28 protein-coding genes (2 of these 28 cut by a window edge) are annotated in these 57,671 nt (G+C 67.3%); 16 read left to right on the forward strand and 12 right to left on the reverse strand.

Features of this window, described 5'->3' with window-relative positions:
• Both DB354_RS22555 and DB354_RS16865 read left to right on the forward strand, forming a co-directional pair.
• On the forward strand, positions 1-1,577 hold the 3' portion of the coding sequence (locus DB354_RS22555; protein ID WP_107836807.1) for a serine/threonine-protein kinase. The gene continues 1,042 nt to the left of window position 1, outside the view; the window shows 1,577 of its 2,619 coding nt (coding positions 1,043-2,619); its start codon lies beyond the left edge, outside the window; it ends in the stop codon at positions 1,575-1,577.
• A gap of 149 nt (positions 1,578-1,726) precedes the next feature.
• Positions 1,727-3,838, forward strand: coding sequence for an ATP-binding protein (locus DB354_RS16865; RefSeq protein WP_107836808.1), 2,112 nt, complete (start codon positions 1,727-1,729; stop codon positions 3,836-3,838).
• A 30-nt stretch (positions 3,839-3,868) separates the two neighbouring features.
• On the opposite strand, the gene DB354_RS16870 is transcribed toward DB354_RS16865, so the two are convergent.
• Positions 3,869-4,552: a response regulator transcription factor gene (locus tag DB354_RS16870; protein ID WP_107836809.1), complete on the reverse strand. Its 684-nt coding sequence runs from the start codon at positions 4,550-4,552 to the stop codon at positions 3,869-3,871.
• Between the two features lie 127 nt (positions 4,553-4,679).
• On the opposite strand from DB354_RS16870, the gene DB354_RS16875 reads away from it, so the two are divergent.
• A complete protein-coding gene (locus DB354_RS16875; protein ID WP_107836810.1) occupies positions 4,680-11,960 on the forward strand; it encodes an Ig-like domain-containing protein in 7,281 nt (2,426 codons plus the stop codon).
• A gap of 262 nt (positions 11,961-12,222) precedes the next feature.
• Positions 12,223-13,410 carry an SGNH/GDSL hydrolase family protein gene (locus DB354_RS16880; RefSeq protein WP_107837087.1) on the forward strand — a complete coding sequence of 396 codons (1,188 nt, stop codon included), beginning with the start codon at positions 12,223-12,225 and terminating at the stop codon, positions 13,408-13,410.
• A 196-nt stretch (positions 13,411-13,606) separates the two neighbouring features.
• On the opposite strand, the gene DB354_RS16885 is transcribed toward DB354_RS16880, so the two are convergent.
• The 6 genes from DB354_RS16885 to DB354_RS16910 all read right to left on the reverse strand — a co-directional run bounded on the left by DB354_RS16885 (position 13,607) and on the right by DB354_RS16910 (position 21,857).
• Positions 13,607-15,157, reverse strand: a complete 1,551-nt coding sequence (locus tag DB354_RS16885) for an oligopeptide:H+ symporter (protein ID WP_107836811.1) — start codon at positions 15,155-15,157, stop codon at positions 13,607-13,609.
• Positions 15,158-15,675: 518 nt separating this feature from the next.
• Positions 15,676-17,154, reverse strand: a complete 1,479-nt coding sequence (locus DB354_RS16890) for a glycerol-3-phosphate dehydrogenase/oxidase (RefSeq protein WP_107836812.1) — start codon at positions 17,152-17,154, stop codon at positions 15,676-15,678.
• On the reverse strand, positions 17,151-18,023 hold the full coding sequence (locus tag DB354_RS16895) for an HAD-IIA family hydrolase (protein WP_107836813.1): 873 nt from the start codon (positions 18,021-18,023) through the stop codon (positions 17,151-17,153). The genes DB354_RS16890 and DB354_RS16895 overlap by 4 nt, the downstream gene beginning before the upstream one ends.
• 7 nt (positions 18,024-18,030) lie before the next feature.
• A complete protein-coding gene (locus DB354_RS16900) occupies positions 18,031-19,341 on the reverse strand; it encodes an MFS transporter (protein ID WP_107836814.1) in 1,311 nt (436 codons plus the stop codon).
• A gap of 133 nt (positions 19,342-19,474) precedes the next feature.
• Positions 19,475-20,860: a sn-glycerol-1-phosphate dehydrogenase gene (locus tag DB354_RS16905; RefSeq protein WP_107837088.1), complete on the reverse strand. Its 1,386-nt coding sequence runs from the start codon at positions 20,858-20,860 to the stop codon at positions 19,475-19,477.
• Positions 20,861-20,882: 22 nt separating this feature from the next.
• Positions 20,883-21,857 (reverse strand): sugar-binding domain-containing protein, encoded by a 975-nt coding sequence (locus DB354_RS16910; RefSeq protein ID WP_107836815.1) that lies wholly within the window; start codon positions 21,855-21,857, stop codon positions 20,883-20,885.
• Positions 21,858-22,059: 202 nt separating this feature from the next.
• On the opposite strand from DB354_RS16910, the gene DB354_RS16915 reads away from it, so the two are divergent.
• The gene (locus tag DB354_RS16915) at positions 22,060-25,146 is read left to right on the forward strand and encodes a TonB-dependent receptor (RefSeq protein ID WP_107836816.1); all 3,087 of its coding nucleotides are present in this window, start codon (positions 22,060-22,062) and stop codon (positions 25,144-25,146) included.
• A gap of 125 nt (positions 25,147-25,271) precedes the next feature.
• Here the strand turns inward: DB354_RS16915 and DB354_RS16920 are convergent, their stop codons facing one another.
• Positions 25,272-26,396, reverse strand: coding sequence for a LacI family DNA-binding transcriptional regulator (locus DB354_RS16920; protein ID WP_107836817.1), 1,125 nt, complete (start codon positions 26,394-26,396; stop codon positions 25,272-25,274).
• A 161-nt stretch (positions 26,397-26,557) separates the two neighbouring features.
• Here DB354_RS16920 and DB354_RS16925 point away from each other — a divergent pair, with 161 nt between their 5' ends.
• From DB354_RS16925 to DB354_RS16945, 5 genes are all read left to right on the forward strand, one after another.
• Complete coding sequence (locus DB354_RS16925; protein WP_107836818.1) at positions 26,558-28,063, forward strand: MFS transporter; 1,506 nt, start codon at positions 26,558-26,560, stop codon at positions 28,061-28,063.
• A 115-nt stretch (positions 28,064-28,178) separates the two neighbouring features.
• Positions 28,179-29,519: a glycosyl hydrolase family 8 gene (locus tag DB354_RS16930; protein ID WP_107836819.1), complete on the forward strand. Its 1,341-nt coding sequence runs from the start codon at positions 28,179-28,181 to the stop codon at positions 29,517-29,519.
• Between the two features lie 45 nt (positions 29,520-29,564).
• Positions 29,565-31,841 carry an alpha-glucuronidase family glycosyl hydrolase gene (locus DB354_RS16935; RefSeq protein ID WP_107836820.1) on the forward strand — a complete coding sequence of 759 codons (2,277 nt, stop codon included), beginning with the start codon at positions 29,565-29,567 and terminating at the stop codon, positions 31,839-31,841.
• A gap of 78 nt (positions 31,842-31,919) precedes the next feature.
• Positions 31,920-33,605, forward strand: a complete 1,686-nt coding sequence (locus DB354_RS16940) for a glycoside hydrolase family 43 protein (protein WP_233256670.1) — start codon at positions 31,920-31,922, stop codon at positions 33,603-33,605.
• A 183-nt stretch (positions 33,606-33,788) separates the two neighbouring features.
• Positions 33,789-35,795 carry a hypothetical protein gene (locus DB354_RS16945; protein WP_107836822.1) on the forward strand — a complete coding sequence of 669 codons (2,007 nt, stop codon included), beginning with the start codon at positions 33,789-33,791 and terminating at the stop codon, positions 35,793-35,795.
• Between the two features lie 368 nt (positions 35,796-36,163).
• Here the strand turns inward: DB354_RS16945 and DB354_RS16950 are convergent, their stop codons facing one another.
• Entirely contained in the window at positions 36,164-36,847 is a 684-nt protein-coding gene (locus DB354_RS16950; RefSeq protein WP_107836823.1) for an LrgB family protein, read from the reverse strand.
• Complete coding sequence (locus DB354_RS16955) at positions 36,837-37,247, reverse strand: CidA/LrgA family protein (protein WP_233256671.1); 411 nt, start codon at positions 37,245-37,247, stop codon at positions 36,837-36,839. Before DB354_RS16955 ends, DB354_RS16950 begins: the two co-directional genes overlap by 11 nt.
• Before the next feature lie 78 nt (positions 37,248-37,325).
• Here DB354_RS16955 and DB354_RS16960 point away from each other — a divergent pair, with 78 nt between their 5' ends.
• The 6 genes from DB354_RS16960 (at position 37,326) to DB354_RS16985 (ending at position 55,268) form a co-directional block, all read left to right on the forward strand.
• Positions 37,326-38,234, forward strand: a complete 909-nt coding sequence (locus DB354_RS16960; protein WP_107836824.1) for a LysR family transcriptional regulator — start codon at positions 37,326-37,328, stop codon at positions 38,232-38,234.
• 354 nt (positions 38,235-38,588) lie between these two features.
• Positions 38,589-41,462 (forward strand): glycosyl hydrolase, encoded by a 2,874-nt coding sequence (locus tag DB354_RS16965; protein ID WP_107836825.1) that lies wholly within the window; start codon positions 38,589-38,591, stop codon positions 41,460-41,462.
• Between the two features lie 241 nt (positions 41,463-41,703).
• Complete coding sequence (locus DB354_RS16970) at positions 41,704-46,833, forward strand: immunoglobulin domain-containing protein (RefSeq protein WP_107836826.1); 5,130 nt, start codon at positions 41,704-41,706, stop codon at positions 46,831-46,833.
• A 490-nt stretch (positions 46,834-47,323) separates the two neighbouring features.
• The gene (locus tag DB354_RS16975) at positions 47,324-52,435 is read left to right on the forward strand and encodes an immunoglobulin domain-containing protein (protein WP_107836827.1); all 5,112 of its coding nucleotides are present in this window, start codon (positions 47,324-47,326) and stop codon (positions 52,433-52,435) included.
• A gap of 637 nt (positions 52,436-53,072) precedes the next feature.
• Entirely contained in the window at positions 53,073-53,978 is a 906-nt protein-coding gene (locus tag DB354_RS16980; RefSeq protein ID WP_107836828.1) for a homocysteine S-methyltransferase family protein, read from the forward strand.
• 243 nt (positions 53,979-54,221) lie between these two features.
• The gene (locus tag DB354_RS16985; RefSeq protein WP_107836829.1) at positions 54,222-55,268 is read left to right on the forward strand and encodes a uroporphyrinogen decarboxylase family protein; all 1,047 of its coding nucleotides are present in this window, start codon (positions 54,222-54,224) and stop codon (positions 55,266-55,268) included.
• Positions 55,269-55,722: 454 nt separating this feature from the next.
• Here the strand turns inward: DB354_RS16985 and DB354_RS22080 are convergent, their stop codons facing one another.
• Positions 55,723-55,950 (reverse strand): hypothetical protein, encoded by a 228-nt coding sequence (locus DB354_RS22080; RefSeq protein ID WP_146180300.1) that lies wholly within the window; start codon positions 55,948-55,950, stop codon positions 55,723-55,725.
• A gap of 349 nt (positions 55,951-56,299) precedes the next feature.
• On the reverse strand, positions 56,300-57,671 hold the 3' portion of the coding sequence (locus DB354_RS16990) for an ASKHA domain-containing protein (protein WP_233256672.1). The gene runs 287 nt beyond the window's last position; 1,372 of the gene's 1,659 nt are visible here — the last part of the coding sequence; the start codon falls outside the window, past its right edge; its stop codon occupies positions 56,300-56,302.

The following is a 57,671-nucleotide window of genomic DNA, read 5'->3' on the forward strand; positions in this document are numbered from 1 at the left end:
AGGCGAGCAATGCCCGCGCCGAGGACGGGGTCCTGGTGGTGCCGGCGATCGGGCCGCGGCTGCCCCGACGCTGCGTGGTGACGAACGTGCCCGTGACGGAAAACGAACTGCGCCGCGAGCGGCTCGAGTGGCTGCATCCGGTGTTGTGGCTGTCGCTGCTCGCGACGCCGCTGGCCTTTGCGATCGTGTATTACCTGTTCCGGCGGTCGTTGACGATCGAGGTGCCTGTGAGCGCGCAAAGCCGGCGCCGCGATCATCGGCGCTTCTGGATCGCGCTCGGACTGCTGCTGGCCGGTCTCGTCGCACTGGGACTCGGGCTGACGTCGCTCGATGCCCCTCCCGGAGCGTTGGGGTGGCCGGAGTTGATCTTCATCGGCGCGCTGGTGTGTGCATTCGCGCTACCGATCGCGCTGGTGGCGGATCGGCGTCGGCGGCAGGTGCTGAGGATCACGCGCTGGGAGGACGGCGAAGTCTGGTTGGCGGGCGCGGACGCATCGTTCCTGGCCTCGCTGCCGGGGGCGGCGCCGGATGCGGCGGCACGAGCCGCGGCCCGGCGCCGGCGCGCCCGGCGCGCGTTGGAGATCGGACTGGTCCTGCTGGCCGCCGTCATCGTTGGGTGGAGTCTGTGGCGGAACCGCTCCAGCCGGGTGGTGGGCGAGCCGGCGCCGACGCTCGTTCGAACCACGCGCGCGCAAGCGGTTCGACCGCCGGAGCCGGCCAATGCGGCGCGGGGATTTGGGCCGGTGTTCGAACGCGTGGTGGGCGCGGTTGGCAAGGGGGAGACGCCGGAGCTGATTCGGTTCAGCACGGGCGAAGTGCGGTGGCAGCGCGACGTGCTCGGAGATCCGATTACGGTCCGGAGCACGCAGGAGACGATCGCGGTGTTTCGAGAACAGGAGATTGATGCCACGGGCACGCTCGATCCCGCGACGCGAGGCCTGGCCGGCTGGGAAATGTGCGCCCTGCCGACGACGGCGACGATGTGGGAGACGGCGGGGTCGGCGACGGTGGAAGCGGCGCTGGCCGGGTGTCAGCCGGGCAGCCCCGTGACCATGCAAGGGACCGGAGCGCTGCCGGCCACGTACGCCTTTATGACGCGCCACGGACAGGTGGGGCTGCTGCAGATTGTGGGGTTCTCTACCCGACCGGGGGGCGTCAGGATTCGCTACAAACTGGTGCAATCCACGGTGGCCGCCGGGAATGCCGCGAGGCCCGTGAGGGTGCCGGCGCCGCCGCCGCTGCCCGGCGAGGAGACGAACCCGGAGGTCATCGCGGCGGAGCTTCGCCAGGCTGAGCGTGCGGAGCGGGACCTGAAGGCGCGTCACGCCACTGGTGTCGTCGGCACCATGGAAATGCAGGATGCCACTTCCGCGGTGGAGCGTTGGCGGGCGCTGCAGGCGGGCGACCGGCTGCGATACCGCAAGCAGTTGTTGGCGGACGCCGAGCGGCGGCTGGCCTGGATCAAGAGCCGCCTGGACAGCGGTCTCGGCACGCGCGCGGAGTTCGATGCCGCCGAGACGGCGGTCGCGGTCGCCCAAGCGCGGGTCCGGGAACTGACGCCACCACTGCAGCCCTGAGGTCGCGCCGGGACGGCGATTCGTCGCTTTACCTCGTGCTTACGATCCCGCCGCGCGGCAGAAGGGCGGCTTGATTCTCTTTAGCTGCCACATGTTGGCATTGCGGGCGCGGCGGAGGTGGTCACGTTCGCGTACCCCACTCCCACCTCATGCCTTTTGCGCGTCGGTTTGCCGTGCTCCTCGTCATCGGTGCCGCCTGTTCGACGGCCGGCGGGGCCGTCGACGATATCGAGACGCTCGAGCACCAGATCGAACGGACCGAACCTTCGGAGCGCCCGGCGCAGCTGATTGCGCTGGCGGAGCGCCTGGAAGCCGTCGATGCCGCGCGCGGGGCTGCGGCGGCCGAGCGGGCGCTGGCGCTGGCCCGGTCGCCGGCGGAACGGCTGGCGGCACAGGCGGCGCTGGCGAGCTTGATCCGGCAGCAAGCCGACTACCCCGGAGCGTTGAAGCTCGCGCAAGAGGGGCTTGAGGCCGCCACCACCCTTGGCGACGACCGGCTCCGGGCCTCGTTCCTGTACGTCCTCGCGCGCACCTACTGGGCAGTGGGTGATTATCCGACGGCCCTGCGCCACTTTCACGATACCATCCGGCTTGGCGAGGCCGTCCACGATTCCGGCCTGCTCACGGACGCCCACCTTGGCGTCGTCACGCTGTACCGGGAGTTCCTGGACCTGACGCAGGCGAAAGGCCACCTCGAGGAGGCGCGGAAGTTCGCCGAGCTGTCGCGCGATCCGCGCCGGCTCGGAGACTATTACCGCGTGCTGGGCAACTATCTCGATGCCGTGGGCGATCTCCCCGGCTCGCGCGCGGCGCACGAGCGCTCGCGGCAGATCAACGCGGAGGCCGGCAATGAACGGGGGGTGGCGGATGCCCTGCAGAACCTCGGATACGTCTCTGAAAGCGAGCGAAAGTTCGACGAGGCCCGGGAGCAGTTCGTGGCCGCCGTTGCGATCTACGAGCGGCTCGGCTTGAAGCGTCATCTCTGCAACGCCTACCGGCAGCTTGGGCGCGTGCTCGTGAAACAACAGCGGTTGGAGGAGGGAGTTCGGTACCTCGATGCCAGCCTGGAGCTGGCCCGCGGTTTTGGTGGACGCATGGGCGTCGCCAAGGCGTACAAGCAGCTCTCCATTGCGCACGAGGTCGCGGGGAATCTTCCGCTTGCGTTGGATTACCAGCGCCGGCTGACCGAGGAGAACGAGGCCATTCTCGGTGAGCAGTCGCGGCAGCAGATGTCGTTGCTCGAGGCGCGGTACGGCGCCGAGCGGCGGCGGCAGCAGATCGAGCTGCTTGAGCGCAATCAGGAGCTGAGCGCGGCCGAGCTGCAGCGTGCCCGGCAGCTGCAACTTGGCCTTGGGGCCTTGCTCCTCCTTGGCGCCGTGGCGGTGGCGGCCGTGGTGAGCCGACAGCGGCTCAAGCTGGCGGCCGAACGTCGCGTGCTGGCGGAGGCGCGTCGGGCGCAACAGGCCGCCGATGATGCCAACCTGCTCAAGACGCGGCTGCTGGGTATTGTTTCCCATGACCTGAAGGCGCCGCTGCGCGGTCTGGTGAGCGGCGCGGACGAGATCTCACGCCACCCTGAAAAGATGGGGCGCAATCAGGCGCTGGCGACCCGCATGCATGCGGAAGGGGAGCGGATGTTCTCGCTGATCCGCGATCTGCTCGATCTCTCCGCGCTGGAGACTGGCGGGGTGGAACTGCGTCGCGCGCCCTGCGATCTCGGAGCGCTCGCGGAGGCCCGCGTCGCGCTGCTCCGCCCGGCCGCGGAGGCCAAGGAGCAGGTGCTGACGATCAGGTTGCCCGGCGCCCCAGCCATCGTTTTGGCGGATGCATCCCGGCTCGCCCAGGTGATAGACAATCTGATCAGCAACGCGCTGAAGTTCACCCCTGTGGGCAAGGGCATTCACGTCAGCGTCGAGTGCGCCGGTGGCCGGGCCTCGCTCCGCGTCCGTGACGAAGGTCCCGGCCTGGCACCGGAGGATTTCGGGCGCCTGTTCCAGCCATTCCAGACCTTGTCGGCGCAACCGACCGCGGGCGAATCGTCGAGCGGACTCGGCCTCTATATCGCCCACGAAATGATCGCGCTCCATGGCGGCCAGCTCGGGGTTGAGTCCTCTCCCGGCGAAGGCGCCGAGTTTGTCTTCGAGGTTCCGCTGCTGGCGGATCGCTCAACCGCAGACCGCGCGGCGGTGGATGGCGTGCCGGTCACAATCGAACCCGCACCGGCTGCGCCGGCGACGCGCACGCTCGCGCCATCCGGTTGACGACGGCGCGGCCCGCCGGTGCCGCGCGGCTCAGGCCCGCCCCTGCTCGAGCCACCAGCGCGCCAAGGAGACTGCATCGCGCACGCCCACTTTCTGCATCACGTTCGCGCGGTAGTTGTCCACGGTGCGGACACTGAGTGCGAGCTGCTGCGCGATTTCCTTGGAGGTAAGGCCGCTGGCAACGAGGCGGGCGACGTCGCGTTCGCGCGCCGAGAGGACGGCCGCACTGACCCGCCCGGGCGCCGAGGGGTGGAGCGCGAAACGCGAGCCTTGGGGCATGACCCCGGCAAAGAAGTACATGCCACCGGCGAGCACCCGCTCGACAGCGCGCATCGCGTGTTCGAGCGGCGAGCCCTTGTCGACGAACCCGGCCACGCCGAGGGCGATCAGTTCGGCGGGCAGCGCGGCATCCGCCTGGGCGGTCAGTACGATCACGCGGACCCGCGCATCCCGGGCGCGGACCTGACGGATGACCTCGCGACCATCGAGGCCGGGTAGCCCGAGGTCGACCAGCAGCAGCTGCACGGGGTGGGAGAGACAGTGGCGGAGCGCCGCGCGGCCCTCGGCGAACGCATGCAGTGCCGCCGGAGCGAAGGTCTGGCTGAGCGAATTGGCCAGGAGATCGCGGAGGAGCGACTCGTCTTCGACGACGACAAAATGGCAGGTGGTGGGATCGAGACTCGCTGGCTTGCTGGTGGGTGTGGGCCCGGTCACGCGGGAAAACCTTGGGTGGTCCGGTAGGCGTCGCAAGGTCGTAGAGTAAAATTACTCTGGCGACTGGGTGATAGACCGCTTCGCAAGCCGCTTCCAAGGGCGCTCGCCTGAGGGCGTTCCTACCACCATGTCCACTTCGATTTGGACGGCGTCTGCCGTCATGCTGCGGTTTTTGTGCTCCGGCTCGCGTGTGCGCGGGCTTCTTCCCGCCCTGGCTCTGGTGTTGGCCACTGTGGCCAGCGCGGCGCCGGGCTACACCTTGAGCCCTTCGACGGTGCCGAATGGCACGCTGGGTGAGTCGTACTCGGCCTCGCTCGCCGTCTCCGGGGTCGCGAGTCCGCCCGGGTTCAACTTCGCGGTGTCTGTGGGCACGCTACCGCCTGGTCTGTCGCTCGTGGGCAGCGGTACTGCGGGGGCGACGATCGCCGGTACGCCGACGGTGGCAGGGAGCTACTCGTTTACGATCAAGGCGACCGAAGCCGGCGGTCCCGGGACGGCGAGCCAAGCATATTCCCTCGCCATCAGTCCACCCCCGGCGCCGGTCGTGGTGCAGGCCACGGGACCCAATGCGGGCACGTATGGTGCGGGCGATGTGCTGGACTTCACCCTCGCGTTTGATCGCGTCGTGACCGTGGTGGGTGGCACGCCGACACTCACGCTGACGATCGGCAACGCGCGGCGGCTGGCGTATTATGCGGCGGGCAGCGGTACGACCGCGCTGACGTTCCGCCACACGGTGCAGCCGGGGGACAACGATGCGGATGGCATCACCTGCGCCGACTCGGTCGCGCTCAATGGCGCGACGATGCGCAGTGGCGGTGCGGTCGACGCCGAACGGTCGTTTACGCCACCGGACACAACCCTGGTCCGCATCGACACGGCGCCGATCGTGACCGGCATCCGCCGGTGGGCGCCGCGAACAGTCGGCACGCCCGCGACGAGTGTCGTCTATCGCGTGACCTTCAGCGAACCCGTCACCGGCGTGGACGCGGCGGACTTCGTTCTGAACAAGACGATGAGCGCCTTCGGGGTGGTTGGGAACGTCGAGGCGGTCGACGCGATGACCTATGCGGTGACGATCACGGGGCTCTCCGGCGTCGGGACGGTGCGGCTGGACCTGAAGGGGGCCGGCACCGGAATCGTGGACAGGAGTGCGCAGCCGGTGAGCGGCGGGTTCTCGATGGGGCAGATTTACGTGCCGATGATGGCGTCGTTCCCGGTCGGTTGGGGACGAAACGTGTACGGGAGGCTGGGCGACAACACCACAACGGAGCGGCATATGCCCTCGGCCCTGCACACGACGGGAAAGCTCGCGGGGAAGTATCTCGTGGACCTGGCGGCGGGCGGCTACTTCAGCATAGGCCTCACGGCCGACGGGCAGGTCTTCGCGTGGGGACGCAATGCCGATGGCCAGCTCGGGGTCGGCACGAACGGAGACTGGTTTGCCCCGCAACCGGTCAGCACGACGGGCGCGCTGCAGGGCAAGACGATCACGGCGATCGCCGCGGGCGGCTATCATGCCCTGGCGGTGGACGCCGAGGGCAGGGTCTACGCCTGGGGTCGAAATGCCCAGGGTCAGCTTGGCAACCGCAGCACGACCGACAGCAATGTGCCGGTTGCGGTGTACATGGACGGTGCACTGGCGGGAAAGCGCGTGGTGGCGGTGGCGGCCGGCGACGAGTTCAGTGTCGCGCTGACGGACGACGGCCTTGTCTACACCTGGGGAGACGGGGGTGACGGCCAGTTGGGGCACAACGCTTTTGTCGATTTCAGCAACGAGCCGGTGGCGGTCGGAACGAGCGGGGCGCTGAACGGCAAGTTTGTCACGGCGATCGCGGCGGGCTCGGAGCACGTCCTCGCGCTGACGAGCGAGGGCAAGGTTTACGCTTGGGGCAGCAATGGTTACGGCCAGCTCGGGACGAACATGTTCGGCACCAACCGCAGCCTGCCGAACCCGGTGTACCATGGCGGCGCCTACGGCCAGAAGACCGTCGTGGATATCGCCTGCGGCTGGGACCACAGCATCGCGCTCACGGCGGACGGTCGTGTGTACGTGTGGGGCGAGAATGACCACGGCCAGGTCGGCAACAACTCCAAGTCCAATCGCAACGACCCCGGGATCGTTTCGGCCGCCGGCGTGCTCAATGGCAAGACCGTGGCCGCCGTCACCGGCGGCGACTCGCACACGACGGCGCTGACCACGGAGGGGCGGGTGTACGACTGGGGCTTCAACGACTACGGCCAGCTCGGCAATGACACCGAGGGGACGGATACCCCGCTGCCTGTCGCCGTTGACACGAGCGGTGCGCTGGCTGGCAAAACCGTGGTCGCCCTCGGGAGCAACTGGGGCGGTGTTTTCAACCTCGCGCTCGCCGTGGCGACGACCGGACCGCGCATCATGGCCGTTCTGGCTCCGCCGGACGGCGTGTACCAGACGGGCGACACCCTGGCCCTCACGGTTCAATTCAACGCGCCGGTTGCCGTCACGACCGCCGGAGGCGTGCCTTATATCGACATGATCATCGGCAGTAGCACGCGCGCGCTGGCGTATGCCTCGGGGTCCGGCACGGACACCCTGACGTTCAGCTACACCGTCCAGGCAGATGATCGGGACATTGACGGCCTGACGCCGGGCAGCGCCATCGTGCCAGGCGGGGGGACGATCAAGGATGCGGCCGGGCTTACGGCTACGCTCGATTTCACCCGGCCCACCACGAGTGGGGTTTTCGTGAATGCTCGGCCGATACCAATGGCCTTCACGCCGGCGGTGGCTGCGGTTGAGGTGAGCCCCGGCGCGACTCTTTCCATTGGCTTTTCCGAGTCGGTTACGGCCGTGGCCGGCAAGAAGATCGTCATCCGGCGGACGGGCGACAGTGCGGTGGCGGCGGCCCTTGACGCCGGCGACGCCCAGCGAGTCACGATCAGCGGCGGAACGGTAACCATTGTGCCTGGCATCACGTTGCTTTCGGGCACCGCGTACGCGGTGGAGATCGAAGGTGGGGCCTTCTTGAACGCTGCCAACTTTGGCTCGGCCGCGATGACGGGTTCAGCCTGGAACTTCGTCACGAGAGTCGAGACCGATGTGTCGGCTGCTGACTCCGATGCGCTGGCCAGCTATTTGGGGAACCCGGCGGTCGAGCGCATCTACCTGCAGGAAGGGGCGACGTATCACTATGCTGGCGGCCGCATCACGCGCCCGGTTGGCATCCAGGGAAATGGGGCGACGATCCAGGCCGGAGCGGGTGTGCGCGTGGATGTTGTGCGGGCGGACGACGTCACCGTGAGCAGCGCCGCACTGCCGACGTACACCGACCAACGGGTGTTCTTCGCGATCGACGCGGGAGGGGCGCTCACGTTGCGCAACGTCACGCTCCAGAACAATGGCGCCGACGCGCTGGCGAATGGCTTCTTTTGCGTGATCGACGTGAAGTCGGGCGGGACCTTCGACGGTGAGGGGGTTACGCTCGAAGACTTCCACAATAACCCGACGCCGGGCAACAACCTCGCTTTCGGCATTCACGCCGAACCCAGCGCGCACGAGGTCCGGTTCGTTTCGTCAACGGTGTCGGCGTCGAACGCCTTCCGTAACGCGGTCGCGATCCGCGGGGGCGTGTTCACCATCGAGGCGAACACGTTCGGCGGCACGGATCACCCGGACCGCCTGCGCAACTCCGACGGCTATGAGTACGCGGTTTACCTCTACGGCGGTTCCGGTTCGGTGCGGCAGAATCAGATCCGCGGTTACGACGCGACGACCCAACTCGGCTACAGCAGCGCAGCGATCGCGTTGATCGGCTATTACCCGCTGACGGCGAATGTCTCCGGGAACACGCTGGCGGATAACTCCGTGGGTATCGACGTGACGCGTGCCTACTCGTCGCTCCTCATCAACCCGGCGTCCCGGCCGACCGTGACCGTGAACAGCATTACGGTGACGGACAGCGCGTCGGCCTTTGCCCTCGGCGAGAATCTCCGGAGCGCCAACGTCACCAACACTTCGGCGGTGTCACTGGACCAGACGGATGAGGTGCTGGTGGTCGACTCCACCTCCAGCACCAACGCCACCTACTACACGGTGCTGGGAGGCTATCGCTGGCCGTACCTTGAGAAGGCCAATCGGACCGCCGGCACCGTTGACCTCAAGCTGCCCGCGACCAGTGACAGCATTGATATCCTCAATGCGGCCACGACGATCGCGATCGAGCAGCAGCTGGACGAGGAGACGACGTGGTCGGCGGCGGATGTCACTTGGGCTGGGACACCACACTCAGTGGCCACCGCCAGCGTCGCGCCCAATCACGTGTACCGCTTCCGGGTCAAGCTCACGCACCAGAGTGCGACCGACCAAGGCGATCCGGAAGCGCGGACCCTCGTTACGTATTCGGGGCCGGTGGAAGTGGTGGATGACCAGGCGCCGGATTCTCCGTCCGCGCCCGATTTGGCCCCTGAGAGCGACACCGGCGCTTCGGACCACGATGATGTCACGGCCGCAACGACGCCGACGTTTACCGGTACCGCGGAAAGCGGCGTTTCCGTCACCCTTTATGACGGCGAGGCCAGTGTGGGCTCGGCCGACGCGGTTGATGGCCGCTGGTCCATCACCACCCCAACTTTGGCGGAAGGGGATCACACCTTCACGGCGCGGGCGAAGGACGCCGCCGGCAACAGCAGCGCGCTGTCGCCGGCAACGACGATCACGGTCGATACCACGGCGCCAACGATCACCAGCGGCCCGACGAGTTCCGGGCGGTACATGGCGGTCTTTGGCGGCTGTACGGTTACGGCTGCGGGCGGCGCCGTGGCGTTCGATGCCGCCGGGCTGCCGGCTGGCCTCTCGATCGCGGGTGGCACCGGCGTCATCAGTGGCACGCCGACGACATCGGGTACCTTTGCCGTCGCGCTTTCCGCGAAGGATGCCGCCGGCAATACCGCGCAGGCGACGCTCAGCCTTGAGGTTGGCCAGGTGGCGCTGACCGTCACCGGCATCACCGTGCCAAACCGCGCCTACGACGGGACGACGACCGCCACGCTCAATCTGGGCGCGGCGCAGTTGATCGGGCGGATCTCCGACGACCAGGTCACCCTCGTTGCGAGTGGTGCCGTGGCGGTGTTTGCCGATCCAAATGCGGGTGCTGGCAAGGCGGTCACCGTGACCGGCTTGGGGCTGACCGGGAGCCGGTCCCGGCATTACACCCTGACGCCGCCCGTGCTCACGGGTACGATCACGCGCGCCGTGGCGACGGTGACGCTGGGTGGACTGGCGGCCGTGTATGACGGTGCGCCGAAGGCGGCGACGGCCACGACGGTGCCGGTCGGACTGCCGGTGACGCTGACTTACGATGGGGCGGCGACCGCGCCAACGGCAGCCGGGGTGTACGCCGTCGCCGCGAGCGTGGATGCGGCCAACTACACGGCCGCGACATCGGGTGTGCTCGAGATTGCGCAGGCGGCGCAAATCGTGTCGTTCCCGACGCCGTCAGGGGTGAAGGCGGGCCAGGCGGTGACGCTGACGGCGACCGCGACCAGCGGGTTGCCGGTGACGTTTACGGTCGTGAGCGGGAACGCGACGCTGACGGGATCGTCGCTCGTGGTGCACGGCGGTGCCGTGACGCTGCGTGCGACGCAGGCGGGCGATGGCAATTTCCTGCCGGCGAGTGCGACCGTGAGCCTGGCGGCCGTGGAAAAGATCGACCAGACGATCACATTCTCTCCCGTCGGGGAGAAGCTCACCAGTGACCAACCCTTCGCCCTGAATGCGACGGCGAGTTCCGGATTGCCGGTATCGCTCGTGGTGGTGCGCGGGCCGGCATTGTTGAGTGGAAGCACCCTCACCCTGGTGGGCACTCCGGGAGAGGTGGAGGTGCGGGCCTCGCAGCCGGGCAATGAGACCTACAACGCGGCGCCGGAGGTCACGCAGACGTTCTCGGTGACCGCGGTTGGTCCGCTCGTGTACTTCGGAACAATCGGTGGGAGCCGTATCGCGATCAGCATCACGCCCGATGGCGGAAAGGGCACCATGATCGGCACCCTCCCGAACGGGGAGGGTTTCGTGGTCGAGTTCACACCGGGCCCGGACGGTGCCTGGGAAGCGGCCGTTCCGACGTACCTCGCTGGTTCCTCCACGAGCGGCAACGCCTTGGCGCACGCGCAAAAGATCGATGCGGTGACCTCGTCGGCATTGACGACGCAGACGCGGGTCTTCCGCGGTTTCGTGAACGGCACGGTCGTCACGGGAGCGGTGCCGGCGCTAGGGGTGTCTTTCGATGCGCAACTGGTGCCGCCGACGGGGCCGACGACCGGGATCGCGGGCTACTACGAGTCGGCGTCGCTGCAGACGGCCACGGGCGCGATCTACACGATCGTGGGCACGCAGAACCAGGTCTATGTGCTGGCCATCACTCCGACGCTCGTCGAAGGCGCCAGCGGCACGGCGGCAAATGACGGCACGTTTGCGGTGACGGCATCCGGCGACGTCACGATCTCAGGCTCGGTGGACGCGCCGACAACGGTGGTGACCGGCACGCTGATCCGGCCCAACCAGCCGCCGGAAACGTTCGCCGGCATCGGGGGTGCGACCACGCGGACGGATCGACTCGTGAATCTGTCCTCACGTGGTCGGATGAGTGGCAGCGAGCGGGTCTTGATTACGGGATTTGTCGTCGGGGGGAATGAGTCGAAGCGCTTGTTGCTCCGCGGCGTCGGCCCGGGGCTGACTGCGTTTGGGCTCAATGGCGTGCTCCCGGATCCGAAGCTACGTCTCTACCGCGGCAGCGTGTTGATTGCGGAGAACGACAACTGGGGCGAAGCCGGGAATGCCGGAGAGATCATGGAGACGTTCCGACGAATCGGCGCTTTTGACCTGGCGCCCGGCAGCGCCGACGCGGCCATTCTGGTGACGTTGCCCCCCGGCGTCTACACCGCGCACGTCTACGACGGCGGCAAGACCGGTGTCGCGATGGCCGAGATCTATGATGCCAGCGTGAATCCGCAGGGTGAGTACCAGCGCTTGGTCAATATCTCGACCCGCGGGTATGTCGGCACTGGCGAGGATGTCCTGATTGGCGGTTTCGTGGTGACGGGTAACGCGCCCAAGAAACTGTTGGTCCGAGGTGTCGGTCCGGGACTCCAGCAGCTCGGGGTGGGAGGGGTGCTGGCCGATCCTCGCCTGCGGCTGTTCCACCAGACCGAGCTCGTGGCTGAGAACGACAACTGGGGCGAGGGGGCGGGTAGCGTGGCGGCCGAGGTGGCGGCGGCTGCCTCCGGGACCGGCGCCTTTGGGCTGGCGTCTAGCTCTCGAGACGCCGCCCTGATCCTGACGTTGGCGCCCGGAACCTACACCGCGCAGGTCTCCGGCGTGAATGGCGGCACGGGCGTGGCGCTGATCGAGATCTACGAGATCGCCGAGTAAGAAATTGCTCCGCGATTTCTTCTGGGTGCAGAAAGCCGGCCGCTTCATCTAGGTTAGCGCAGATGAAGCGGCCGGTTACGTAACTCAGCTAACAAGGATAGGATGTCCTGAACTCACCCGCACTGGCCTCTGGCTTCCGACTCCCGGCTTCTGGCTTCCGACGTTTGGAGTCTGACCACTGTTCCCTGACGCGGCCATTCGGACGAGGGTGAGGGCGTTGACCGATGAAGCCGTCGAGGCCAGCGTGACGTCTTTCTCCCCGATGAAACGCTTCGCTTTTCCCCGACTTCCTTTCTCCCTGCTTTTTGCCGCCGCGCTCGTGCCGGCGCTGCCCGCGGCCGACGCCCCAAAACCTGCGGCGAGCTCGGCGCCCGATGCCACGGTGCGCGCCGACCCTTCGCTGGCGGCGAGCAAGGAAGTGGTCGCCGAACTCGATTGGCATGACGTGACCACGTGGGGCGTCGAAGGCCGCGCTTGGGTGGACCAAACCCGCCGGAGCTGGTTCGACCGGCTGCCGGCGTCGGCCGAGCAGACGGTGACCAAGCACGTCTGGAACCTCAGCCGCGACTCGGCCGGCATGATGGTCCGGTTCAAGACCGACGCGACGAGCATCCACGTCCATTACCTTTTGACCAAGGACCGGCTGGCGATGCCGCACATGCCGGCGACGGGGGTGAGTGGCGTGGATCTGTACGCGCGGGACGAGCAGGGACACTGGCGTTGGGTGCAGGTGGCGAGGCCCGGCAAACAGGAGGTGAAGGCCGAGTTGGTCAAGGATCTGGCGCCCGGCTACCGCGAGTACGCGGCGTACCTGCCGTTGTACAACGGCGTGCAATCGCTGGCCATTGGCGTGCCCAAAGGGGCCAAGTTCGAGGGCCTCGCTCCCCGCACGGACAAGCCGATCGTGTTTTACGGCACCTCGATCACGCACGGGGCCTGCGCCTCGCGTCCGGGCATGGTGCACACGGCGATCCTGGGCCGGCGGTTTGACCGGTCGGTGCTGAACCTTGGGTTTTCTGGCAACGGCAAGATGGATGCCGCCGTGGGCGCGTTCCTCACGCAGGTGGATGCCGCGGTGTACGTCATCGATTGCCTGCCCAACATGAATCCCGCGCTGGTGGCGGAGCGGACGGTGCCGTTGGTGCAGCAGCTACGCGCGGCCCATCCCGACACGCCGATCATCCTGGTCGAGGACCGGCGGCATACGAACTCGTGGATCCTGCCGGCGACGGACAAGTTCCACACCGAGAATCACGCCGCGCTGAAGGCCCAGTACGAACGCCTGCAGCAGGACGGCGTGAAGCACCTGTATTACATCCCCGGTGACGCGCTCTACGGCACCGATGCGGAAGGCTCGACCGACGGTTCGCACGCCAGCGACCTCGGTTTCTGGCGCCAGGCCGACGTCATGGAGCCGGTGATACGTGCAGCGCTTTCGGCCGCGCGCTGACCGAAATGGCTGAAGGACTGAAAGGCTGAAGCCGGAAGCCGGAGGAGGGAAGCCAGAAGCCGGAAGCCGGAGGCCAGAGGCCGGAAAGCGGTGTCGGATCGATCAGATCAGCGGATCGGATCTGGCCTCAGGCTTCCGGCTTCAGTCGGATCGCTTCAGGCCTCCGGCTTTCGCTCCTTCAGCCTTGGGCCGCCGGTCAGGCGCGGCGGTAGTGATCGGCGAGCTTGTAGCGCATGGCGTACAGGCCGAAGCACAGCGCGGCGACGAACGCGAAGACTGCGAAGAAGAACATCTGGAAGGCGGTCACGCCGAAGCCGGTGGATTTGATGGCGTTGGTGACGGCGGTGTTCTTGACGCCCGCGTTGACCACCAGGACCCAGAGGTTGCCGATCGTCACGGAGAGGTTCCAGAAGCTCATCAGTGCGCCCTTCATCGAGAGCGGGGCCTGACTGTAGGCGAATTCGAGGCCGGTGGCGGAGACGAGGACCTCACCGAGGGTGAGGAAGGCGTAAGGAAGGATCTGCCAGGTGATGGAGAGCGCGTTGCCGCGGTCCATGAGCACCTGCAGGGTGCCGACGATGATCCAGGCGACGCCGGAGAGCGCGATGCCGGCAGTCATGCGGCGGAGCGCGGTCGGCTCGTAGCCGAAGCGGCGCAGGGCGGGGTAGACCACCAGGTTGTTGAGGGGGATCAGGATCATCACCAGAGCCGGGTTGAGCGCCTGCATCTGGGAGGACTGGAACCAGGACGGCTTCGTCATGGCGTCACCCTGGAGCACCCAGGTGGAGGCCTTCTGGTCGAAGAGGGACCAGAATGGGGTGACGAGCGTGAAGAGCACCAGCACGCGGAGGACGGAGCGCACGCCCTCGATGGCCTCGTCGGGATGACGCCCGCGGGCGCCCTCGAGCTGCATCCAGACGCCGGCGCCGCCGAAGGCGATCACGGCCACAAGGGCCACGCAGGCGCCGATGACGAAACCGATCTTGGGGGCGGCGATCAGGGCGCCGAGACCGACGACGAGGCCGAGGATGGCGAGCGCCATGCCGGGCGTGCCGGACTTCAGCGCGGTCATGGAGACGTGCAGGAAGGAGTTGGGGTCGCGCGGCGCGGGCGGGACCATGACGTAGCGCTTGCGTCCGATCCACAGCAGGAGCGTGGCGATGAACATCAGCGCGCCGGGCACGCCGAAGGCAATCTTGGCGCCGAAGCTGCGCAGGAAGATGGGCATCAGCAGCGAGGCGAAGAAGGACCCGAAGTTGATGATCCAGTAGAAGGCGTCGAACACGACGCGGGCCAGGTGCTTGTTGGTCTGGTCGAACTGGTCGCCGACGAAGGCGGCGACGCACGGCTTGATGCCGCCGGAACCGAGCGCGATCAGAAGGAGGCCGGTGTAGAAGCCGGGCTTGGAGGTGTCGAAGATCGAAAGGAAGACGAAGCCGAGGCAGTACACCAGGCTGAGCCAGAAGATGGTGCGGTACTTGCCGAGGAGACGGTCGGCGATCCAGCCGCCGAGGAGGGGGAAGAAATACACGCCGATGACGAACGTGTGGAAGATCTCCTTCGCCTCCGGGCCGCGTTCGGACTCCGGCAGGTACAGCAGGAGCGAAGAAACGAGGAAGGCGGTGAGGATGTTCCGCATCCCGTAGAAACCGAAGCGCTCGCAGCCCTCGTTGCCGATGATCAGCGGAATCTGGCGCGGGACGCGGGCGGGTTCGGGCGGCGGAGTGGTGGCGGCGGGAGTCGACATGGAGAGAAGGGAGAGGGAAAGCAGGCGGCGCGCCGACGCGTCACACGAGGGGAGAGGCGGGACGGCGGCGTTCGCGAGCCACGGTGAACAGGTAATCCGGTGAGCGGAAGGCGGAAAAGGCCCCAGGGGGGGAGCGCCCCCTAAGCTCTCTCTCTTCCTCTTACTCGTCCTCTTTCTCCCGCCCGTCCCTGCCCCGTCACCTCGCCCGTCGTTCTCGTTCTCGTTCTCGTTCTCGTTCTCGTTCTCGTTCTCGTTCTCGTTCTCCGCGGCGCGGCTACTGCAGCTCCGTCCCCGGCGCAACTTCACCCATCGCGCGACGCGGGCCGCCGGCGCCGGCGGCCACCGGCAACTTGATCTCGCACCGCCCAGATGACGGCCGCGGCACGCGGCCGTCATGAGAGAACGAGAAAGAGTACGAGAAAGAGAAAGATGTGACCGCCCTGAAGGGGCGGAGAGAAACAAACGGGGGCGCCTTGCGGCGCCCCCGGGTGCTTTATCTATGGCCTAATGGAAAACGTTCAGCGCTTGGTGGGCGGCGGGACGGGAACGCCGACCGCAGCGCGGTAGGCGGCGATCTCCTGGGCGCGCCGTTCGGGCGTCCAGCCAGCGATCTCGGCCATCCAGGTGGCCACGCGTTCGGCGAGGTCGCCGGACTCGTAGTAGTGCCAGCTGCTGCGGCGCACGAGGACGTCGTCAAGGTGCACGGCCCACTCGTTCTTCACGTAGTGTTCCACGGCCTCGCGTGTGACGGGCGGCGGGACAATGCCGCTGAAGTTGTTGGGCACGTCCGTCGGCAGGAGCGGTTCCTGCGCGGTGCGGGAGCGGCCGGCGCTGTGGCCGAGGAAGCGGGCGATCTTGTCGACGGCCTGTTCGGCCATGAGCCGGTAGGTCGTGAGCTTGCCGCCGGCGATGTCCCACCAGCCCGGCTGCGGGTTCTTGATCTGGTGGGCGCGGGAGACGTCGGAGGGCGTGCCGTCCGGATTGGCGATGAGGGGACGGATACCGGCCCAGGAGCTGATGATGTCCTTTTCCTTGATCGCGTTGGACGGGAAGTAGTCGTTGACCGCGCGCAGGACGTACGTGACGTCCTCGTTGGCCACGCGAACGTCCTCGGGGGCGCCCTGGTAGTCGGTGTCGGTGGTGCCGATGATGACGCGCTTGCCCCAGGGAAGGACGAAGATGATGCGCTTGCCCTCGGTGATGACGACGGCGGCCGGCACGGGGAGGCGGCTGCGGTCGATGACGACGTGAATGCCCTTGCTGAGCCGGAGCTTCACGGAGCTGTGGCGGATCTGTTCGGCCCAGGGTCCGGTGGCATTGACGATGGTCTTGGCCTGGACGACGTACTTCTGGCCGGTGATCTTGTCCTCGAGCTGGATCTTCCAGAGGTCACCCTCGCGGGTGGAGTCGACGAAGCGGAGGTAGTTGGCGACCGTGGCGCCGTAGCGGGCCGCGGACGTCAGGGTGTCGTACACGAGCCGGGCGTCGCTGGTGAGGGCGTCGAAGTAGCGGACGCAGCCGCCGAGCTTCTCGCTGCGGAGGGTGGGCAGCATCTCGAGGGTCTCGCGGGCGTTGAAGCCGCGGGACGGCTGGAAATTGCGGCCGCCGCAAAGCAGGTCGTAAATCTTGACGCCGATGCGGAGCTGCCAGACCGGCCAGCCCTTGCCCTTGTAGGACGGGAAGAGGAAGCCCAGCGGATCGCCGAGGTGCGGCGCAATGTCGCGGATCGTCTTCTTTTCGACGCTGGCCTCATGCACGAGTCCGACCCGCCCCTGTTCGAGGTAGCGGATGCCGCCATGGAGGAGCCGGCTGGAGCGGCTGCTGGTGCCGAAGGCGAAGTCGTGCTGCTCGACGAGCGCCGTGCGCAGGCCGCGCATGGCTGCGTCGCGGGCGACGCCGCTGCCGACAACGCCGCCGCCGATGACGAAGACGTCGAGGGGGGCGGCGGTGAGCTTTGCCTGGATTTCCGGTCGGGAGAGAACCGTGTTTGCCGTCATAGGGAGGTTGGGTTGGAGCGGGCGGTGGCGATGGCTTCGCCGAGTTCGGCCAGCGTGGGGACCACGAGGTCGGGAGGCGGGTTGGCGGCGGCGGCGTCTGCGGCGGTGGCCTCGCCCGAGAGGACGAGGACGCCGAGGGCCTTGGCGCGGTGCGCCATCATCATGTCCGTGTAAATGCGGTCACCGACCATCGCGATCTGCTCGGAGCGCAGACCATGGCGGTCGCGGATGCCGTCGAGCATGGACGGGTCGGGTTTGCCGAAGGTCTGGTCGGGGGTGCGGCCGGCGGCCTGGGCGAGTGCGGCGCAGATCGAACCGCAGTCGACGAGGACGTTGGGCAGATCGGTCGGGCAGACGAGGTCGGGATTGGTCGCGAAGTAGGGCTTGCCCCGGTGAATCCACCATGCGCTGCGGCAGAGGCGGGCGTAGGTGAGCGTCAGGTCGAAGCCGACGACGACGGCATCGGGTTCGTCCTTGGGGTCGTCCGCGGTGAGCGTGAAGCCGGCGGCGGCGAACTCGGCCTGCATGCTGGGCGTGCCGAGGACAAAGAGGCGGCGGAGCTCCGGGCGGCGGCTGCGGAGGAAGTCGATCGTCGCCAGGGCCGAGGTGTAGAGCTGGTCGGGCGCGGCCGGGACCCCGATCTTGCGCAGATGGGCGAGGTAGTCGGCGGCGCTCTTGGACGGGTTGTTCGTCAGGAAGGAGCAGCCGATGCCGAGCGACTTCATCCGCTCGAGAAAGGGCAGCGTGCACGCGAAGAGCGTGCCGCCCTTGTAGATGGTGCCATCCATGTCGAGGGCGACGTGGCGGAGGCCGCGCAGCGAGCGCGCGAGCGCGGGAGAGAAGGAAGAAGCGGGAGAGGACGCAGGCATCGGAGGCTTACTCGTCGTAGCCATGGGCCTTGGCGGGCCAGGCGAGGATAAACATGAAGGTGCCGATCGCGCCGACGCCGAGGAGGGCGCCGAAGGCGATGTCCCAGCCGGAGGTCTGGACGAGTTTGCCGAGGCCCCAGCCGGAGATGAGCGTGCTGGCGTAGCCGAACAGGCCGGTGAAACCGGCGGCGGTGGCGGCGGCGCGCTTGGTGGCGAGATTGGCGGCAATGATGCCGATGAGGGCCTGCGGGCCGTAGATGAAGAATCCGGCGGCGCCGAGGAAGACCATGGACATGACGGGCGAGTCGCCGGGGATCTTCCAGAAGGCGAAGAGCGAGGTGGCGGCCCCGATCATGCAGAGGACGCACATGCGGGCGCCGCGGCCGCCGAAGAACTTGTCGGTGGCCCAGCCGGCGAGGAGCATGCCGATGAGGCCGGAGACCTCAAAGCCGGCGACCATCCAGCCCGCGTGATGGAGGGAGAAGCCCTTCATCTCCTTCAGCAGCGTCGGACCCCAGTCGAGGACGGCGAAGCGGAGGATGTAGACGAAGAAGTTGGCGAGGGAGATCCACCAGATGTACGGGTTGCCGAACACGTGGCGGCGGACGAAGGTCTTGTACTCCTCCGTGCTCTTGTCCTCGTTGTGCGCGTGCTGGGTGCCGGTGACCTGGATTTCCGGGAGGCCGACGGAGGTCGGGGTGTCGCGCAGCAGGAGGAAGAGAATGATGCCGGCGAGCGTGCAGAGGATGGCGGGGGCGAAGAAGCACCAGCGCCAGCCGAAGGCGACGATGTAGCCGCAGAAGACGGCGGCAACCCAGGCGCCGATGGAGTGCGACGTGTTCCAGATGGACATCTTGGTCGCGAGGCGCTCGGGCGGGAACCAGTGGGTCATGAGCCGGCAGCACGGGGGGAACCCCATGCCCTGCACCCAGCCATTGACCATCCAGGCGACGCCGAGGAAGAGGACGCTGGAGCTGAAGCCGAAGAAGACGTTGGCCACGACCGAGAGCATCAGGCCGGCGACCATGAAGTAGCGGGCGTTGGCGCGGTCGGCCCACATGCCGTTGACGAAGCGGGACACGCCGTAGAGCAGGCCGTGCAGCGTCAGGAACAGGCCGAGGTCGGCCTTCGTGATGTGCAGGTCCTCCTGCATTGCCGGCATCGCGAAGCTGAGGTTCTTGCGGACGAAGTAGAACGCGGCGTAGCCGAACATCAGCGACACCAGCGTGCGCGTCTGCCAGTAGCGGAAGCGGCGCGCGACCTCGGGGTTCGATTCCGGGGTGGCGGGCGCGGGGGCGGAGGCGGAGGACGCGTTCATGGCGGGAGGATCAGCAACGTGGAGAAGCGGGCGGCGAAGGGCCAGCTCAACTCGCATCGAATATCTATGCGCATAGGGAGTTTGCGCGGCTCAGCCGCGGGAAAGGGCCGGCGCGGCGCCGGCCCGGGCAGTTTCAGGGGTGGGCGGGGGCCCAGGGGCCGCGCGGGCCGAAGATCTCGTCGAGGCAGGCCTCGGTCACGCCGGCGCGCAGCGCGAGGTCGAGCACGGTGAAGCGGCGGCGGATGAACTGCGCGCGGATGAAGGTGCGGCGCAGGCGCTCCAGCGGGATGCCGATTTCGCGCGGGTCGGTGGGCGCGCCCACCGCTCGCAGCCGGGCGCGGGCGTCCGCGAACGGAATCAGCTGCGTCTGCAGCCGGCGGCGCAGCTCGGGCCAGCCGGCGCGGAGGCGCGTGAGCTGCGTGCGCAGCTCGGCGGGCGTGACGTGCTTCGCCTGGGTCTCGCGCACCGCCGTGGCGAGGAACTCGTCGCCGGTAAAGAGGGTTTCCGTCGTGCGCCGGATGGCCGCGGCGTCGGGCCACCGGGCGACCGCCGCCTCGACGTCCAGTTGTTCGAGGGGCTGGCGCAGCAGCGCCTCGTAGAAGGCGGTGACCGCGAGCGTGGCGATGCCCACCTTGAAGCCGTGGGAGGGGGCCGCCCCCTGGTGGGTGTGGTGCTCCATGTCCCAGAGGTGGCTGAACTGGTGTTCGGCGCCGGAGGCGGGCCGGCTCGTCTTCGTCCATTGCATGGCGAACCCGCCGAGCATCAGCCCCTCGACGAGCGGCATGAGGGCGGAGGCCTTGCCGGCGCGGGCGCCGGCGGGATCCGCCAGGGCGTCGCGCAGGCCGCCCTGCACGATGGCCCAGGCGCGCGGGTCGATGGGTTCCGCGCCGATCGCGTCGGCGAGGATCCAGTCGGCGCCCGCGGGCACCTTGGCAAAGAGGTCGGCGTAGCCCGAGGCGGTCATCGCCGTGGGCGCCTGGCAAAGGATGTCGGTGTCCGCCACGACCGCGCGGGGCGCGGGGCAGTTGAAGGTCTGCTTTGCGCCCTCGAAGGTGATGGACGCCCCGAAGGCGGTGTAGCCGTCCATCGAGGCGGCCGTGCCGACGCACAGGTAGGACGGCCGGCCGGTGCGGTGGGTGACCAGCTTGGTGAGGTCGTTGATGGTGCCGGAGCCGACGGCGATCGCGATCGCGTCGTGCAACCGCAGCGCCGCCTCGAGCTGCTCGACGTACTTGAACTCGGCATACAGGGCCGGGTCGGTGAAGATAAACGGCGGCAGGGTCTCGATGTGAGCGGCGGCCAGAGCGGCCGCCACGGTCTGGCCGGCGAGCGCGAACGTCCGCGGGTCCGCGACGATGATGGCGCGCGCGCCCGGGAAGTGCGTGCGGAAGACCTCGGGCACGAGCCGGAGGACGCCGGGACCGACGTGCAGCGCGCGGGTGTCGTTCGCGCAGGCGAGCGCCTCGGCAAGCGTGAGGCGGGAGCCGTTGGAGGGGAGTTGGGTGGTGCTGGTGGCCATCGGATTGGAGCTGGACGCGGCGTCAGGGCCGGGTTTTGCGGCGCGGGGCCGCAGGCGTGGCGGCGAGCAGGGCGGCCGCGCCGAGTTCATCAATGAGCAAAGACTTGAGAATGCCGCCCTGGAGGGCCGCGAGGATCGCAGCCGTGCGATCGGCGCCGGAAACGACGCCGATGACCTCCGGGATCCGCCGGAGCTGCTCCAGGGAGATGCTGATCACCCGGTGGCGCCAGCTCGTGGCGCACTCGGCGCCGGCGGCGTTGAGGAAACGGCCGCAGATTTCGCCGACGGCGCCGGCCCGCTCGAGTTCGCCGGCCATGGTGGCGTCGAGGGTGCCGCGCTCGGCGAACACCGAGTTGCCCAGAACGCCGACGCCGACGAGGGCGACGGATGCGCGGTCGAGGTGTTCCTGAACGCGACGGACCTGGGGCAGCTCCAGCAGGGCATCACGGGTGCGGCGTTCGGGGATGAAGGCGGGGGTGTTGAGGGCGAGAAAGCTGCCGCCCTGGCGCTGGGCGACGACCCGCCCCACCTCGTGGGCGTCGTAAATGCTGGTCGTGGAATCAACGCTGCCCATGGCCTGCACGATGGTCAGGGCCTTGCTGCGGGCGACGGGCAGCTGCAGCACGAGCTCGTGAATCGTGCGCCCGCCGGCGACCGCGACGATGGCGCGCGGGGGAATGAGGGCGTCGACCACCGCGGCGCCGAAATGCCCGACCGAGCGGCGGACGTCGGTGCCCAGCCGGTCGCCACACTTGATCACCACCACCTGGCGCAGCCCGAACCGGGCGCGCAGCCGCTCCTCGAGCTCGGGGCGGCGGGGATCGTAATCCGCCACCGTGATGCGGACGATGCCGCGTTCGCGGGCCACGGCGAGCAGGCGGGAGACCTTGGCCTGGGAGACGCGGGCGAAGCGGGCCACGTCGCTCTGCCCGAGGCCGTCTATATAATAGAGGCGCGCCACCAACCGGAGCTGATCGTCAGAATAATCATGCGACATTGGTATGTAGCGACGGTCGGAAGCGGCCGGTGCGCGGGGTGTGGCGAACCCCGCGCGGCTAGTCGGGGCCGGGCTGGCCGATTCGGGATGGGGTGCGTGAGGCTGTAACGTAAATGGCACCGGCGAAGGATTGACACGGGGAATCAGCGGGCTCAAAAGAATGAATGTCAATGCGGAATATTTATTCTACACCCTAACCGCCATGCTCATCCCCCTCGTGCCCCTCATCGCCCGCCTCGTGCGGCGCACCGGAGCTTCAGCGCTGCTGCTGCTGCCGTTTCTTTCCTCCCTGGCGCTCGCCCAGCCGGCCACCGGCGTCGTGATCGGCCGCGTCTATCACACCGGAACCAAGGAATACGTCCGCAACGCTGAGGTGCGCGTCGAGGGCACCAACGTGAGCGCGTTCACCGAGGACGCGGGCTTCTATCGTCTGGCTGGCGTGCCGGCGGGCGAGGTGCGGGTGACCGTGACCTACACCGGTGCCCAAAGCGTCACCGACAAGGTCGTGGTCACCGCCGGCGCCACCGCGACGCGGGACTTTGAACTGCAGGCGATGGCCGCCTCCGAGAATGTGATCACGCTCGAGACCGTGAGCGTGGTGGCGGAGCGCGAGGGCCAGTCGAAGGCGATCATGGAGCGCCGGGCCGCGCCGAATGCCAAGAATGTCGTGGCCTCCGACAACTACGGCGACCTGACGATGGGCGACGTGGGCGAGTTCATGAAGTCGATGCCCGGTCTCTCCCTCGACTACGTCGAGGTCGACACTAGCGCCGTCCGCGTGGGTGGCCTGGATCCAAAGTACTCGAACTTCACCACCGACGGCGCCCGCATGCCGACGGGTACCTCGAACAACAACGCGGGCCGGCAGAACTCCTTCGAGCAGATGTCGATCACCGGCATCGAGTCGATCGAGTTTAACAACACGCTGACCGCGAACATGGACGCCGACTCACCCGGCGGCTCCATCAACCTGCGCAGCAAGTACGCCTTTCAGCGCCGGCACCGCGAGCTCTCCTTCCAGTTCGGTGGCGTCGGCACGTCCGACTCGCACTTGCGGCGGGAATATTTCCCGGATGACAAGAAGCACAGCCGCATCTTCCCGACGGGCCAGATCAGTTTCGGCGACGTGTACTTCCACGGGCGGCTGGGCGTCGAATTCAGCCTCAGTTATTCCGCCAACTTCGTTGAGCAGGATCGTCACCAGCTCGACTGGATCTACCCGAGCAAGTATCCGGATGGCATCCCCTACCGGGCGATGTGGCGCGCGGGCCCGAAGGAGACGACGCGCGAGGCGGCGAATCTCAGCATCGACTACAAGCTCACCGACCGGCTCACGCTGTCGCTGCGCAGCACCTACTCGGACTATGCCGTGGAGTATGTGAACCAGTACACGTTCCTGTATTTCGGCAGCACCAGCACCTCCAACGTCGCCGCCGGTTCCACGCCAACCCACATCATCGGGTCCGGCACCACGAACACCCGCGTCGCGACCGAGTATTCCCACCGCTTTGCCGACACGCCGGTTATCCTCTTCGCCCCGAAGATCGAGTATAAGGGCGACACCTACAAGGCCACGTTGCGCGGCAGCTATTCCAACGCCCGCTACAATTTCCGCGCCGGCATGAAGGGCTTCTTCCAGCGGGACGACAGTGCCATCACGAATCTCGGCGGCTTCGTCATGGACCGGCCGGACAGCGAGTCGATCGCTTGGACCATCACGCAGACCAACGTCACGCCCACGAACGACTGGAGCAACCCGGAGAACTGGAAGGCCTATGGCACGAACAGTGTCCGCGATGCGAACTCGGATACGACGAACGAGATGTTCAGTGGTTATCTCGATTTCGAAAAGGACCTGTGGATTCGCGACCAGCCCATCAAGGTGCTGACCGGCGGCGGGACGCGGACCAACTCCTGGAACTCCAATGAAGGTGGCTATGTGGCCTACACGTTCGTCGGGCCCACCGGGGTTCAGAATCAGGCCACCGTGCCCTACACGAAGAACTACCAGGCCAAGATCATCGGATTCGACGCGGGCAACTTCAACGACCTGAACTGGCGCGCGGACAGCAATTACGCGACGTACGACCTGTTCCGGGAGCATCCGGAGTACTTCCTGCAGAATGACACGGGCAACCTGCAGCGCCGGTTGGCCAACACCAAGGGCCTGATTGAACAGATCTCGGCCGCGTACGTCGAAGCGCAGACCCGCTACAAGAAAATGCGCTTCGACTTTGGCGTGCGGTACGAGCGCACGGGCGACACGTCCAAGATTTGGGATGTGCGGCCGGCGAAGGATGTCTACACCGCCGGCTACAAGGTGATCGGGTCGGCCGCCCAGGTGGCGGCGGATCCCGCGCATTACGTGCTTACGAGCACGGGCGCGCCGGCCGCCGGTTTCGCCAGCACCCCGGAAGGCATCATCTACCAGTACAACAACGGCGTGCAGGGCCGGCGGCACAGCAGCTATGGCAACTGGTTCAAGAGTGGTGGCATCAAGTTCGACTTCACCCGGAAGCTCGTCGGCCAGATTGCGTTCAGCGACGCGATCCTCCGCCCCGACTATGGCAATCTCGCGGGGGCGACTTCGGTCAGCGACACCAACAACACGGTCACGGTCCCCAATCCCAAGCTGAAGCCGGAAAAGTCCACCAAGTACTACGCCGGTCTCCAGTACTTCCTGGAGCCCTCTGGCGTGGTTGGCGTTTCGTTCTATCGGCTCCGGTTGCAGGACATGCAGGTCACCGGCCAGGAAATCGCCGATCCCACGACCATCGGCTACAGCGACACCGATTATCCGGGGTACCGGTATCTCAGCGCCCAGAACGATCCGAGCGTTCGCTATACGAACGGCCTGACGTTCGAGTACAACCAGCAGCTCACCTTCCTGCCGCGCATCTTCAAGGGCTTCGGGCTGTACGGCTCGGTCACCCGCGTGATGGCCGATGGCATCCGGGTGAATACGCCGAACAAGTCGGCCAACTGGGGCCTCAAATATTCCTATCGCCGCTTCCGGGTGCAGGTAAATGGGAGCTGGCAGGGCACGGCGCGCACCAGCGCGCTCAGCGCCACGCCGACCACCGTCAACGGTGGCGTCCTCTATCGCGCGTCGCGCGAGCTGTGGGGCATCAGCGCGGGCTACAAGCTGACGTCGAAGCTCGAGCTGATGGTTTCCGGCCGCAATATCTTCAACGCGCCCGATATCGTCTACTCCAACGTCCCGGGGCACCTGCAGCAGTACAGCATCTACGGTTCCTTGTGGACCGCGGGCATCAAGGGGCGCTTCTAGGTCCTGCGATTCTCTCCGCCGCGCCGATCTCCCGATTGGCGCGGCTTTTTTGTGCCCCCTGGACTGCGTGGGCGCGCCGCCCCTGAAACAAGCCGCCGCCCCAAGGCGCATCTCCGGGCAACGCGCTACCGAACCGACGCCGACAGCGTGGCGCTCGGGTCATCCTGTTGCCGCCGATTCGGACACGAGGCGCCGTCGAACCAGGTTCCCGCGACGAACGTCGTCGTCGGGATCTCCGGCACGCCGAATTTGTTGTGGTGGAGCTGGCCGGCCAGGATTTCCACCGCCAGCCCGCCGACTTCCTCGTGGTTCTGCCGCACGCCGGCGATCCGGCCGCGGGCGGTGTCCTCCAGGAAGACATCCACGAAAGCGAGGTCGCGTGGCACGCGCAGTCCCAGCTCGGCGAAGCAGGGCTGCACGAACGAGGACTTGCTGATCACCACCTCGGGCTCGTATTTGCGGAACCAGCGCTGGAACGCCGCGGTGGGCGCGGTGACGTCGGCCTGGCTCTCGGCCATCCATGCCGCCACGGGCTCGGCTTCCGGAAACATCAGCATCGGGATCCGGTCGGCCACGGGCACGTTGGCCTGTTCGCAGAGAAAGCCGGCGGACCAGAGGTGATCCACGCTGTGGTCCCAGCCGCGGTGCATGACGAAGCCGATGCGCTTGTAGCCCGCCGCGAGCACCTGCCGGAGCGCCAGCCGAATGATGCTGCACTGGTTGTTGGTCACGTTGTGCAGGCCTGGCTGATGGGGGAAATAGTCGATCTTCACCGCGCTGAAGTGCGCCCAGTCGAACTCCAGCGCCACGTCCTGCTCCCGCATGTGCGAAGCGATGATCAGGCCGTTGATGCCGCGCGTCTCCAGGATGCGGTTCAGTCGCGCCTGCGTCAGCCCCGGCTCGCTCATCCAGAAATGCTCCAGTTTGAACCCGAGGTCCTGCGCCTTGGCCGCCGCGCCGGCGTAGAACTGCGGGTGTGCGGTCACCTTCTGCCAGCCAAACCGCGTGTTCCAGTTGGTCACGTATGCGAGCGTCGGCGGATTTCGCCGCGGCATCGTCTTGCTGCGGTACGCCACCAGCGCCTGCAGGTAGGGATCGGGTCGGTAGCCCATCCGCTCCGCCAGCTTCTGAATGCGCGTCCGCGTCTCCTGCGGCAGCCGCGGATGATTGCGCAGCGCCAGGGAAACGGTCGTGACGTGGACGCCGGCTTTGCGGGCGACGTCGGCTAGGGTGGTCCGGCGTTCGTTCACGGCCGCGATGGGAGCAGGCGCCCGGGCTGGTTCAAGTCTATTGTTAGTCTCCACCCCCGCTTGTGGCTTGGCGGCCCCCCCGGCGAAATCCCACCATTACCTAGCTGAACCGCCTGGCGTGGTGCGCCCCTTGCCCTGCGCCACTCACCCCTTTCAACCCCATGGCTGCCCCTACTGAACGCCTGTCCTTCCGGGAGAAGTCCGGCTACGCCGTCGGCGACATCGCCACCAACTTCTTCTTCCAGTCGATGATCCTCTACCAGACCCGTTTCTATACGGATACGGTGGGGCTCTCGGCCGTCGCGGTCGGCATGATGTTCCTGGTGCTGCGTCTGGCGGACGCGCTCGTCGACCCGGTCGTCGGCGCGCTTTCCGACCGCACCCAGACGCGCTGGGGCAAGTTCCGCCCGTGGATCCTCTGGACGGCCGTGCCCTTCGGCCTGGTCTTCTGGCTCGTCTACCTTTCCCCGAGCTTCGGGCCCATGGGCAAACTGGTGTACGCCTACATGACCTACACCCTGGTCATGATGCTCTACTCGGCGAACAACACGCCGTACTCCGCGTTGATGGGCGTCATGACTCCCGACGCGGGTGAGCGCACCAGCGTCGCCAGTTACCGCTTCGTCGCCGCCCTCGTCGGCCAGTTCATCGTGCAGGCGCTGACGCTCCCGCTCGTCGACAAGTTCGGCCAGGGCAACAGCGCCCACGGCTGGGCCGTCACGATGGGCATCCTGGGCGTGGCGATCGTCGTCCTGAACCTGATCGTGTTCGCGACCACGAAGGAACGCGTTCTGCCGATGACGGCGCAGAAGTCGTCGCTCAAGCAGGACCTCAAGGACGTGTTCACCTGCGGCCCGTGGCTGGTGATGTTCGTGCTTACGCTGCTGATCTTCACCACGTTGGTCGTCCGCGGCAGCTCGCTGAACTATTTCTGCTCGTACTTCCTCGACCAGGGGGCGGTTCGCAGCTTCCTCGAAAACCTCGGGCTCGGCACCGCCGCGACGGGCGTCGAGACCGGCTGGTGGAAGTGGACCCTTGGCGCCCTCGGTCTCCTGGTGAAACCCGACGGCTCCAACGCCGCGGGCGTCGGCTTCAGCCTCATGATGGTCGCCGGCAGCCTGATTCAGATCGTCGGCATCATCTGCTCGAAGCCGCTGGCCGATCGCTTTGGCAAAAAGGCGGTCTTCATCTCCGGCATGGCCGTCACGATGCTTGCCACCGTGATGGTGTTCTTTGTCACGCCGACCTCAATGAACCTGCTGGTGTTCGCGAGCATCCTCTGGCCGCTCGGCTGGGGCCCGACCGTCCCGCTGCTCTGGGTGATGATCGCCGACGTCGCCGACTACTCCGAGTGGAAGACCTCCCGCCGGGCCACCGGCTTCATGTACGCCGGCATTCTCTTTGCCCTCAAGGCGGGCCTCGGCCTCGGTGGCGCGCTCAGCGGCTGGATCATCGCGGCCTACGGGTACGTGCCCAACGCCGTCCAGAGCCCCCATGCCCTCCTCGGCATCCGGCTCGGTGCCAGCATCTACGCGGCCATCCCGTTCGCCCTCGGCCTGGTCTGCCTCGCGATCTACCCCATCGGCAAGGCGCTCAACCTCCGCATCCAGGACGAACTCGCCGAGCGCCGGAGGCAGATGGCGGCGGGCGTCGCTGCCGCCAGTTAAGCGACCGCCCGCGCGGCGCGGTCGTCCGTTCCCTCTTTCCATTCCCCCCAATGCAGGGTCCGCCCATCCGGGGCGGCCTTGCTCCTGCCCGCGAACCGCCAACCCACCACAAACCATGTCCCTCCCCCTTGTCGCCCCGGAGGACGCGGAGCCTTGCCCGGCTCCCACCAGGTCCTGTGCCGGGACGCCGCCCGCTCCTTCCCGCCGGGGCGGGGGCGGTGTGCGCCGCGGCCTCGCGACCTTCGGTTTGGCCGTCGCCTTGCTGGCGCCTGCGCTCGCGGCCAGCCCGGCTCCGCGTCCCGCCGCCACGACGGGCGAGTATCGGAACCTCTTCCGTGAATACCTGGGCAAGTCCGACGTGGAGGTCTCCGCCCGCATCCAGGCCGCGTGGCGGCAGATCGTGAGCGGCGATCCCGACTCGCAACGGCTGTTCTACCCGGTGGCGGGCGGCATGGCTTATGTGCCCGATATCGCCAGCAACGACGTCCGCAGCGAGGGGATGTCGTACCTGATGATGCTGGCGGTGCAGCTGAACGACCAGGCGGTGTTCGACGCGGTCTGGAAATATGCGCGGCATTACATGTACCACGAGAGCGGCCCGTTCCGCGGTTACTTTTCCTGGCACACCGCCTTTGACGGGCGGCGGCTGAGCAACGGCCCGGCGCCGGATGGAGAGGAGTGGTTCGTGATGGCCTTGTTCTTTGCCTCGCATCGCTGGGGTGATGGCCCGGGCGTCCTGGCCTATGGCGCCGAGGCCCAGCAGCTCCTGCGCACGATGCTGCACAAGCACGAGGAACCGGACCGCGGCCCGATCACCGCGATGTTCGACCGCCTCGCCCGCCAGGTGAATTTCGTTCCGCAGGGCCCGGGCGCGCGCTTCACCGATCCCTCCTACCATCTGCCCGCCTTCTACGAACTGTGGGCCCGCTGGGCGGCGGACCCGGCCGACCGTGCCTTCCTGGCCGAACTCGCGCCCACCAGCCGCGAGCACTTCCGCCGCGCGGCCCATCCGAAGACCGGCCTCATGCCGGACTACGCCAACTTCGACGGCACCCCGTACGTGCGCGATGGCCATGAGGACTTCCGCTACGACGCCTGGCGCACACTCTCCAACCCGGCGCTCGACTACGCCTGGTGGGCCGCCGATCCATGGCAGATCGAACAAAGCAATCGCGTGCTGCGCTTCCTGCTCTCGCAGGGCCCGAACTGCCCGGATCGGTTCAAGCTCGATGGCACCCCGATCTCCGAGGACGTGAACTCGCCGGGCCTCATCGCGATGGCGGCGACCGCCGCGCTCGTGGCTGACCGCGCCTGCGGCGAACCGTTTGTCCGCCAGCTCTGGGAGCTGCCACAACCAACCGGCCGCTACCGCTACTACAACGGCCTGCTGACCATGATCGCGTTGCTGGAGGTCGGCGGTCAGTTCCGCATCCATCATCCGCCGGCGGCACGCTGACGTTTGCCCGCGCCCGCTCCCGTTCTCAACCCATCCCTGTCTCCCATGCGTTGCGCCACCGTCTCGTCCGCCTCCGCTGGCCGGAGTTCGGCCTCCGCCCTCCCGCCCCGTCGCGTTCGTCGTCACGGTTCTTCCGTCGGTGCCCTCCTGGGGCTCGTCGCGGTGCTGGGATGCCTCCTTTCGCTGCCGGCGGCGCGGGGCGAGGACGGCTATCGGCTTTGGCTGCGGTACGACCCGGTGGTGGACCCGGCCGTGCGCCAGGCGTATGTCGAGGCGCTCGGCGAGATCGTCATCGCCGAGCCCACCGGCCCGGAGATGCCGGCGGCGACGCTGGCCGCCGCGCGGGATGAACTGGTGCACGGGTTGCGCGGGCTGCTGGGCACCGATGTGCCGGTGCGGCCTACCGCCACCGCGCCGGGAGCGCTGCTCGTGGGCACCACCGCCAACGCGGCGCTGCTCGCCCTCGTGACCGAGACCGACCTGCGGGCCGCCGGGCCGGAGGGCTACATCGTCCGGCAGGTCAAGGTCGACGGCCGCTCGCGGATCCTCCTCCTGGCGAACCATGAGGTGGGCGTGCTCTACGGCGCGTTCGCGTTGCTGCGCCACCTGCAGCTCGGGGAGCCGCTCACCGGTCTCAACCTCGTGAGCGCGCCGCGCATCCAGCGCCGGCTGCTGAACCACTGGGACAACCTCAACCGCACGGTCGAACGCGGCTACGCGGGCCAGTCGCTCTGGGACTGGTTCATCCTGCCGGACTATCTCAGCCCGCGCTACCGCGACTACGCCCGCGCCTGCGCCTCGCTGGGGCTCAACGGCACCGTCCTCACCAACGTCAATGCCAACGCTCTCGTCCTGACGCCCGCGTACCTCGAGAAGGTGGCGGCGCTCGCCGGCGTTTTCCGGCCCTACGGTATTCGCGTTTACCTTACCGCCCGCTTCAGCGCGCCGAAGGAGATCGGCGGCCTGCCCACGGCGGACCCGCTCGATGCCGGCGTGAAACGCTGGTGGCGCGCCAAGGTCGACGAGATCTACCGCCATGTGCCCGATTTCGGCGGCTTCCTCGTCAAGGCCAACTCCGAGGGCCAGCCGGGGCCGCAGGACTACGGCCGCAACCACGCGGACGGCGCCAACCTCCTCGCCGACGTCCTCGCGCCGCACAACGGCGTCGTGATCTGGCGCGCCTTCGTGTACGACGCGAACGTACCCGACGACCGGGCCAAGCAGGCGTACACCGAGTTCCGGCCGCTCGACGGTCAGTTCCGCGACAACGTCATCGTGCAGGTGAAGAACGGCCCGATCGATTTCATGCCGCGGGAGCCGTTCCACCCGCTCTTCGGGGCGATGCCCCGCACCCCGTTGTGCGCCGAGCTGCAGATCACCCAGGAATACCTGGGCGGCGCGGCCAACCTGGCATTCCTGGCGCCGATGTGGAGCGAGGTGCTCACGGCCGACACCCAGGCCGCCGGCCCTGGTTCGACCGTCGGCCGTGTCGTCGACGGCAGTTTCGACCTGCACGGCATTTCGATGATCGCCGGCGTCGCCAACCTCGGCTCCGACCGCAACTGGACCGGCCATCCGCTCGCGCAGGCCAACTGGTACGCGTTCGGCCGGCTGGCGTGGGACCACACCCTCCCGCCCGCCGCGATCGCGAACGAATGGACCCGCCTCACCTATGGCAACGCCCCGGCGGTCGTCGCCCCGCTGACGCGCATGCTGCTCGAGTCCCGGGAAGCGGTGGTGAATTACGAGATGCCGCTCGGGCTCCATCACCTGATGGCCGAGGGGCACCACTACGGCCCCGGCCCCTGGGTCGACCACCTGCCGCGGGCCGACTGGAACTCCGTGTATTACCATCGGGCCGACGCGCAGGGGATCGGCTTTGACCGCAGCGCCAACGGCTCCAACGGCGTGGCCCAGTACGCGACGCCCGTCGCGCAACTCTGGGGCGATCCCGCGCGCTGCCCGGACGAGTTTCTGCTGTGGTTCCATCATCTCCCATGGGATCACCGGATGCGGTCGGGCCGGACGCTGTGGGACGAGATCTGCCTGCACTATCAACTCGGCGTCGACACGGTCCGCGCGTGGCTGCCGCTGTGGGCGGGCGTCCAGGACCGGGTGGATGCCGAGCGCTGGGCGCATGTGGACGCGCTGCTGCGGCGGCAGGAGCAGGATGCCCGCACCTGGCGCGATGCGTGTATCCTATATTTCCAGACGTTCGCCCGTCGCCCGATCCCGAACGGGGTCGAGCAACCCGAGCACCACCTCGAGTACTACAAGGCGATCCAGCTCCGCTACGTGCCCGGCGACCCGAGCGCAAAATGAGCGCGCGGCCCGGTCTGCGCGACAGGGCGCGGGTCGCGCGCCCGGCCCGCGCGGCGAACTCCGCCCGTCATGCCCTTTATGAAAAAGTCCCTGTGCCTTGCCCTGCTGGGAATCGCCGCGATGGTGCGCGGCGCCACCCCGACCGTGACCTTCCATAACTTTGAGTACTCCGGCCGCGACGCGGTGTTCGCGGCGTCCGCTCCCGCGGGCACCTACCGCAACCCGATCCTGGCGGGGTTTTATCCCGACCCCAGCATCTGCCGGGTGGGGGATGACTTCTACCTCATCAACTCCACCTTCGCGTACTTTCCGGGCATCCCGATCTTTCACAGCCGGGACCTGGTGAACTGGCGGCAGCTTGGCCACGTGATCTCGCGGCCGGAGCAGTTGCGCTACGACGGGCTCGGGGTGTCGCGCGGCATTTTCGCGCCGGCGATCAGCCACCACGACGGGGTGTTCTATGTCGTGTGCACGATGGTCGACGGCGGCGGCAATTTTGTCGTCACCGCCCGCGATCCGGCCGGCCCCTGGTCCGATCCGACCTATTTCGATTTCGAGGGCATCGATCCCTCGCTCTTCTTCGATGACGACGGCCGCGCGTGGCTGGTGAACAACGGCGCGCCCGAGGGGAACCCCCGGTACGACGGGCATCGCGCCATCTGGCAGCAGGAGTTCGACCCGCGCACGCGCACGCTTATCGGGCCGCGCCGGGTGATCGTGAACGGCGGCGTGGACCTCGCCCGGAAACCGATCTGGGTGGAGGGCCCTCACCTCTACAAGCGCGACGGCTGGTACTATCTCTGTTGCGCCGAGGGCGGCACGGCCGAGGGACACTCGCAGGTGATCTTCCGCAGCCGGCAGGTGACCGGGCCGTTCGTGCCGTGGGACCAGAATCCGATTCTCACGCAGCGGAACCTCGATGGCGGCGCGGCCGGCGCGGTGACCTCGACGGGCCATGCCGATCTCGTGGTGGGCCCGGACGGCGGCTGGTGGGCGGTGTTTCTCGGCTGCCGGCCGTATGCCGACGGCACGCTCTACCATACCGGCCGTGAAACCTTCCTGTTGCCCGTGCGCTGGACCGACGATGGCTGGCCGGTGATCCTGCCGGCGGGCGCGCGCGTGTCCGCCGTCGGGGCAGGGCCCCGTGCGCAAGGCGTTGCGCCGGCCGTCGCCCCCCGCGGCACCGCGGTGCCGCTCAACGGAAACTTCACCTGGCGCGATGCCTTCGACCAGCCGACGCTGTCGCCACTTTGGCTGACGCTACGCACCCTGCACTCCCCTTGGTGGCGCTTGCGCCCGGGCGGCGGCCTTGAGGTGACGCCGCTGGCCGCCTCCCTCGGGGGCAAGGCGAATCCCGCCTTTCTGGCCCGCCGGGTGCAGCACATGAATTTCGCCGCGCGCCTTGCGCTGGAGGTGCCGGCTCAGCCCGGCGTGGCCGCGGGGTTGGCGGTGTTTCAGAACGAGCGCCATCACTTTTTCTGCGGCGTCCGGCAGGGCGCGACCGGCGCGATGGCCTTTGTGGAGCAGGCCAGCGGCGAGGTCGTGAAGGTGCTCGCCACCAAGGAACTCCCCGCGGGTGCGCGCGTCGTCGAGCTGCGGGCCAGCGGGCAGGGCGCCACCCTTGATTTCCACTGGTCCATCGCCCCGGGGGAGTGGCACTCGCTGCTCGATCACGCGGACGCGAAACTCCTCACCACGCGCGTCGCGGGCGGCTTTGTCGGCGCGACGGTGGGACCGCACGCCCGTCTCGAGCAGCCCGAGTAGCGCGCCGAAGGCGACGCGTCCGGATGGGGGCAAATCCCGCCGGAAATGTCAGGTTTATCATTAAATCTTCCGTCTTGAGGCGGCGCGGCGCCCGCGCGCAGAGTGACGGAACCCTGCGCGCCCCGCGGCGTGCCGCTTCCGGCCCGCCCCGCAGCTTGGTCTCCTCCTGATCCGTTATCCCCCATGATCACTGTTGCCGCTCGTCGCCTCCTGCTCGTTGCGCTCTCGGTTGTTTTGACCGTTTCGCTGGGCCGTACCGCGCCCGCAGCCTCGAACTCGCCGGTCTCACCGTCGCCGGCCGCAGGACGGTATCAGAATTTCAACGTGGCGATCTACATCCCCGTTGGCCTTGTCCGCCGGTTCACCGAACCCGCGGTGCTGGAGCGGGAGTGGGCGGTCATCAGCCGGGATCTGCGGGTCGACAAGGTGTACATCGAGACGCAGCGCGACCGGGTGCTCGCGGACGAGGCGTTGCTCGAGCGGGTGAAGGCCTTCTTCGCGACGCACGGGGTGGCCACCGCCGGCGGGATCACGTTCTCCGATGGTGGCGGCGGCCAGTTCCGCTCGTTCTGCTACACCGATCCGGCCGACCGCGCGTTCGTCCGGCAGGCCATGGAGCTCACCGCGCGGCATTTCGACGAGATCATCCTCGACGATTTCTTCTTCGTCACGACGAAGTATCCGTCCGACATCGAGGCGAAGGGCAGCCGCAGCTGGACCCAGTTCCGGCTCGAGTTGATGAACGAGGCGGGGCGTGAACTCGTGGTGCGCCCGGCCAAGGCCGTGAATCCACGGGCCCGCGTGATCATCAAGTACCCGAATTGGTACGAGCACTTTGCCGGCCTCGGTTTCGACCTGCAGGAGGGGCCGCGAATCTACGATGGCGTCTACACGGGGACGGAGACGCGGGATCCGCAGACGACCGACCAGTTCCTGCAGCAGTACGAGAGCTACCAGATCGTGCGTTACCTGGAGAATATCGCCCCCAGCCGGAACGGCGGCGGCTGGGTCGACACCTTCAATCTCGAGTACGTCGACCGCTATGCGGAGCAGCTCTGGAACACCGTGTTCGCCAAGGCGCGCGAAATGACGCTCTTTAACTGGGCGGCGCTGCTGCAGCCGGCCGTGGCGGGCCAGCGGGCCGGGTGGGCCGGCGCGCGGACTTCCTTCCGCTGGGAGGAATTGATGGCGTATCGGCCGAAGCCTGACGGCACCGCCGCGCCGGCGGCGGTCGCGGGTGTCACCAGCGCCGCACCGAGCATGGCGCGCGTGGCCGGATACTCGCTCGACCTCGTGGATGCCTTCCTCGGGCGCCTCGGCCAGCCGATCGGGATTGCCAGTTACCGGCCGCCGCATGCGACCGGGGACGACTTCCTGCACAACTACCTCGGGATGATCGGGCTGCCGATCGAGTTGTATCCTACCTTTCCCGACCAGGCGCCGGTCGTGCTGCTCACTGAGGCGGCGCGCTCGGATCCCGACCTCGTGGCGAAGATCAAGCGGCATCTCCTGGCTGGGAAATCGGTGATCGTGACCGCCAGCCTGTACCGTGCGCTGCACGGCCGCGGCATCGAGGAGATCGTGGAGATCGAGCCCACGGACAAACGCATCCTGTCCGACGGCTTCTCGACCGGGTATGGCGCCGGCGAACGGGTGGTGCACCCCAACGCCGCCACCGGCGCGCCGCCGATCCTCTTCCCGCAGCTGCGCTTCCTCACCAACGACGCCTGGGCGCTGGTCAGCGCGATGTCCGACGGCGCGGGTTTCCCGCTGCTCCTGATGGATCGCTACGGGAAGGACGGCACGTTCTACGTCTGGAACCTGCCCGACAACTTCCGGCACCTGTACCGTCTCCCGCCGGCGGTGACGCAGGCCGTGAAGGACGTGGTGATGCGGGGCTTCCCCGTGCGGCTCGACGGACCGAGTGAGGTGGCGCTGTTCGCCTACGACAACCACACCTTTATCGTGGAGTCGTACCGCGCGGCGGAGACGGCCGTGAAGCTGGGGACGCTAGGGGCAGGCCGGCGGATCCGCGATCTCGTCTCGGGTGAGGTGATCACCGGCACGCCGCCGCCCACCACGCGCACGCCCTGGGGCCAGCAGGCGCGCGAGCCACGCACCACCTTCGACGTCACGGTCCCGCCGCACAGCTTCCGGGTCTTCCAGCTCGAGGCGGTCGACAGAGACTGATTCGGGTCGGGTAACCCCGAAGGGACGAATGATATTCGATCCTGGAGAGAACCGCGAAAGGCGCGAAGTGACGCGAAAACGTGGGGTCCGCCAGGGCTGAGGGCGAAAGCGTGAGCGGTAGCACGTACCGCGGGTTTTCGTGGCTCGGTTCGCGAGCGTTCGCGGTGAGCTCAGGTTTGGGGACTGGGATGTCCAGAGGGAAACCGCGAAGCGCGCGAAAGGTGCGCGAAAACCTGCGGTCTGCGATGTCGGGGACGTAGTCGGATCTGAGCGGTCGGCCACCCGCAACTTTCGCGATGGTTCGCGTCGTTCGCGGTTTCTTCGATCGGCGATCGGTTCATCCGGAGAACCGTCAATCCGCGGGTAAACTACAGCGCGGACCAGGCGGTCGCGCCGAGGACGTTGAGGAGGCCGGCGATGACCATGACGAGGCCGGCGACGGCGCCTTCCTCGGCGCCGAGTTCGCGCGCCTTCGCGACGCCGGCGCCGTGGGCGGCCATGCCGAACGAGGCGCCGCGGGCGAAGGCCGAGCGGAGCGGGAGCGCTACGAGGAGACTTTCGCCGACGGCCGCGCCGAACAGCCCGGTGACAGCAGTGAACGACGCGGTGAGCGCCGGCACGCCGCCGACCGTCGCCGACATCTCGATGGCGAAGGGCGTGGTGATGGAGCGCGGCAGAAGGCTGGCGCGCACCTGCGGGGAGAATTGGAACAGCCCGGCGAGCCACCAGGAGACGCCGACGGCGATGACGCTGCCGGCCACCACGCCGGCGAGGAGGACCGGCCAGTGCCGCACAATGGTCGCGCGCTGCTCGTAGATCGGGATGGCGAACGCGACGGTGGCGGGGCCGAGGAGGGTTACCAGCCAGTGCGTGCCCCGCAGGTACTCGTGGTAGCTGGTGTGGCAGACGATGAGCAGGGCGCCGCAGGCGACCCAGGTGGTCAGGAGTGGCGAGAGCCACCAGCGGCGAAACCGCGCGTAAGCGGCGCGCGAGGCGGCGTAGATGCCGAGCGTCACCGCCGCCCAGAGGACGGGGGCGAGACTAGCGGGCATGGCGGTTGCGGAGCCGGAAACCCGCCTCGACGACGAGCGCGGTGCCGATCATGACCGCCGGCGTGCCGACGAGCACCGCGAGCAGGAGCTTGAAACCCAGCGGGCCGACGAGTTCGGGATGGTCGACGAGGCCGAGCATCGCCGGCACGAAGAAGAGCATCAGGTGGTCGAGGAGCCCCGACGCACCCCGGTTGAGCCAATGCGACGGCACGATCCCGCTGAACAGCAGGGCCAGGAGGATGAAAAGGCCGACGACGCTGCCCGGCACCCCGAGACCCAGCGCCCGCGTGAGCGCGTTGGCCCCGGCGCTCAGGACCAGCAGCGCCCCCACCTGCACCCAGCGGTTCCCGCGGATGAGATGCGCCAGGCGCCGGCGCGATTGATGAAACCAAGAGTTCACGGCCGGGAGGATGCCACAGGCGGAGCCATTCCGAAAATGAATTGATGGAATCCCCGCGATTCCAATAAAGCATACGCCATGGATTTTCGGGACCTGGAAATGCTGGTGGAAGTGGCTCGCCAGGGCGGGTTTTCCGCGGCCGCCAAGGTGCTCAACACCACGCAGCCGACCGTCAGCAAGGCCGTGCAGCAGCTGGAGCATGATTGCGGCGCCGTGCTGCTCGACCGGCTCGCGCAGGGCGTGCGGCTGACCTCCGCCGGCGAGATGGTGGTGCGCCGGGCGAGCACGATCATGACGGAGCGCGAGCACCTGCGCGCGGAGCTGGCCGACTTGCGCGGGCTGCAGCGCGGCCGCCTGAAGCTGGGGCTGCCCACGCTGGGTAGCAGCACGCTGTTCGCGCCGTTGTTCGCCGCCTTCCGGCGCAAGTATCCCGGCATCGAGATCGAGCTGCACGAGCATGGGAGCAAGCGGCTCGAGGAGGCGGTGCGCGCGGGCGAGATCGAGCTGGGCGTTTCGCTGCGGCCCGTGCCGGATGACTTCGAATGGAGCGCGGTCTGCGACGAGCCGATGCTCGCGCTGTTGCCGAGCGGACACCCGCTGGTGGGCCGGGCCGCGATCAAGCTCACCGACATCGCCCGCGACCCCTTCATCTTTTTCGAGCGCGGGTTTGCATTGAACGGCATCATCACCGCCGCGTGCCGGCGGCGCCGCTTCACGCTCAACGAGGCGGCGCGCAGCGGTCACGCCGACTTCATCATTGCCCTCGTTGCCGCCGGCCTCGGCGTCGCTCTCCTGCCGCGGATTGTCGTCGCTGCGCGCCGGCCCTTATCGGTGGAAACCGTGTTGGTGGATGAGACGGATCTGCGCTGGCAGCCGGGCTTCATCTGGCGCAAGGGCGCGACGCTGTCACCGGCCGCCAACCGCTGGCTCGCCCTCGTGGCTGGCGGAAAGGCCGAGGCCGGGCGCGCGCGAAAGACCAAGGGCTGAAGGAAAGCGAAGGACTGAAGGACTGAATGCTGAAGGCTGAAGTCGGATACGGACGATGGGCGGCGGGACAGACTCCAGGCGGCGGCCAGAGGCGGGGCTGGGCTGGGCGGCTCCAAGGAGCCGCGGGCCGGGAGCACGAGGGCAGGAGGGTGCAATTATATCCGGCCGAGCATGGGGTAGTTGCGATAATGTCCAGATACTCGGGCATAATGTCCGGATTCTGCCGGGAATAATGTCCAGATACTCGTCGGGTCCGGTGGGACGGCGGAGGCGGCGCCGGCACTGGCGACGCACGTCGGCCTTGTCCAGATCGGCGCGGGTGTTGAGCATCCGGCCTTTCACCCCTTCGCCGGCATGCGTTCTTCCTGCGTTCGTTCCGCCCTCGTCGTCCTGGCTGCGCTCCTCGTGAGCGGAGTCGCCCGGTGTGCCGCGCCGGTGGTGGAATTGGAGGCTGCGTGGGCCAATCCGCCGCAGGACGCGCGGCTTCGCGCCTATTGGTGGTGGCTCAACGGCAACGTCACGAAGGAGGCGATCACCCGCGACCTCGAGGCGATGCGGGCCCAGGGCTTTGGCGGCGCGATCCTCACCGACGCCGGCGGCGCCGAGCAGGATGGCAATGACCGCGTGCCGGCGGGGCCGGTCTTTCTGTCGCCGGCTTGGCGCGAGCTCTACCGCCACACGCTCGCCGAGGCCGAGCGGCTCAGCCTCGAGTTGAGCCTCAACATCCAGAGCGGCTGGAACCTCGGCGGGCCGATGGTCCCGGCGTCCGATGCCGCCAAGCAGCTCGTCTGGTCGGAGACGTGCGCGGCCGGCCCGGCGCCTCTGACGCAGCTGCTCCCCGAGCCCAAGCACCGGGATCCCTGGTACCAGGATCTTTTCGTGCTCGCGGTGAACGTCGACCCGCTGGCGCCCGCGCACGCGCCGATCCAGCGCCTGGCCGAGAAGGCGCTGCTGAAGCCGCTCAACAGCTCCGCGCCCGATACGTCGGTGCTCCTGACGGACGTCGCGTCCACGCCGGGCGAAGCCGACACGACCGCGGGCGCGGTGGTGAATCTCACGGGTCAACTGGGCCCGGACGGCTCGTTGGCGTGGGACGTGCCCGCGGGCGACTGGCGGATCCTGCGGATCGGCTGCACCGTTGGCGAACACGCGCGCGTGTCGACCCATAGCGACGGCTGGAGCGGCTACGCGATCGACGCGTACGACGCCGGCGCGTTTCAGCGCTACTGGAACGCCGCGGTCGAGCCGCTGCTGGTCGAGGCCGGGGCGCGCGCCAGCCGCACGCTGAAATACCTGCACACCGACAGCTGGGAAATCGAGGCGGCGAGTTGGACGCCCACGCTGCGGGACGAGTTTCGGGCGCGGCGCGGTTACGACCTCCTGCCGTGGCTGCCGGTGATCGCGGGCTACATCGTGGACAGCCGCGAGGCGAGCAACCGGTTCCTCTTCGATTTCCGCAAGACGATGGGCGAGCTCGCGGTGGACCACCACTACGTGCCCTTCAAGGAGCGAGCGCGGGCGCATGGCCTCCTGCTGCACCCCGAGTCGGGCGGCCCGCACTCGTCTCCCTTTGACGCGCAGCGCTGCCTCGGACTCAACGACGCCCCGATGTCCGAGTTCTGGGCGTGGTCGCCACGGCACCGGATCGGTGACCCCAACCGCTTCTTTGTGAAGCAGCCGGCGAGCGCGGCGCACACCTACGGGCACCGGCTCGTCCTGGCCGAGGGGTTCACGACGATCGGGATGCATTGGCAGGAGACGCTGTGGGATAACCTGAAGCCGGCCTTCGACAAGGCCTGTACCGAGGGGCTGAACCTCCTCGTGTGGCATGCGTTCGTGTGCTCGCCGGCGGAGATGGGGCTGCCGGGCCAGCAGTATTTCGCCGGCACGCACCTCAATCCCAACGTGACCTGGTGGAGCCGCAGCGCGCCCTTTTTCGCCTATCTGAACCGCTGCCAGGCACTGCTCCAGCGCGGGCTGCCGGTGGGCGACGTCCTCTACTACTACGGCGACAATATCCCCAACTTCGCGCAGCTGCGCGCGAGCGACCCGGCGCAGGTCGGCGCGGGCTACGATTACGACGTGATCGATGAGCACGCGCTGCTCGAGCGCGTGAGCGCGCGGGACGGCCGGCTGCAGTTGCCGGACGGCGTGAGTTACCGGGTGCTCGTGCTGCGCGACCAGCCCTCGATCTCGCCGGCGGTATTGCGCAAAGTGCGGGAACTGGTCTGGGCCGGGGTGACCGTCGTGGGCCACCCGCCGACGGCGGCAACCGGCCTCGACACCTCCGGCGAGCGCGACGCGGACGTGCGCCGGCTCGCGGCCGAAATCTGGGACGTGACGGCGTCGCGGCACGCGCGCCGCGGGACGAGCGCGCGCGAGGCGCTGTCCGCGCTGGGCGTGTCTCCGGATTTCACGTACATCGGCGGCGACGCGCAGACCGACCTCAGCTACCTTCATCGGCGCGACGGCGAGGCGGAGATCTACTTCGTGGCCAGCCGCGGGACGCGGCCAGAGGCGGTGCAGGCGAGCTTCCGCGTGACCGGGCGCGCGCCTGAACTCTGGAATCCGGTGACCGGCGAGCGCCGTTTCGCCGCCGCGTATGCCGCGGGAGAGCAGACGACCACGCTTCCGCTCGATTTTCCGCCCTGCGGGTCGTGGTTCGTCGTGTTTCGCGCGCCGGCTCGCGAGCATCCCGCGACGGCTGCGGCCAATGCGGTTGCCTACGTGCCGGTGCAGGAGGTCGCGGGCCCGTGGACGGTCGCGTTCGATCCCGCCTGGGGCGGGCCGGCGCGGACGATCTTCGATCGCCTGGGCAACTGGGCGGAGCACGCCGACGCCGGGATTCGCTTCTACAGTGGCACGGCCACGTATCGGCAGACCTTTGATCTCTCACCCGGGGTGGCCCCGAAGGCGCCGTTGGCGCTGGACCTCGGGCGCGTGCGCGAGCTGGCCGAAGTGCGGCTGAACGGCCGCTCGCTGGGCATTCTCTGGGCGCCGCCGTTTCGGGTGGACGTGGCTGGGCTGGTGCGTCCGCGGGGCAACGTACTCGAAATCGATGTCGTCAACTTTTGGCCCAACCGGCTCATCGGCGACGCGAGCCTTCCGCCCGAGCAGCGCCGCACCCGCACCAACATTCGCCGGCTCGATGCCAAGACCCCGCTGATGGAGTCCGGCCTGCTGGGCCCCGTGCAGGTGCTGACGCGCGCCGCTGAGGCGGCGCGCTAATGCAGAATTGAGAATGGAGAATGCAGAATGGTGAAAGCCGGGGTGCGGGTGCGTTCAGGACATCCTATCCCGGGCGGAAGGGCTTCGTTGGCGGTGGTTGGGACTTGGATCCGTCTGATCCGTCGGATCGGTCCGATCTCCCGCTGAGTCGCACGCCCGACCGGCGGGCGGTGCTTGGGGACCCCTGAATTGGGCGGGGCGTCGGGTTGACGCTGCCAAAGCAACGTGATTTGCCAGTGGCATGCATCTCCGGCGATTCGTCGTGGTGTTCGTGCTGTTCTGGAGCGCGTTGAGCGCACTGGGTCTCGACTCCTCGGGCGCGTCAACCGGGCCGCTCGCGCGGCCGAGTCTCGATCCCAGCGTGCAGCCGCCGATCCTGGTTTCGATCGCGGGCGGAGGGACCGTTGAAACGGGTGAGCGAGTGACGATGACCGTGACCTATTGGGGGTCCCAGGAAGGGGTCACCTATCAGTGGCAGAAGGATGGCGCGCTGATTGCGGGTGCGACCAACGCCTTCCTGATCATTGGCGCGGCAACTGCAGCCGACGCGGGCACCTATGAGGCGACGGTGACGAATGCGGGCGGGTCGAATCCCGCAAGCACGACCCTCGTGGTGAAGCCGCTGGCGCCGCCGGCGTTCACCGCCCAGCCCGAGTCTCGCACCGTCCACGTGAATCAGACGGCGGTCTTCACCTTCAGTGCCTCGGGCAGCTACCCGCGGACGTTCCAGTGGCTGCGCAATGGGGCGCCGATTTCCAGCGCCACGGACGCAAGCCTCACGATCGAGGCGGCGACGCTCGCCGATGCGGCCGGCTACTCGGTGGTGGTAACCAACAGCCAGGGGGCGGCGACCAGCGGCGTTGCGACCCTGACCGTGAACGCGGCCGTCGTGCCGGTTTGCACCAGCACCGAGCCGTCTGATGTGACCGTGACGGCCGGCGGGGAGGCCACGTTTCGGCTGGGCCTGACGGCGGGGACGCCGCCGTACACGTACCAATGGCTTAAGAACGGCGCGGCGATCGCGGGCGCGACGCGGGACGAATTGCGCTTCGCGAGCGTGACGCTGGGGGATGCCGGCAAATACTCGATCCAGGTGGTCAATATTGCCGGTACGGCGACCAGCCGGGAAGCGGTCCTGACGGTGAATCCGGCGACGCCTGTAACTTTCCAGATGCAGCCGGTGGGGGCCACGGTCGTCGAGGGCCAGAGCTTTGAGCTTGTCGTTGGCGCGATCGGTTCGCCGCCGATCACCTACCAGTGGGAGAAGGACGGCGTCCCGATCCCTGATGCGAACAAGCGGACTTATCGGGTGTTAACGGCGACGCCGGCGCATGCGGGCGTGTACCGCGTGGCGGTGACGAACCCGGCGGGTACGGTGTACAGCAAAACGGCCACCGTGGTCGTCGATCCTGCGGTCCCGCCGACGATCACGACTCCGCCTGCGAGCGTGTCGATTGGGTACTTCGGGGACATTTTCCTCACCGTTGCGGTCGCGGGTACCGGTCCATTCACCTACCAGTGGTCGAAGGATGGCGTCGCGCTCGCGGAAGGCTCGTCCAGCAACTACCAGAGGACGCATGCGCAGCCGTCCGATACCGGCAGCTATACTGTCACGGTCGCCAACAAGGCTGGCTCGGTGACCAGCAGTCCCGCGGTAGTGACCGTCGCGGCCCCCCGGGCGCCCACGATCGCGCTTCAGCCGGTGTCAGCGCGGGTGCCTTTGGGGCAGGGAGTGAGTTTCCGGGCAACGTACGTCGAGGACGGTACCGGCCCGCTCACGGCGCAGTGGCGGAAGAATGGCAGCCCCTTGCCTGGCGCGACGACCGACACGTACAGCATCCAGGCCGTGAAGGGAGCCGACGCCGGGCGCTATTCGCTCCAAGTCACAGGCCTGGGCGGCACCGTGACGAGCGATGATGCCATCCTCACGGTGGTGGTGCCGCAGCCTCCCGCCCTCTTGGCGTGGTCTACAGGGATCGCCGTCACCTTGGGGAAGCCGTTCGAAATTGATACAGGCTTCATGTCCGGCACCGGGCCGTTTGACTACCAGTGGTACTTGAATGGAACGGCGATCGTGGGCGCGACGGGCAGCAGCTACTCCGTCAGTGCGGCCAAGGCGGCGGACTTGGGCAGTTACACCGTCAGGATCATCGGGCCGGGCGGGGTCACGTTCTCCTCGGAAGCTGTTACCCGGCTGGAGGCCAGCAACACGGCGCCTTGGGTGAGCACCGTTCAACTCGGCGACATCGTGTACTTCCTCGCGACGCAGCCTGGGCGCATTGAACGGTACGACATGGCAACGGAGAAGTGGCTGCCGACCGTGCTGCTGAGCGCCACGCAGGTGCCGACTGCGTTCCTGCCCATGACGGAAGGCGTATACGTGGCCTACGGGCGGGCGCTCGTCCGACGTTCGCCTAGCCTCGCGGAGGAAACGGCCGTGCTGAACGCGACCGCCCAAATTACGGAGCTCTGTGCGTACGATGCCTGGCTCTACTATTTCTGTCAGGACGCGCCCAACGCGCCGCGCTCGCTCAACAAGGTCCGTCGGAGCGACTTTGCGGCGCCCGCGACGGTGACGCCGTACACGCAAATCACGTTTTCAGCCGGCAGTCGTCGCGGATATGGCATCCTCGACGTGCGATCGATGCCCACTCCGTTCACCATCGATGCCAATGGCGCATTTACGCCCGTGGCGACGCCCGACTACCCGTATGCTTTCCCTCGCGGCTCGCGATCCTACCTGCTTGCCGGCGAGGCGGAGGTGGCGACCACCGGCGGCGCGGTATTCCGCACCAGCGACATGAGCTACGTGGCGTCTCTCGGCCAACCTTTCCTGGACTTGGTGAGCCGCTCGGATGGCGCGACTGTGGTGTTTCGGAACAATGCCGCGCACCTGCTGCGGGCGGGCGACTACGTCGAGACGGCACGCGCCACGGTGCCCTTTGTTCCCATGCGGGCGTTTGGGCGAGGAACGGACGTATTCGCGTTCGGGGCCGGCGCGGGCAGCACACCCATTGCCGTCGCGAAGCTCGCCCCGACGGCGTTTGTGACGCCGGCCCTCAATCCGGTCACGACGGGGCAGGGGGAACGGATGTCCTTCGATGGGGTGTTCTTCGCCAACGGCATCGTGCATCTCGTCAGCCGCAGCAAGCAGGCCGTGGTGCGCTGGTCGACCCTGACCCGCAGCTACCTGACTGCGGTGCCCCTGCGTGGTACGCCACGGCGTGCGGCGCACACGCCGGGCTCCGGGCGGGCTTTGCTGTACTACGGCGACGGGGTGATCACGAGCCTTCCCCTGACTGTGTCCGCTCCCGCTGAGTCGACCGTCGCGGTGGTAGGCAACCGGGTGGGGGCGCTTACGGATATGGACGGCTTGCTGCTGATCGACGCCCTCGCCAGCGACATCGACCGATATCTTCGCGTGGTAGTTGGTGCCGACGGCCAACTGATTTACGTGGGCCACTGGCACAATCTTGGCACCGCCCTCGCCTGGAATTCATCGCGGCGGCGGCTGTACGCCGCCGATGGTGCCAGCGGCGTTGCCTATGAGACGGTGCCGACGACCGGAGTTTTTGGGGGAATGCTCGAGAGGCGTGCTGTCGGCGTGCCGCCGCTCCGGCTCAATGCTGACGGCTCGCTGATCGCGATGGCCGATGGGCGAGTAACGGACGCCGGTCTGGACCGTGTGGGGACGCTGGCCAACAGCGTTCTGGATGCGGCTTGGTTGTCCAATCGACTCTACACGCTACGGGCTGATGACGAGGGCGAAGCGGAAGTGCAGCGCTGGTTGGAACGGACCTACCTTCAGGACGGCTCGGTCGCCGTGCCCGGTTTGCCGGTGGCGATGTTTGCCATCTCGGACAAACAACTCGTCGTGGTGACGTCAGCGCAGGGTTACCTAGTGTTTACCGTGCTGAACGCGGACCTGACGGTCTCGACGACAGGTGGCGGGATGGAGGCGTTTGCCGGCGTGTACCTGGCGAAGCTTGGGACGGACGGCGCGGGTGGCGATCTGGCGCTGCTGGTGCGGGCGAACGGGTCGGCGGTGCTGGTGGGCAATGTCCTCGGCACAAACGGCGGCGGGCTGCTCTGCGAAAACGTCACCCTCGGGCGCGACGGCACGTTTGTCGCCAACGCCCTCGATCCGCGGACGAACGCGGCGCGGACGGTCTCCGGGGTGATCAATGGCGACGGCACATTGAGCGGCTCGGTGTATCCGCTGGAGCTGACGTTCACGGGCAGCCGGGCGACCGGCAGCGGCGGGCTGGCGGGCTACTACGTGGTGCCGCCGCTCAACGGCGCGCTCGGCGGTTCGTACGGGATCGTGGCGCCGGACGGTCGCGCGGTCTTCTTCGCCTACTCGGGCAACACGTCCGCCGGCGGCCTGGGCACGTTCGCCAATGGTCAGATGACGCTCACGCCGGCGAGCGGGGCGCAACTCACCGTCACGATCGATGGCGGCGGTTCGGTGCGCGTGATCGCGGACAAGACCGGGTTCGCCGGACAGAAGTTCGGCGGACTGCGCGACGGCGTGCGGCAGGCGATGCGGCTGTTCAACATCTCGAGCCGCGGGCGCACGGGCGACGGACTCAATACATTGGTGGCCGGCTTCGTGATCTCCGGCTCGGCGAATCGCAACGTGCTGATCCGGGCGGTCGGTCCGACGCTCTCGAAGCTGAGCGTGAAGGAGCCGATCGCGGATCCGAAGCTGAGCCTGTACCAGGGATCGACGCTGCTGAAGGAGGTCGACAACTGGAGCAGCGAGGCGAATGCCGCGGACATCGCGGCGGCGGCGAAGCGGACGCAGGCCTTTGAGCTGCCGAACCCGAGCAAGGACGCGGCGCTGTACGTGAACCTCCCGCCCGCAATCTACACGGTGATGGTGACGCCCGCGGCGGGCAGCCATGGCGTGGCGCTGGTGGAGGTGTACGACGGCGACGACCTGACGGGCACCGACCAGCCGCACCTGGCAAACATCTCCACCCGCGGTTGGGTGGGAACCGGTGAGGACGTGTTGGTGGCTGGCGTGGTCGTTTCGGGCAACACGCCGAAGCGGGTCCTGATCCGCGGCATCGGCCCGCGCCTGACGGACCTCGGCGTGAGCCAGGGCGCGCTGGCCGACCCGATCCTGACGTTGCGCGACTCCGAAAAAGTAATCGCCACGAACGACAACTGGGGCACGCAGACCTCGGGCCTTTCCGCCGATGAAATCATCGTGCGCTCCGCGCCGACCGGGGCCTTCGGCCTGCTGCCCGGCAGCAAGGATGCCGTGCTCCTGCTCACGCTCGAACCCGGCCTCTACACCGCGATCCTCAGCGGCAAGGGCGACACCACCGGCACCGGCATGATCGAGGTGTACGAAGTGAACTAAGGCGCTGACGCGCAGCGCCTCTGCGCTGCGCTAATGCAGAATGGAGAATGCAGAATTTAGAATGACGGAAGCCGGCGCGGTCATGGGGCTGCGCCGGCGCGAAGCGGGCGCGTGGCAGCGCTCTTCTGGTTGTGATGGGGAAACACCTTGCCGTCCGCGTACCGACGCGCCCGCGGCTTCGGCGGGTGGGGCAATATTCCGGCCGGTTTTCCTCCGTGTGCTCCTCCGGCCTCCGTGCGCTCCGTGACGAGGCCTGGGCAGATTCTTTTCGAGGCTTGGTGAGTGCCTATGTGGAGTCTTGGCGCTCTTCCTCGGTGTCCTCCTCCGGGCTCCGTGCGCTCTGTGACGAGGATTGTCGCGATCTGCCACGTCGCGCACTCCGTGACGACGAACGAGAACGGCGCGCGGGCGAGTTGGTCTGCCGGTAGTAATAGAAATTCGAGAGGCCGGACGATTGACGGCGTTAAATGCACATGGTGTGCTCCGCGCCATGTACGCACGTCGTTTCCTGCTACTGGCGGCATTCCTGTTTGGCAGCGCTCTATATGGGCAGTACGCCATCGATCCGACGGTGATTCCGTCGGACAACGGCACTGGTCCCGCCGCCACCGCTCCGTCGCTGCAGGGAATTTCCGGCGGCGGCACGGTCGAGAATGGTCAGCTCGTAAATCTGACGGTCCTGTTCTATGGCGACGGGGCGGGTCAGACGTATCAGTGGAAGAAGAACGGAGTAGAGCTGGCGGGTGCGACCGCGGTGTCCTACCGCATCGAGGCCGCGGTCGCGGCGGATGCCGGCACGTATGGCGTGACCGTGACGAACAGCGCCGGCGCCAGCGTGGCCACCACCAGTCTGGTGGTGAGGGCGCTCGCGGCCCCGACGATCTCTTCGCAGCCCTATTCCAATTCCGTTTACGTGGGGCAGAACGCTTCATTCTACATCACCGCCAACGGCAGTTACCCGCGGACGTATCAGTGGCGCCGTGACGGAACGGCCATCGCGGGCGCGACGACCTCGGTGCTTTCCTTGACGGCAGTTACACTCGCCGATGCCGCCGGATATTCGGTCGTGGTCTCCAACAGCCAAGGCTCTGCCACCAGCCAGACCGCCACGCTGACGGTCAATGCGGCGGTGGCTCCGGTCCTGTATCCCAGCTATCCTAACGACCAGACGGTGATGGTGGGAAACTCCGTTTCGTTCGGCTATAGCCTGAACGCCGGGTCTTCGCCATTTGCCATACAGTGGTACAAGAACGGCACGGCGATCCCCGGCGCGACCACCACCCCGTTGCTCATAAACAACATCGCCCTGGCTGATGCCGGCAATTACTCGGTCAAGGTGAGCAATGCCGCCGGCTCCGCCACCAGCCGCGAGGCGGTCCTCACCGTCAACCCCGCGACGCCAGTCACGATTTACACACAGCCGGAGGGGGTCACCGTGGCCGAGGGACAATCCTTTCAGCTCAGCGCTTACGCGTCCGGCAGTTCGCCGTTGACGTACCAGTGGGAGAAGGACGGTACTCCGATCAAGGACGCGAAGTACTCCTATTACTCCGTGAGTGCCGCGGCGTTCGCGGACGCGGGTGCTTACCGCGTGGCGGTGACTAATCCGGCGGGTACGGTTTACAGCAGCGCCGCCACGGTCACGGTCAATGCGGCCCAGGCTCCCACCATCACGCGTCAGCCTGCGAGTGTGACGGTGCCGTATGCCGGTACGCTGGACTTGTCGGTGGGCGTTGCCGGCACCCCGCCACTTACCATCCAGTGGTCGAAAGACGGGGTGGTTATCCCCAACGCCGTCGATGCGAACTACCATCTCTATGAGGCAAAGCCGACGCACAGCGGCAGCTATACGGTCGTTGTAAAGAACCGGGTGGGGAGCATTACCAGCAACGCGGCGGTGGTGAAGGTATCGGAACCGGTGGCGCCGACCATCACCGAACAACCCAAGCCGGCCCGTGTGGCCTTGGGCCAGAACGCCAGCTTTTCCGCATACTGGTCGTCGACCGGGGCTGGGCCGGTGAAGGTCCAGTGGCGTAAAAACGGCGTTCCTTTGGCCGGGGCAACGTACAGCAGTTACTCCATCTCGGCGGTGAAGGAGTCTGACGCCGGTGTCTATTCGCTGCAGGCCACCGGCCCGGGCGGAACCGCGACCAGCAACGACGCCAGCCTGACCGTATTGCCGCCCGAACCGCCGAAGGTTTCGTACTGGCCCAGTGACACGAGTGTCTCGTTGGGGAACTCGCTGTACCTCGGCGGCATGAGCGTCTACGGCTCTCCGCCCTTTACGTATCAGTGGTATCGAAACGGCGTGGCCCTTGCGGGAGCGACCTCGGCCTACTATCGGGTCGACAACGTGACTGCCGCCGACCTTGGCACCTACGTGGTCAGGGTCACGGGCCCCGGCGGCATCCTGATCTCGCGCGAAATCCGGGTTGCGTTGAACGAGAGTAACACGACGCCATGGGTGAGCGTCGCCCAACTCGGCGAGGTCGTGTACTTCCTCGCGACCGAGCCCAGCCGAATCGAGCGTTACGATCTCGCTGCCGAAAAGTGGCTGCCGAGCGTGGTCCTAAGCGCCACACAGGTGCCCACGGCGTTCCTGCCCACCACGGAGGGGGTGTACGTTGCGTACGGTCGGACATTGGCCCGGCGTTCACCTAGCCTGGTGGATGAGACTCCGGTTTTGAATGCCGGCGCCGACATTACGCAGCTCTATGCCCACGGGGACTTTCTCTATTACCTGAGCGGCGCTCCGAATTACTCGCCGACGCTGCAGTCCGTGCGGCGGAGCAACCTACAGCCGGGACCCACGGTGGCGGCCATGCACAAGGTCGTGTTCTCCCAGTTGACCAACCGTGGGTACGGCCTGACCTCTAATGAGGCGAGCCGGCCGGCCGCCTTCACCATCTCCTCCGATGGGTCATTCACCGATGTCACGACCGCGTCGTACGACGCCTACGACTCCTATAGTATTAAGCGGCTTCATCTCGTCGCGGGAGGGTCTGAGTTGGTCACCACCAATGGGTCGCGGTTCGCGACCCCTTCCTTGGCGTACACCGGCTCCCTCGGCTTGCCGTTCCTGGATCTCGTATCGCGGAGCGACGGCGCGACCGTCGTGCTTCGAGCGGGAATGGCCCACCTGCTCCGCGCGGGTGATTACGCGGAGACCGCACGAGCGCCCCTGTCCTTCGCCGCAACCCGCGCCTTTGGCCGCGGCACCGATGTATTCGTTTTCGGCGCGAATGCGGGCACATTGCCGTTTGCTGTGGCCAAACTGGCTCCGGCGGCGTTCGTCGCTCCCATCCCGCGCCCCGTCACGACCGGGCAGGGGGAACGGATGTCGCTGGACGGAGTGGCGTTCGGCGATGGCGTTGTGCAGATCGTCAGCCGCACCAAGCAGGCCGTGGTGCGCTGGTCCACGTCCACGCGCAGCTACCTTAGCGCTGTGCCGCTGCGCGGGAGTCCGCGTCTGGTTACGTCCAATCCCAAGGGGACGCGCACGCTCCTGCAGTACGAAGACGGCACCCTTACCGCGGTGCCGCTGACTTTAAGCACGCCTACGGAGACGGCCGTGGCTGTCCACCCCTACTCCTTCGGGAGCGTAATGGATATTGAACGTCTCCTGGTTTGCTCGACGGGGTATAACCGGATGGGGTTCGACGCGAATGGGCAGTTCGTTTTCTCCACCAGCTATGAGAGCTCTGGTCTCGGGCTGTATTGGAACGCGGCGCTTCGGCGGCTCTACTCGGTCTCCCGCTACTCCTCCGGCTTCCAATACGAGGCGACGACGGCGGAAGGCATTCCCGGTTACGCCGTGGCGGGATCGACGGATGCGACGATGCCGCTGTGCCCGAATGCCGAAGGTACTTTGATGGCGACGGGCAATGGGCGCGTGTTGAGCGCCGATCTGAAGCCGTTGGGCGCTCTGGCGAACAATATCCTGGATGGAGCGTGGCTCGGGAATCGGCTCTACTCCCTGCGGGTGGGCACTGCCGGTACGGCGCAGGTGCAGCGCTGGTCGGAGGTGACGTATTTGCTGGACGGGACGGTGGATCTCCCCGGCACGCCGCTGCGGGTGTTCGCCATCTCAGACAAGCAACTGGTGGTGGTGACGTCGGTGCAGGGGTTCCCGTCGTTCACCGTGCTCAATGCGGACCTGACGGTTTCCAATCTCGGCGCGGGCGCGGAGGCGTTTGCGGGCGTGTACTTGGCGAAGCTTGGGACGGGTGGCGCGGGGGGCGATCTGGCGCTGCTGGTACGGGCGAACGGCTCGGCGGTGCTGGTGGGCAATGTTCTCGGCACAAACGAGGGCGGGCTGCTCTGCGAGAACGTCACCCTTGGGCGCGACGGCACGTTTATCGCGAACGCACTTGATCCGCGCACGAGTGCGGGGCGCTTGGTCTCCGGCGTGATCAACGTCGACGGCACATTGAGTGGCTCGGTGTATCCGCTGGAGCTGACGTTCACGGGCAGCCGGCCAACGGGCAGCGGCGGGCTGGCGGGCTACTACGTGGTGCCGCCGCTCAACGGCGCGCTCGGCGGTTCGTACGGCATCGTGGCGCCGGACGGCCGCGCGGTCTTCTTCGCCTACTCGGGCAACACGTCCGCCGGCGGCCTGGGCACGTTTGCCAATGGTCAGATGACGCTCACGCCGGCGAGCGGGGCGCAACTCACCGTCACGATCGATGGCGGCGGTTCGGTGCGCGTGATCGCGGACAAGACCGGGTTCTCCGGACAGAAGTTCGGCGGACTGCGCGACGGCGTGCGGCAGGCGATGCGGCTGTTCAACATCTCGAGCCGCGGGCGCACGGGCGACGGACTCAATACATTGGTGGCCGGCTTCGTGATCTCCGGCTCGGCGAATCGCAACGTGCTGATCCGGGCGGTCGGTCCGACGCTCTCGAAGCTGAGCGTGAAGGAGCCGATCGCGGATCCGAAGCTGAGCCTGTACCAGGGATCGACGCTGCTGAAGGAGGTCGACAACTGGAGCAGCGAGGCGAATGCCGCGGACATCGCGGCGGCGGCGAAGCGGACGCAGGCCTTTGAGCTGCCGAACCCGAGCAAGGACGCGGCGCTGTACGTGAACCTCCCGCCCGCAATCTACACGGTGATGGTGACGCCCGCGGCGGGCAGCCATGGCGTGGCGCTGGTGGAGGTGTACGACGGCGACGACCTGACGGGCACCGACCAGCCGCACCTGGCAAACATCTCCACGCGCGGTTGGGTGGGAACCGGCGAGGACGTGCTGGTGGCCGGCGTGGTCGTCTCCGGCAACACGCCGAAGCGGGTCCTGATCCGCGGCATCGGCCCCAGACTGACAGACCTTGGTGTGAACCAGGGCGCGCTGGCCGACCCGATCCTGACGTTGCGCGACTCCGAGAAGGTGATCGCGACGAATGACAACTGGGGCACGCAGACCTCCGGCCTCTCCGCCGATGAAATCACCGTGCGTTCCATGCCGACCGGCGCCTTCGGCCTGCTGCCCGGCAGCAAGGACGCCGTGCTCCTGCTCACGCTCGAGCCCGGCCTCTACACCGCGATCCTCAGCGGCAAGGGCGACACCACCGGCACCGGCATGATCGAGGTGTACGAAGTGAACTAAGGCGCTGACGCGCAGCGCCTCTGCGCTGCGCTAATGCAGAATGGAGAATGCAGAATTTAGAATGACGGAAGCCGGCGCGGTCATGGGGCTGCGCCGGCGCGTGGCGGCGTTCCTCGCATCGTAACTGGGCGCCACGTTGCCGTCCGCGTACCGACGCGCCCGCGGCTTCGGCGGGTGGGGCAATATTCCGGCCGGTTTTCCTCCGTGTCCTCATTCGGCCTCTGTGAGCTCCGTGACGAGGATTGGGCAGATTCTTTTCGAGGCTTGTTGAGTGCCTAAGTGGAGTTCTGACGGTTTTCCTCGGTGTCATCCTCCGGCCTCTGTGCACTCCGTGACGAAGAACGAGAACGGCCTTCGGAGTGAAAGTGAAAGCGAGAGTGAAAGTGGGGAGCCGCGAACGACGGGTGACGGCGCTGGCGCCTTGTCGACCTGCAACCTTCCGACCTCCCAACTTGCAACCTGCCAACTTGCCCACTTGGAACTGCGGCGCCCGTCAGCGCGACCTGCAACTTGCCAACTTCCGACCTGCCAACGTGCAACTTTCGAACCTGCAACCGGGCTGCCGGCGGGCGCAGCCGCCACTTGCCAATGGCGGCGAGGGAAGCTCAGCTCGCGGTGAACTTTCTTCGTTCCGCCCATGACTCTCCTGCACGACATCATCCGCACCCGCCGGCTCGTTTGTGACGGCGCGATGGGAACCCAACTCATGCTCGCCGGCCTGGAGCAGGGCGCCTGCGGTGAGGCCTGGAATCTCACCCATCCGGACCGCGTCCTCGCCATCCAGCGGCGCTACGTCGAGGCGGGCGCGGACTGCATCATCACGAATACCTTTGGCGCCAGCCGCATCGGCCTCGCCAAGTACGGGCTCGAAAAGGATCTCGCCGCCATCAACCGCGCCGGGGCGCGGCTCGCGCGTGAGGCTTTCGGCGGCAAGCCGGGCTTCGTCCTTGGCGACATCGGCCCGCTCGGCGTGCTCCTGGAACCCTACGGCGACCTCTCGCTCGTCGACGCTTCCGCCGCGCTGCTCGAACAGGCGAAGGAACTCGTGGCTGCCGGCGTCGACGCCGTCATCATCGAGACCCAGACCGCACTCGAGGAACTCGGGCTCGCCATCGACGCCGCGAAACAGGCCGGGGCCGCGTGCATCATCGGCTCGGTCGCCTTCGACCGCGCGCCGGATGGCAAATCCTTCCGCACGATGATGGGCGTGTCGCCCGAACAGGCCGTCGAGGTGATCGTTGCCCACGGCGCGCACATCGTGGCGCTGAACTGCGGCGCGGGGATGGACATGCCGGCGGCCGCCGAGGTCGCCGCCCTTTTCCGTCAGCATTGCGCGCTGCCGATCATGGTGCAGCCCAACGCCGGGCAGCCCGTCCTCGAGCAGGGACGCCTGGTCTATCGTCAGTTGCCCGCCGACATGGCCAAGGCCGTGCCCGCCGCGCTCGCCGCCGGCGCCGCCATCGTCGGCTCCTGCTGCGGCAGCACGCCCGACCACACGCGCGCCATCCGCGCCGCCGTCGACGCCCACGCCGCCGCGCGCTAGTCGCCTCTGCCTTACCCGCCCGCGGGTTCGCGGCCCCTATTCGGCCAACCCCGCCCCGGCCTGCGTGCCTCTGTGGTTCGGTCGCGCCGCGCCGCGCGGCGCGCACAAAGCCCCACTTCACGGATTTCGGCCCCGCCGAAATCCGTGTGCGCTATAGGTTGAACCGCGCGCATCCGTGACATCGCGATCGTCGCCGCGTACAACCAGCGCCCTCCCGCCCTTCGACTCTCGCCCTTACCCGCCATGACTCCTTCCCAGTGGTCCACGTTCAAGCGCGCCGCCCGCGGCGAAAAGCTGCCCCAGATCCCGATGGCCATGATCATCGACAGCCCCTGGCTGCCGGGCTACGTGGGCGTCAGCCACGCCGAGTTTTTCCTCAACCCCGACACGTGGTTCCGCGCGCACCATCAGGTGCACCAGGAGTTCCCGGACATCACCTTCGTGCCCGGCTGGTGGCCGGAGTACGGCATGGCGGCCGAACCCTCCGCGCTCGGCGCCAAGATCAAGTTCTGGGAGAACAACACGCCGAGCGATCTGCCGCTGCTCTTCAACATCGAGGACGTCGACCGCCTCCCGCCGTACGAAGTCGAGGCCGACGCCTTCATGGGGCTCACGCTGCAGCGCATCCGGATGCAGAAGCAGCGCATCTGGGACACCGGCGAAATCCTCCCGATCGTCACCTCGCGCGGTCCGATGTGCACCGCCGGGTTCGTGCGCGGCACGACCGAGTTCATGATGGATCTCGTCGAGAAGCCTGAGTACGCGCACAAGCTCCTCGATCTCTGCACGCGCCTGATCATCGACTGGCTCAAGGCGCAGGCCGCGGCCGTCGGCCGCGATGTCGAGGCCATCTTCCTGCTCGATGACCTCGTGGGTTTCGTCGGCGAGGAGCACTACAAGGAGTTCTGCCATCCGTACCTGAAGCGGATCTGCGACGCGTTTCCGGCCGATTGGGTGAAGATTTATCACAACGACGCCAACATTGAGGAGTGCCTCGAACATCTGCCCGACGTCGGCTTCAACGTGCTCAACTGGGGCAAGCAGACCGACATCGCCGACGTGAAGGCGCGCATCGGTCGCCGCCTGTGTCTCATGGGCAATGTGAATCCCCTGGAGGTCGGAGTGCGCGGCACGCCCGAGCAGGTGCGCGCGGCCACGCTCGATGTGCTCGAGAAGAGCGGCGGCGAAAACATCATCCTCTCCGTCGGCGGTGGCACGAGCCCCGGCATGCCGCGCGCAAACATCGTCGCGATGCAGTCCGCGCTCGCGGAATTCAACTCGCGGCGGTGACGCCGCGAAGTGAGCTCGGGGCGGTCGGGCGCGGCGCCCCGAAGTGAAAGTGAAAGTGAGAGTGAGAGTGAAAGTGTGGTCGGCGCACTCGGGCTGACACCCGGGAGTGAACGCGGGGCTGACTCCCCGAGGTGAGAGAGAAGGTTGAAGTCGGTGGGAGGTGGGCGCGCGAATGGGGACGGCGTTCGTTAGGATCGCGTGCGGTCCGCGCCCTTTTCGCGCCCCGATGGGGCGCGGTTTTTCCATCAGGCTGCGTTCGCCTGCTTGCGCGCGAGAGCCCCTTGGGGGCGCGTGAATTTGGCGGCTGGTCTGCAGCCGGGGCGCGCGCATTCGGTCACCGTGCCTTTGGCACTCCCGGTGTCATTCGCACTGCGGGGCGAATCTTCTCACGTGTCCACCCGCAAAACCGCGGCCAAACCGACGAGTAGAAGGTGTCGATGGCTGCAATTATAATTCACGTTCTAGCAACGTCTAACGGGATAATGTCCAGATACTCCGGAATAATGTCCGGATACTTTTTCATAATGTCCGGATCTTTTGTTTTCGCCGGCGGCGAAAACAACAGGAGGGCGCGAACGAATTTTGTAGGATTTTCTCGGCGTCGCGTCGGTTTTTTGTGCGCGCCGTGACGAAGATTGGGGCGGATTCGAATCGGGAATTCGTGAGTTCCGGTCTTCGTCACGGAGTTCACCGAGTTCGGAGGAGGATACCGAGGACCTGGCCGCGATCACAAGAACGCCGCCACGTACTCCCTGCGAGTGGCTCTCCACTTTCACTTTCACTCTCACCCTCACTCCGAAGGCCATTTTTCGTCACGGAGCGCACGGAGTTCGGAGGAGGACACGGAGGAGAACTGACGGAATCCCGCACGAGGCACTCACGAAGTCCTGAACGAACTCTGCGCGATCTTCGTCACGAAATTCTGGCGGTTTTCCTCCGTGCCCTCCTCCGAACTCGGTGAACTCCGTGACGAAGATCGAGGCGGCTGTTCTTCAGGGAGAAAGAGGAAGAGTAAGAGGAAGAGTTGTGCGCTAGGCGGTGGCGGAGACTGGCTGGAACAGGCAACCTTCGACGAAAATGTCGAAAAACTGCGGGTGCGTTTCGAGGCGGCGATGCGAGACGCGCTTCACGATTTCCTCGAGTTCCGCGCGGCGCGTGCGCGAAAGCAGCGCGCGCATCGCGCCTTCGATCGACGCATTTCCAATCTGCCGAATGCGCGCATCGGGAATGTCGGGAATGAGTCCGATGCGGCGCGCGGAATCGAGATTCAGATGCCGGCCAAAGCCGCCGGCCACGTAGAAGATTTCGATGTCCGCAAACGAAACACCGTAGTCGCCCGCCACAATGCGCAGGCCCGCGACGTTCGCGCCCTTGGCCTGCGCGAGCGCATTGATGTCGGCCTCGCTGAACGTGACGGGCCGCTCGCCCGCGTTGCTCACGACGATCTGCCGCGCGCCGTCGGTGTAGCGACCGATGGGATTAATGCGGTCCGTGCGCTGCAATTCGCTCAGCAAATCGACGAGCCCCGAGCCGCACAGGCCGTCGGGCGGAGCGTTGTCGATCACGCTGATCGCGAAGGTGCCGTCCTCATTCATGCGCACTTCCTCGATCGCGCCGGGCAGCGCGGGCATGCCGAACGCGATCTGGCCGCCCTCGAAGGCGGGACCGGCGGGGCAGGACGCCGCGAAGATCTTGTGCCGGTTGCCAAGCAGCAGCTCGGTGTTGGTCCCGATGTCCATCATCGCCACCACGCGCTCCTCGTGGGCGAGATCGATCGCGAGCAGGCACGCCGCCGCATCGGCGCCGACGTGGCCGCTGATGATCGGCAAACCGTAAACGCGGGCGCGCGGATGAATCGGCAGCCGCAGGTGGTCGGCGGTGACGCTGACACTGGTTGAGGCGCGCCGGCCCGCCGCGACCTCGATCTCCGTGATCGATTGGTACGGGCTCTGGCCGATCGGGTGGACGGACAACCCGAAGAACAAGTCGCGCATCGTCGAGTTGCCGGCGATGACGACCTCGTAGATCGACTGCGGATCGACGGGAAACTCCTGGATCGTGCGGCTGAGATAACCGAGCAGCGCGCGCTGGAGGGCGTGGGTGCGGTCGACCGAGTCGAAATGGATGCGCGCCATCACATCGGAGCCGCCGAAGCGCTGCGGGTTCTCGAAGGAGGCGTCGGCGACGACGTCGCCGGTCTCGAGATTCACGAGCCGGAGCACGACGGTCGTGGTGCCAATGTCGATCGCGAGTCCGTGGAGCGGGCCGGCGCGGCGGTCGATCTCGACGCCCTCGAGGAGCACGCGGTCGCCCTCGCGCGTGACCGCCGGGTCGAGCGCGGTGCTCGCGCCGGTGGTCGGCAGGTCGGCGGCGTCGCGCTCGATGCGCATCGTGCCGCGCCGC

Source organism: Opitutus sp. ER46 (assembly GCF_003054705.1).
In the GTDB taxonomy this organism is placed as follows: Bacteria; Verrucomicrobiota; Verrucomicrobiia; order Opitutales; family Opitutaceae; genus ER46.

Excerpts from the sequence above, each read along its gene's own strand:
- DB354_RS16865 (WP_107836808.1), top strand. The coding sequence starts at position 1,727 with ATGCCTTTTGCGCGTCGGTTTGCCGTGCTCCTCGTCATCGGTGCCGCC.
- DB354_RS16925 (WP_107836818.1), top strand. The coding sequence starts at position 26,558 with ATGGCTGCCCCTACTGAACGCCTGTCCTTCCGGGAGAAGTCCGGCTAC.
- DB354_RS16885 (WP_107836811.1), bottom strand. The coding sequence starts at position 15,157 with ATGTCGACTCCCGCCGCCACCACTCCGCCGCCCGAACCCGCCCGCGTC.
- DB354_RS16930 (WP_107836819.1), top strand. The coding sequence starts at position 28,179 with ATGTCCCTCCCCCTTGTCGCCCCGGAGGACGCGGAGCCTTGCCCGGCT.
- DB354_RS16905 (WP_107837088.1), bottom strand. The coding sequence starts at position 20,860 with ATGGCCACCAGCACCACCCAACTCCCCTCCAACGGCTCCCGCCTCACG.
- DB354_RS16935 (WP_107836820.1), top strand. The coding sequence starts at position 29,565 with ATGCGTTGCGCCACCGTCTCGTCCGCCTCCGCTGGCCGGAGTTCGGCC.
- DB354_RS16895 (WP_107836813.1), bottom strand. The coding sequence starts at position 18,023 with ATGCCTGCGTCCTCTCCCGCTTCTTCCTTCTCTCCCGCGCTCGCGCGC.
- DB354_RS16980 (WP_107836828.1), top strand. The coding sequence starts at position 53,073 with ATGACTCTCCTGCACGACATCATCCGCACCCGCCGGCTCGTTTGTGAC.
- DB354_RS16975 (WP_107836827.1), top strand. The coding sequence starts at position 47,324 with ATGTACGCACGTCGTTTCCTGCTACTGGCGGCATTCCTGTTTGGCAGC.
- DB354_RS16875 (WP_107836810.1), top strand. The coding sequence starts at position 4,680 with ATGTCCACTTCGATTTGGACGGCGTCTGCCGTCATGCTGCGGTTTTTG.
- DB354_RS16945 (WP_107836822.1), top strand. The coding sequence starts at position 33,789 with ATGATCACTGTTGCCGCTCGTCGCCTCCTGCTCGTTGCGCTCTCGGTT.
- DB354_RS16940 (WP_233256670.1), top strand. The coding sequence starts at position 31,920 with ATGAAAAAGTCCCTGTGCCTTGCCCTGCTGGGAATCGCCGCGATGGTG.
- DB354_RS16960 (WP_107836824.1), top strand. The coding sequence starts at position 37,326 with ATGGATTTTCGGGACCTGGAAATGCTGGTGGAAGTGGCTCGCCAGGGC.
- DB354_RS16880 (WP_107837087.1), top strand. The coding sequence starts at position 12,223 with ATGAAACGCTTCGCTTTTCCCCGACTTCCTTTCTCCCTGCTTTTTGCC.
- DB354_RS16915 (WP_107836816.1), top strand. The coding sequence starts at position 22,060 with ATGCTCATCCCCCTCGTGCCCCTCATCGCCCGCCTCGTGCGGCGCACC.
- DB354_RS16950 (WP_107836823.1), bottom strand. The coding sequence starts at position 36,847 with ATGCCCGCTAGTCTCGCCCCCGTCCTCTGGGCGGCGGTGACGCTCGGC.
- DB354_RS16970 (WP_107836826.1), top strand. The coding sequence starts at position 41,704 with ATGCATCTCCGGCGATTCGTCGTGGTGTTCGTGCTGTTCTGGAGCGCG.
- DB354_RS16900 (WP_107836814.1), bottom strand. The coding sequence starts at position 19,341 with ATGAACGCGTCCTCCGCCTCCGCCCCCGCGCCCGCCACCCCGGAATCG.
- DB354_RS16985 (WP_107836829.1), top strand. The coding sequence starts at position 54,222 with ATGACTCCTTCCCAGTGGTCCACGTTCAAGCGCGCCGCCCGCGGCGAA.
- DB354_RS16910 (WP_107836815.1), bottom strand. The coding sequence starts at position 21,857 with ATGTCGCATGATTATTCTGACGATCAGCTCCGGTTGGTGGCGCGCCTC.
- DB354_RS16890 (WP_107836812.1), bottom strand. The coding sequence starts at position 17,154 with ATGACGGCAAACACGGTTCTCTCCCGACCGGAAATCCAGGCAAAGCTC.
- DB354_RS16965 (WP_107836825.1), top strand. The coding sequence starts at position 38,589 with ATGCGTTCTTCCTGCGTTCGTTCCGCCCTCGTCGTCCTGGCTGCGCTC.